Source organism: Chryseobacterium sp. StRB126 (assembly GCF_000829375.1).
Taxonomy (GTDB): Bacteria; Bacteroidota; Bacteroidia; order Flavobacteriales; family Weeksellaceae; genus Chryseobacterium.
This window is the reverse complement of sequence record NZ_AP014624.1, coordinates 2361806-2419476: the sequence shown is the minus strand read 5'-3', so window position 1 is coordinate 2419476 and position 57671 is coordinate 2361806. Positions and strand designations below refer to the sequence as shown.

The 57671-nt window shown below is 36.2% G+C and carries 61 protein-coding genes and 4 tRNA genes (2 of these 65 running past the window's edge); 22 read left to right on the top strand and 43 right to left on the bottom strand.

Annotation, left to right across the window (positions count from 1 at the left end; translation table 11 throughout):
* Positions 1-619, bottom strand: partial view of a glycosyltransferase family 2 protein gene (locus CHSO_RS10875; RefSeq protein ID WP_045495813.1) — the 5' portion only. It extends 449 nt beyond the left edge of the window; 619 of the gene's 1068 nt are visible here — the first part of the coding sequence; the start codon lies at positions 617-619; its stop codon lies beyond the left edge, outside the window.
* A gap of 528 nt (positions 620-1147) precedes the next feature.
* Here CHSO_RS10875 and CHSO_RS10870 point away from each other — a divergent pair.
* On the top strand, positions 1148-1339 hold the full coding sequence (locus CHSO_RS10870) for a cold-shock protein (protein WP_045495812.1): 192 nt from the start codon (positions 1148-1150) through the stop codon (positions 1337-1339).
* Between the two features lie 95 nt (positions 1340-1434).
* Positions 1435-1626 (top strand): cold-shock protein, encoded by a 192-nt coding sequence (locus CHSO_RS10865; protein WP_045495811.1) that lies wholly within the window; start codon positions 1435-1437, stop codon positions 1624-1626.
* Positions 1627-1854: 228 nt separating this feature from the next.
* Here CHSO_RS10865 and CHSO_RS10860 read toward each other — a convergent pair.
* From CHSO_RS10860 to CHSO_RS10850, 3 genes are all read right to left on the bottom strand, one after another.
* Positions 1855-1927 (bottom strand) — tRNA-Lys (locus CHSO_RS10860).
* A 67-nt stretch (positions 1928-1994) separates the two neighbouring features.
* Positions 1995-2067 (bottom strand) — tRNA-Lys (locus CHSO_RS10855).
* A gap of 69 nt (positions 2068-2136) precedes the next feature.
* Positions 2137-2209 (bottom strand) — tRNA-Lys (locus CHSO_RS10850).
* A 390-nt stretch (positions 2210-2599) separates the two neighbouring features.
* On the opposite strand from CHSO_RS10850, the gene CHSO_RS26260 reads away from it, so the two are divergent.
* The 3 genes from CHSO_RS26260 to CHSO_RS26250 are packed head-to-tail and all read left to right on the top strand — an operon-like array spanning position 2600 to position 3119.
* Entirely contained in the window at positions 2600-2752 is a 153-nt protein-coding gene (locus CHSO_RS26260) for a hypothetical protein (RefSeq protein ID WP_232509183.1), read from the top strand.
* A 60-nt stretch (positions 2753-2812) separates the two neighbouring features.
* Positions 2813-2911 carry an LD-carboxypeptidase gene (locus CHSO_RS26610; protein WP_232509182.1) on the top strand — a complete coding sequence of 33 codons (99 nt, stop codon included), beginning with the start codon at positions 2813-2815 and terminating at the stop codon, positions 2909-2911.
* Positions 2901-3119: a hypothetical protein gene (locus tag CHSO_RS26250; RefSeq protein ID WP_052480562.1), complete on the top strand. Its 219-nt coding sequence runs from the start codon at positions 2901-2903 to the stop codon at positions 3117-3119. The genes CHSO_RS26610 and CHSO_RS26250 overlap by 11 nt, the downstream gene beginning before the upstream one ends.
* Before the next feature lie 232 nt (positions 3120-3351).
* On the opposite strand, the gene CHSO_RS10840 is transcribed toward CHSO_RS26250, so the two are convergent.
* The 5 genes from CHSO_RS10840 to CHSO_RS10820 form a co-directional block, all read right to left on the bottom strand.
* The gene (locus tag CHSO_RS10840; protein ID WP_045495810.1) at positions 3352-3984 is read right to left on the bottom strand and encodes a DJ-1/PfpI family protein; all 633 of its coding nucleotides are present in this window, start codon (positions 3982-3984) and stop codon (positions 3352-3354) included.
* A 94-nt stretch (positions 3985-4078) separates the two neighbouring features.
* The gene (locus CHSO_RS10835) at positions 4079-5080 is read right to left on the bottom strand and encodes a GlxA family transcriptional regulator (RefSeq protein WP_045495809.1); all 1002 of its coding nucleotides are present in this window, start codon (positions 5078-5080) and stop codon (positions 4079-4081) included.
* Between the two features lie 179 nt (positions 5081-5259).
* On the bottom strand, positions 5260-6852 hold the full coding sequence (locus CHSO_RS10830) for a beta-carotene 15,15'-monooxygenase (RefSeq protein ID WP_045495808.1): 1593 nt from the start codon (positions 6850-6852) through the stop codon (positions 5260-5262).
* Positions 6852-7910, bottom strand: a complete 1059-nt coding sequence (locus CHSO_RS10825) for an HlyD family secretion protein (protein WP_045495802.1) — start codon at positions 7908-7910, stop codon at positions 6852-6854. Before CHSO_RS10825 ends, CHSO_RS10830 begins: the two co-directional genes overlap by 1 nt.
* Positions 7911-7915: 5 nt before the next feature.
* Positions 7916-9238, bottom strand: a complete 1323-nt coding sequence (locus CHSO_RS10820; protein WP_045495801.1) for a TolC family protein — start codon at positions 9236-9238, stop codon at positions 7916-7918.
* 131 nt (positions 9239-9369) lie between these two features.
* Between CHSO_RS10820 and CHSO_RS10815 the strand changes: the two genes are divergently transcribed.
* Entirely contained in the window at positions 9370-10167 is a 798-nt protein-coding gene (locus CHSO_RS10815) for an AraC family transcriptional regulator (RefSeq protein ID WP_045495800.1), read from the top strand.
* 243 nt (positions 10168-10410) lie between these two features.
* On the opposite strand, the gene CHSO_RS10810 is transcribed toward CHSO_RS10815, so the two are convergent.
* From CHSO_RS10810 to CHSO_RS10770, 9 genes are all read right to left on the bottom strand, one after another.
* On the bottom strand, positions 10411-13896 hold the full coding sequence (locus CHSO_RS10810; protein ID WP_045495794.1) for a DUF2723 domain-containing protein: 3486 nt from the start codon (positions 13894-13896) through the stop codon (positions 10411-10413).
* Positions 13897-14119: 223 nt separating this feature from the next.
* A complete protein-coding gene (locus CHSO_RS10805; RefSeq protein ID WP_045495791.1) occupies positions 14120-14908 on the bottom strand; it encodes an SDR family oxidoreductase in 789 nt (262 codons plus the stop codon).
* A gap of 486 nt (positions 14909-15394) precedes the next feature.
* Positions 15395-15784 carry a RidA family protein gene (locus CHSO_RS10800; RefSeq protein WP_045495789.1) on the bottom strand — a complete coding sequence of 130 codons (390 nt, stop codon included), beginning with the start codon at positions 15782-15784 and terminating at the stop codon, positions 15395-15397.
* Positions 15785-15882: 98 nt separating this feature from the next.
* Positions 15883-16446: a Crp/Fnr family transcriptional regulator gene (locus tag CHSO_RS10795; RefSeq protein ID WP_045495788.1), complete on the bottom strand. Its 564-nt coding sequence runs from the start codon at positions 16444-16446 to the stop codon at positions 15883-15885.
* Positions 16447-16585: 139 nt separating this feature from the next.
* Complete coding sequence (locus CHSO_RS10790) at positions 16586-17308, bottom strand: SMI1/KNR4 family protein (protein WP_045495786.1); 723 nt, start codon at positions 17306-17308, stop codon at positions 16586-16588.
* Positions 17309-17329: 21 nt separating this feature from the next.
* Complete coding sequence (locus CHSO_RS10785; RefSeq protein ID WP_232509181.1) at positions 17330-17947, bottom strand: hypothetical protein; 618 nt, start codon at positions 17945-17947, stop codon at positions 17330-17332.
* 54 nt (positions 17948-18001) lie between these two features.
* Positions 18002-18490, bottom strand: coding sequence for an SMI1/KNR4 family protein (locus CHSO_RS10780; RefSeq protein WP_052480561.1), 489 nt, complete (start codon positions 18488-18490; stop codon positions 18002-18004).
* A 14-nt stretch (positions 18491-18504) separates the two neighbouring features.
* Entirely contained in the window at positions 18505-19032 is a 528-nt protein-coding gene (locus CHSO_RS10775; protein WP_045495784.1) for a hypothetical protein, read from the bottom strand.
* Between the two features lie 36 nt (positions 19033-19068).
* Positions 19069-19656: a TlpA family protein disulfide reductase gene (locus CHSO_RS10770; protein WP_045495783.1), complete on the bottom strand. Its 588-nt coding sequence runs from the start codon at positions 19654-19656 to the stop codon at positions 19069-19071.
* Positions 19657-20100: 444 nt separating this feature from the next.
* On the opposite strand from CHSO_RS10770, the gene CHSO_RS10765 reads away from it, so the two are divergent.
* On the top strand, positions 20101-22434 hold the full coding sequence (locus tag CHSO_RS10765; RefSeq protein ID WP_045495782.1) for a TonB-dependent receptor: 2334 nt from the start codon (positions 20101-20103) through the stop codon (positions 22432-22434).
* A 3-nt stretch (positions 22435-22437) separates the two neighbouring features.
* Positions 22438-23241, top strand: a complete 804-nt coding sequence (locus tag CHSO_RS10760) for a DUF4249 domain-containing protein (RefSeq protein ID WP_045495781.1) — start codon at positions 22438-22440, stop codon at positions 23239-23241.
* A 76-nt stretch (positions 23242-23317) separates the two neighbouring features.
* Here the strand turns inward: CHSO_RS10760 and CHSO_RS10755 are convergent, their stop codons facing one another.
* Together CHSO_RS10755 and CHSO_RS10750 are read right to left on the bottom strand one after the other, a co-directional pair.
* Positions 23318-24046 carry a YoaK family protein gene (locus CHSO_RS10755; protein ID WP_045495780.1) on the bottom strand — a complete coding sequence of 243 codons (729 nt, stop codon included), beginning with the start codon at positions 24044-24046 and terminating at the stop codon, positions 23318-23320.
* Between the two features lie 43 nt (positions 24047-24089).
* A complete protein-coding gene (locus CHSO_RS10750; protein WP_045495776.1) occupies positions 24090-25127 on the bottom strand; it encodes a PLP-dependent cysteine synthase family protein in 1038 nt (345 codons plus the stop codon).
* A gap of 394 nt (positions 25128-25521) precedes the next feature.
* Here CHSO_RS10750 and CHSO_RS10745 point away from each other — a divergent pair, with 394 nt between their 5' ends.
* A complete protein-coding gene (locus CHSO_RS10745) occupies positions 25522-26208 on the top strand; it encodes a Crp/Fnr family transcriptional regulator (protein ID WP_045495771.1) in 687 nt (228 codons plus the stop codon).
* 129 nt (positions 26209-26337) lie between these two features.
* On the top strand, positions 26338-26736 hold the full coding sequence (locus CHSO_RS10740) for a VOC family protein (protein ID WP_045495769.1): 399 nt from the start codon (positions 26338-26340) through the stop codon (positions 26734-26736).
* 626 nt (positions 26737-27362) lie between these two features.
* Here CHSO_RS10740 and CHSO_RS10735 read toward each other — a convergent pair.
* The 3 genes from CHSO_RS10735 to CHSO_RS10725 form a co-directional block, all read right to left on the bottom strand.
* Positions 27363-28010, bottom strand: a complete 648-nt coding sequence (locus CHSO_RS10735) for a response regulator transcription factor (RefSeq protein ID WP_232509180.1) — start codon at positions 28008-28010, stop codon at positions 27363-27365.
* A 5-nt stretch (positions 28011-28015) separates the two neighbouring features.
* Complete coding sequence (locus CHSO_RS10730) at positions 28016-29620, bottom strand: sensor histidine kinase (RefSeq protein WP_232509179.1); 1605 nt, start codon at positions 29618-29620, stop codon at positions 28016-28018.
* 1060 nt (positions 29621-30680) lie between these two features.
* Positions 30681-31265 carry a hypothetical protein gene (locus CHSO_RS10725; RefSeq protein WP_045495760.1) on the bottom strand — a complete coding sequence of 195 codons (585 nt, stop codon included), beginning with the start codon at positions 31263-31265 and terminating at the stop codon, positions 30681-30683.
* 304 nt (positions 31266-31569) lie between these two features.
* On the opposite strand from CHSO_RS10725, the gene CHSO_RS10720 reads away from it, so the two are divergent.
* Positions 31570-31654, top strand: a tRNA-Ser gene (locus tag CHSO_RS10720).
* 270 nt (positions 31655-31924) lie between these two features.
* Positions 31925-33301, top strand: coding sequence for a site-specific integrase (locus CHSO_RS10715; protein ID WP_084220964.1), 1377 nt, complete (start codon positions 31925-31927; stop codon positions 33299-33301).
* Between the two features lie 52 nt (positions 33302-33353).
* Here the strand turns inward: CHSO_RS10715 and CHSO_RS10710 are convergent, their stop codons facing one another.
* The 3 genes from CHSO_RS10710 to CHSO_RS10700 all read right to left on the bottom strand — a co-directional run bounded on the left by CHSO_RS10710 (position 33354) and on the right by CHSO_RS10700 (position 34449).
* Positions 33354-33656 carry a hypothetical protein gene (locus CHSO_RS10710; protein WP_045495758.1) on the bottom strand — a complete coding sequence of 101 codons (303 nt, stop codon included), beginning with the start codon at positions 33654-33656 and terminating at the stop codon, positions 33354-33356.
* Positions 33643-33915, bottom strand: a complete 273-nt coding sequence (locus CHSO_RS10705; protein ID WP_045495756.1) for a helix-turn-helix domain-containing protein — start codon at positions 33913-33915, stop codon at positions 33643-33645. Before CHSO_RS10705 ends, CHSO_RS10710 begins: the two co-directional genes overlap by 14 nt.
* Positions 33916-34014: 99 nt before the next feature.
* Positions 34015-34449, bottom strand: a complete 435-nt coding sequence (locus CHSO_RS10700; RefSeq protein WP_045495754.1) for a DUF1016 N-terminal domain-containing protein — start codon at positions 34447-34449, stop codon at positions 34015-34017.
* Between the two features lie 441 nt (positions 34450-34890).
* On the opposite strand from CHSO_RS10700, the gene CHSO_RS10695 reads away from it, so the two are divergent.
* A complete protein-coding gene (locus CHSO_RS10695; protein ID WP_045495752.1) occupies positions 34891-35334 on the top strand; it encodes a JAB domain-containing protein in 444 nt (147 codons plus the stop codon).
* A gap of 186 nt (positions 35335-35520) precedes the next feature.
* Here CHSO_RS10695 and CHSO_RS10690 read toward each other — a convergent pair whose 3' ends face one another.
* Genes CHSO_RS10690 through CHSO_RS10640 form a run of 11 tightly spaced genes read right to left on the bottom strand, consistent with a single transcriptional unit; the run spans position 35521 to position 44477 of the window.
* Positions 35521-35967 carry a DUF3872 domain-containing protein gene (locus CHSO_RS10690; RefSeq protein ID WP_045495750.1) on the bottom strand — a complete coding sequence of 149 codons (447 nt, stop codon included), beginning with the start codon at positions 35965-35967 and terminating at the stop codon, positions 35521-35523.
* A gap of 12 nt (positions 35968-35979) precedes the next feature.
* Positions 35980-36540, bottom strand: coding sequence for a conjugal transfer protein TraO (locus CHSO_RS10685; RefSeq protein WP_045495741.1), 561 nt, complete (start codon positions 36538-36540; stop codon positions 35980-35982).
* Between the two features lies 1 nt (position 36541).
* Positions 36542-37441 (bottom strand): conjugative transposon protein TraN, encoded by a 900-nt coding sequence (traN, locus tag CHSO_RS10680; protein ID WP_052480560.1) that lies wholly within the window; start codon positions 37439-37441, stop codon positions 36542-36544.
* Positions 37442-37456: 15 nt separating this feature from the next.
* On the bottom strand, positions 37457-38755 hold the full coding sequence (gene traM / locus CHSO_RS10675) for a conjugative transposon protein TraM (protein ID WP_045495735.1): 1299 nt from the start codon (positions 38753-38755) through the stop codon (positions 37457-37459).
* 3 nt (positions 38756-38758) lie between these two features.
* Complete coding sequence (locus CHSO_RS10670; RefSeq protein WP_232509178.1) at positions 38759-39028, bottom strand: hypothetical protein; 270 nt, start codon at positions 39026-39028, stop codon at positions 38759-38761.
* Between the two features lie 10 nt (positions 39029-39038).
* Complete coding sequence (traK, locus tag CHSO_RS10665) at positions 39039-39662, bottom strand: conjugative transposon protein TraK (protein WP_002980931.1); 624 nt, start codon at positions 39660-39662, stop codon at positions 39039-39041.
* A 12-nt stretch (positions 39663-39674) separates the two neighbouring features.
* Complete coding sequence (traJ, locus tag CHSO_RS10660; RefSeq protein ID WP_045495724.1) at positions 39675-40667, bottom strand: conjugative transposon protein TraJ; 993 nt, start codon at positions 40665-40667, stop codon at positions 39675-39677.
* Between the two features lies 1 nt (position 40668).
* Positions 40669-41274, bottom strand: coding sequence for a DUF4141 domain-containing protein (locus CHSO_RS10655; RefSeq protein WP_034692369.1), 606 nt, complete (start codon positions 41272-41274; stop codon positions 40669-40671).
* Positions 41275-41322: 48 nt separating this feature from the next.
* Positions 41323-43833 (bottom strand): TraG family conjugative transposon ATPase, encoded by a 2511-nt coding sequence (locus CHSO_RS10650; RefSeq protein ID WP_045495722.1) that lies wholly within the window; start codon positions 43831-43833, stop codon positions 41323-41325.
* Positions 43830-44162, bottom strand: coding sequence for a DUF4133 domain-containing protein (locus CHSO_RS10645; protein WP_045502274.1), 333 nt, complete (start codon positions 44160-44162; stop codon positions 43830-43832). Before CHSO_RS10645 ends, CHSO_RS10650 begins: the two co-directional genes overlap by 4 nt.
* A 9-nt stretch (positions 44163-44171) precedes the next feature.
* Positions 44172-44477 carry a DUF4134 domain-containing protein gene (locus tag CHSO_RS10640; protein WP_045495720.1) on the bottom strand — a complete coding sequence of 102 codons (306 nt, stop codon included), beginning with the start codon at positions 44475-44477 and terminating at the stop codon, positions 44172-44174.
* 187 nt (positions 44478-44664) lie between these two features.
* Between CHSO_RS10640 and CHSO_RS10635 the strand changes: the two genes are divergently transcribed.
* Entirely contained in the window at positions 44665-45639 is a 975-nt protein-coding gene (locus tag CHSO_RS10635; protein ID WP_045495718.1) for a YhcG family protein, read from the top strand.
* 33 nt (positions 45640-45672) lie between these two features.
* On the opposite strand, the gene CHSO_RS10630 is transcribed toward CHSO_RS10635, so the two are convergent.
* From CHSO_RS10630 to CHSO_RS10620, 3 genes are read right to left on the bottom strand one after another with little or no spacing between them, the layout of a single operon-like run.
* Positions 45673-46290, bottom strand: a complete 618-nt coding sequence (locus CHSO_RS10630; protein WP_045495716.1) for a hypothetical protein — start codon at positions 46288-46290, stop codon at positions 45673-45675.
* A gap of 9 nt (positions 46291-46299) precedes the next feature.
* Positions 46300-46692: a DUF3408 domain-containing protein gene (locus tag CHSO_RS10625; RefSeq protein WP_045495714.1), complete on the bottom strand. Its 393-nt coding sequence runs from the start codon at positions 46690-46692 to the stop codon at positions 46300-46302.
* Positions 46693-46695: 3 nt separating this feature from the next.
* A complete protein-coding gene (locus CHSO_RS10620; RefSeq protein ID WP_045502270.1) occupies positions 46696-47463 on the bottom strand; it encodes a ParA family protein in 768 nt (255 codons plus the stop codon).
* A gap of 180 nt (positions 47464-47643) precedes the next feature.
* On the opposite strand from CHSO_RS10620, the gene CHSO_RS10615 reads away from it, so the two are divergent.
* The 4 genes from CHSO_RS10615 (at position 47644) to mobC (ending at position 51878) form a co-directional block, all read left to right on the top strand.
* Positions 47644-47868 (top strand): hypothetical protein, encoded by a 225-nt coding sequence (locus CHSO_RS10615; RefSeq protein WP_045495713.1) that lies wholly within the window; start codon positions 47644-47646, stop codon positions 47866-47868.
* Positions 47869-48068: 200 nt separating this feature from the next.
* Positions 48069-48503, top strand: a complete 435-nt coding sequence (gene mobA, locus CHSO_RS10610) for a conjugal transfer protein MobA (RefSeq protein ID WP_045495711.1) — start codon at positions 48069-48071, stop codon at positions 48501-48503.
* Positions 48500-49753, top strand: coding sequence for a conjugal transfer protein MobB (gene mobB, locus CHSO_RS10605; protein WP_045495709.1), 1254 nt, complete (start codon positions 48500-48502; stop codon positions 49751-49753). The genes mobA and mobB overlap by 4 nt, the downstream gene beginning before the upstream one ends.
* Positions 49754-49877: 124 nt before the next feature.
* The gene (mobC, locus tag CHSO_RS10600) at positions 49878-51878 is read left to right on the top strand and encodes a conjugal transfer protein MobC (protein ID WP_045495708.1); all 2001 of its coding nucleotides are present in this window, start codon (positions 49878-49880) and stop codon (positions 51876-51878) included.
* A 51-nt stretch (positions 51879-51929) separates the two neighbouring features.
* Here the strand turns inward: mobC and CHSO_RS10595 are convergent, their stop codons facing one another.
* The gene (locus CHSO_RS10595; RefSeq protein ID WP_045495706.1) at positions 51930-52775 is read right to left on the bottom strand and encodes an RteC domain-containing protein; all 846 of its coding nucleotides are present in this window, start codon (positions 52773-52775) and stop codon (positions 51930-51932) included.
* 43 nt (positions 52776-52818) lie between these two features.
* Positions 52819-54507: an AraC family transcriptional regulator gene (locus tag CHSO_RS10590; protein ID WP_045502267.1), complete on the bottom strand. Its 1689-nt coding sequence runs from the start codon at positions 54505-54507 to the stop codon at positions 52819-52821.
* A gap of 303 nt (positions 54508-54810) precedes the next feature.
* Here CHSO_RS10590 and CHSO_RS10585 point away from each other — a divergent pair, with 303 nt between their 5' ends.
* From CHSO_RS10585 to CHSO_RS10575, 4 genes are read left to right on the top strand one after another with little or no spacing between them, the layout of a single operon-like run.
* On the top strand, positions 54811-55044 hold the full coding sequence (locus tag CHSO_RS10585) for a hypothetical protein (RefSeq protein ID WP_045495704.1): 234 nt from the start codon (positions 54811-54813) through the stop codon (positions 55042-55044).
* An 11-nt stretch (positions 55045-55055) separates the two neighbouring features.
* Positions 55056-55226 carry a hypothetical protein gene (locus CHSO_RS25940; protein ID WP_171817635.1) on the top strand — a complete coding sequence of 57 codons (171 nt, stop codon included), beginning with the start codon at positions 55056-55058 and terminating at the stop codon, positions 55224-55226.
* Between the two features lie 16 nt (positions 55227-55242).
* On the top strand, positions 55243-56748 hold the full coding sequence (locus tag CHSO_RS10580) for a MauE/DoxX family redox-associated membrane protein (RefSeq protein WP_045495702.1): 1506 nt from the start codon (positions 55243-55245) through the stop codon (positions 56746-56748).
* A gap of 23 nt (positions 56749-56771) precedes the next feature.
* Positions 56772-57038 carry a DUF6520 family protein gene (locus CHSO_RS10575; RefSeq protein WP_123911698.1) on the top strand — a complete coding sequence of 89 codons (267 nt, stop codon included), beginning with the start codon at positions 56772-56774 and terminating at the stop codon, positions 57036-57038.
* Positions 57039-57077: 39 nt separating this feature from the next.
* Here the strand turns inward: CHSO_RS10575 and CHSO_RS10570 are convergent, their stop codons facing one another.
* On the bottom strand, positions 57078-57671 hold the end of the coding sequence (locus CHSO_RS10570) for an alpha/beta hydrolase family protein (protein WP_045495698.1). Its footprint extends 1881 nt past the window's final position; 594 of the gene's 2475 nt are visible here — the last part of the coding sequence; the start codon falls outside the window, past its right edge; the stop codon is at positions 57078-57080.

Below are 57671 nucleotides of genomic sequence, written 5' to 3'. Positions count from 1 at the left end.
TTTCATGATGGTCTTTTAATTCTCTTGCATAGTAATATAACTGCCTCGCAGAAAATTCTTTTCCGCTTTCCTCTAAAGCTCTGTATATATCAATATTTCTTGTTGAAATCCCTTCAGATGCTTCTTTTTTGTGCCAAATTTCAATATCAGTATAGTGTATATTGCCTACCAACGGGATGCATTCGTGAACCGGATCAATCCATTGATAATTTTTGCTCTTTTTGAAGACTCTTTCACGAGTTGAGTAAAAAGCCGGATGATTGTTTTGATCAAATGACAAAACGTATTTCATCGTGACAATCTCAACATCATCACTCAATTTCTTCTTCAGTTCATTAATTTCCTTAACTGATTTTTCCGGTATAACATCATCTGCGTCTAACCACATCTGATAGTCCATCGTTGCTTTAGAGAATGCAAAATTACGTGCCGCTGAAAAGTCATTACTCCATTCGAAATCAAAAATTTTATCTGTAAATTTTTCTGCAATTTCTTTAGTTTTATCAGTAGATCCTGTATCTACTACAATGATTTCATCTGCAAACTTTGCTGCACATTCTAAACATCTGCCTAAAAATTTCTCCTCATTTTTAACAATTAAGCATAAACTTATTTTCATGGACTTTTAAGAATTTTTATGGATATAAATATACTAGTATTAATTAATTGTAGGCATTCTTATTGAAGCTGTAATTTAAGTTCTTCATCTCATTTCCGAAATATGTTCGTAAAGCTTCAACCCGCATTCGGGATGATACATTCTACATATTGATGATTTAATTTTCTCATTTTTATTTATTATATTTATCCTAATTCATTAGCACAAAAAAAATAAAAAACACAAAATTGCTTGTTTTCAATAAATTATGTGTACATTTGTAAAATAATCAGGCTCCTGCCGACGCTTCTTCTGAAATTTTTGAACTCACAATTCCCTATCAGTCTTCGCTTTTACAGCCGCTAATTTTTGTCATCAATTTAACAGGTGCAGTACCATTTCATTTTGAAATTTTCAAGATTCTAAAAAATACTAACATCATTTCTTGTTCACAAATCGATTTATTACAGTTTTGATATAATTATCAATCCCGTAATGGCAATAGCCAAAAGTAATTTATCAAATACAACAATTTTATAATATAATACAATGCAACAAGGAACAGTAAAATTCTTTAACGAAACTAAAGGATTTGGTTTTATTTCACCTTCTAATGGAGGTCCAGATGTTTTCGTACATACTTCAGGTCTAGTAAATGATATTCGTGAAAATGATGTCGTAACATTTGACGTACAAAACGGAGCCAAAGGCGTTAACGCTGTTAACGTAAAAATAGCTTAAATTAATAATACTGTTTTGATCTAAGGGTCATCGCAGGTATGGCAACGGCCAGAAACAATTTATAAGTAAATACAACAATTTTATAATACAATACAATGCAACAAGGAACAGTAAAATTCTTTAACGATGCTAAAGGATTTGGTTTTATTACACCTTCAAATGGAGGTCCAGATGTTTTCGTACATACTTCAGGTTTAGTAAATGATATTCGTGAAAATGATGTCGTAACATTTGACGTACAAAACGGAGCCAAAGGCGTTAACGCTGTTAACGTAAAAATAGCTTAAATTAAGAAGAAAGCTTATAATAGCTTTTTTCTCGATATAATAATTAGCAGAGAACTATAAACGTTCTCTGTTATTTTTTTTAATAATAGAAAGTAAATGTTATTTTTAGTATCATTAATAAAATATTTAAGTGTAATTTCCAGATTAAACTTATCTACCAGAATACCAATGAATTAAAAGACAAAAAAAATGGGACAAATCTAGCTTTTTCAGATTTGTCCCAACAAGTGACCCGGCTGGGATTCGAACCCAGGACCCATACATTAAAAGTGTATTGCTCTACCAGCTGAGCTACCGAGTCGGCCACTTACTTTTCAAGTAAATTATTATTTTTATAAAAACCACCAAATCAGCAGCTTTTTAGTTTGTGACCCGGCTGGGATTCGAACCCAGGACCCATACATTAAAAGTGTATTGCTCTACCAGCTGAGCTACCGAGTCGGTCACCTACTTTTTCAAGTAAATTATTATTTTTATAAAAACCACTAAAAACAGCAGCTTTTTAGTTTGTGACCCGGCTGGGATTCGAACCCAGGACCCATACATTAAAAGTGTATTGCTCTACCAGCTGAGCTACCGAGTCGGCCACTTACTTTTTTAAGTAAATCCCTTTGTTTAAGGGACTGCAAAGATAGGAAAAACTCCTTTACTTCCAAGATTTTTGAAGCTTTTTTGTCATGAAATTTCACTCCAAATCAGCAAATATCTGTTTATAAATTAATTATGAAAATTATTTTTTTCTAAAAAAATGCAATCGGGCATTAATTCTCCAAAGAATCTCTTTATAAATCAAAATTTGTAAATACTCAGGCCAAAATTCAATTGTCTTTTTTTCACTGTTTATCACTGGATTTTTTTATAAAGATGTTCTATTTTTGAACAAAGTGGTCATAAAAGCTCATTAGGGGTTTATTTTCCAAACACTTAAATCATTCTTAAACAAAATTTTCTGTTTTATTACATTTCAATATTTATGAAATTAATTCCTCCCAAAAGATTAGCTGATGGTGATAAAGTGGCAAGCATTTCCACGTTGTGGAGTGCTGCCGGCGATGTGTCATACAGATATTTAAAAGGTAAAGAACGTCTCAATCAGGTTTTTAATTTGGAAGTTACCGAAACCTGACATGCACTACAGTCTGCACAATGAATCTATAATAATCCGGAAGCCAGAGCGAATGATCTGATGGAAGCATTTTCAGATCCTTCCATAAAAGCTGTTATTTCAAATATTGGCGGTGATGACAGTATCCGGATGTTAAAATATATTGATATTGAATCATAAAAATAACCCGAAGATATTTCCGGGGGTTTCTGACAGTACCATTATGCATTTTATCTGCCTGAAAGCTGGTTTAAGTTCATTCTATGGTACTCCCCTAATGGTTGGTTTTGCGGAAAACGGAACTATGCATGATTATCAGATCAATGATATTAAACGAACATTGTTCTCCTCTTCTGTTATTGGACAGACTCACCCCAACCCTGAATGAAATCCATTGTATAGATCAAACTTTTTCTATATTGGAAAATGGAGTTTTATAAAATTTAATATTCTATAAATGGGTTTCGGCGGGCCTTTGGCCCGCCGAAACCTTTTGCTTTTAAAATCTCTCGATTTCACAGATTACGCAGATCTTTCTTGATGTATTATTCTGATGTACCCATGATTTTTTAATAATCATACAGCTATAATTTGTGTTGTTTGTGAAAACATTCGCGTGATTAGTGTTTAAATTCTCGCTGTTGATATTCAAAAACTGTCACAATGGTCTCTACCAATTCTTGTCCATGGTGTTTTCCTACCAGATACAAGGCTGCATCTATTCCTGCTGTTATTCCTGCTGTAGTAATCAATCGCCCTTGGTCTACAAATCTAGCCTCTCTTTTAACGATACTCTTTGGATTATACTGTTCCAAAGTATCCAATAACATAGAATGGGTAGTAATTTCATGATGGTCTAATATTCCTGTTTTGGATAAATGCATACTTCCAGTACAGACTGTGAAAATGGTAGTTCCATTATGATACTGATCTTTTATCCAGTGCATTACTGTATTCTGGAAATCATCATCCTGCAAACACTCCATCACGCGATCCGGATTAGCACCCGGAATGACGATCATATCCGGTTGAGGAGCTGTTTTCACATCATACGTTGGAATAATTGACATGGTATTGGCTTCCATGAAAACAGCTTCTTTAGTTTGTCCAACGGTATAGCAGTGATAACTTCCTGTAGAGATTAAATCCGCTTTAATAAAAACGTCCAGCGGACCATTCAGATCAAGCGCTTCTACCTGATCGTAAATCAAAAATGCTACATTCATTGTCTTGTTCTTTTGTTCTTGATTCATAATGATATTTTAAAAATTATTTGTTTAAATAAAGACATAGTTTTTCCTGCTGATCTCTTATTATCAGCTTTCATCATTCAAAAAATGAAAAGAATTATTCCGTTATATTACAGGTTTTTCGGTATTGAGCTGGGGAAATAGATAGGTATTTTAAAAATAACCTCCGAAGGGAGACAATGCTTCCGAAACCACATTTTTCAGCAATCATATCGATGCTCATATCTGTGTATTCCAACATATTTCTGGCCTGATCAAGTCTCATCTTTTCAAGGAATTTTCCGGGTGTCATTCCTGATTCTTTCAAAAACACCCTGGAGAAATTACGAACACTCATATGTACAGATTCAGCCATAAATTCTATACTGATGGCTTGGCTGAGCTTATCTTTAAGCAAATCTCTGATTTCTTTTGTGAAAGAAGTTAACATTTCATAATCGGAAACAGCATTTCCAAACTGAGATTGCACTCCGGGTCTTTTCAAATATAAAACGAGATGTTTAGCTACTTCCGAAGCGATTGGTTTTCCAAAATCCTCCTCCAATAATGCTAATGCGAGATCTATTCCGGAAGAAACACCTCCTGAAGTGTATATTCCCTGATCCTGTATAAAAAATGGGTTGACGTTTACACTCAGCTCGGGATAAGTCCGTTGCAGGAGATCAGCGTATTTCCAGTGGGTAGTCACCTGCTTTCCCTTTAATAATCCTGCTTTGGCCAAAACAAAAGCTCCTACACACACTGAGCCTATACGTCTTACACATCCAACCCTATTTTGCAGATAAGAATAGAGATCAGGATTAATCTTGCCTAATGTTCCAAGATCTGTACCGGCAACCAGCAAGGTATCTACCGGAAAATCTATATCATAAATTGTGTGGGTACATGGTAAGGGAATTCCCGAACTGGAATATATTATTTTGTCTGAAGCTCCGGATATCAAATAAACCTGATACCTCAAGCCAACTTTGTCATCGGGCAAAAAGAGATTAGCTGCGGTAAATACATCGCAAGGACCGGCAACATCCAACAACTGAACCTGTGGTAATACCAAAATTGCTATATTTTTTATTTCTGTTTGTTGCCCTGCATTGTTCATATCTCAATCTCTATGATGCAAATGTACTAAGAATGTCATCTGGCTGCAATGACAAAAAACAAACAGTTTCGGCCATTTTTTATTTTTATATTCCAAAACAAAAGAGACTGCCTTAAAAAGGCAGCCTCAGCACTCTTACTATAAAATTAGCTAATAAGCTATACTTTTAAAATTACTATTTATGCAGGAGATAACCGGCGGGATTTCAAATAAAGAACCGTACGGTTCAGGTATGGAAAAAGTAGAATTAACAGCAAAGCTCCGGCCAGAAGCCATACCATCATTTCATAATAATCCATGGCAAAACGTACATGATCCTGAACATTAAGTCTTCCTACTAATAATTTATTGGAAGCTTTTACCGCATGATCTTCAAGCATTCCTTTAGCGACCAATTTAGTGGTCTGCTTATGAAGAAAGTCTTTCACAAAGGGATCAGTTATTGTTACATGATCCTGGAAAGCATTATAATGACGGCTTTTCTCAAAAAGCTCAAAAAAATTAATCAATGCTATGCTGGCACAGAAACCAAAATAACGAATTGCTAAAGCTGTTGCAGCTGCTGAAGGCCCAATAGAAGCAGGAACTGAGGATATGATGAAAATAATTGTAGGAACCATGATTAATCCCACCCCTAATCCCTGAAGGAATAACGGAATATAATAATTGAATTCATCTGCCTGTACATCAAAGGAATAATACATCAGGGCATGAAACAAAAGCAACATGAGAAAACCGGGCACCCAGACATACTGTATTTTTTTCTTCTGCAAAACCATACAACAGGCAATAATAACCCCAATAACTAACCCTGATAGATTAAAAACATTGATATAAGAGATATAAAACGGATCCAGATGCAGCTCCGTTGCAAAATAATTATTGGTAATTCCCGAAGCGAAACGGCAAATATACATAACGAAGAGAATCAACAGCCCTACTTTAAAATTTCTATATCTGAAAACCCGAAGATCTATATAAGGTCTTTTAATCGAATTCTGGCGGAAGATCGATAGTCCTGCCAATACGATGATGGTGATTACACTTCCTAAAATTCTGTTATCTTCCAGCCAATAATACTCCTGACCGAAGATGGTGATATACCCTACCAATACCAAAATAGTACTAAAAACCGCAAAGCTCTGCCAATCCAGTTTATACAAATGAAATCTTACATTGGGCCTGTAATTAGTCATGGTTAGAGTTAGGAAAATAAGCCCTGGCAAGTAAGAGAATATTGCCGTTTTATATACAATATTAAAATTATAGGAGTCAATAAGATCTGCCGTAATCAGGTTATTAAAAGGTAATGCACAGATCAGGATTCCAAAGAACACTGAGAAACTGATTTCTCTTCCTCTTTCATTGCTCAATCTTGTAAAAATCAGCGTTAATGAAAGGTTTACGTTCCCAGCAAACAGCATTCCCTGGATAAAACGCACTGGAAAAAGAATATACACTTCCCGGGTAAAGTAACAGATGAGGCAGGCCAGGATCTGCAAAGTGGTAAATATCAGAAAATACTCCTTTGCAGCCAAAAAACTGAAAAACCTTCTTTCCAGACAGTAAAACCCTACATATCCAGCGTAAAATAACGCTACTGAAAACTGAATATCAGCAGGTTCGCTTCCATAGTACCCAGCCGCTGCATTGACGTTCGTAAGCGGCAGGAAGAATATGATAATTCCCGGTAAGGTCATAGAGAAAAGAATAATTTTCACCATCCATTCCGGCACCCATCTTTTAAAAAAAGGCATTTGTCTTTTAGCCATTAGGAATGCTTTTTATTGGCATATACGTTGACATTCATCCCCATTTTGAGAATATTGATATCTTTTCTTTTTCCATCCACTCTGATCCTTACAGGAATACGCTGAACGATTTTCACATAGTTTCCGGTAGAGTTATCAGGAGGCAGCAATGAAAAGCTTGAACCTGTTGCCGGTGAAAGGGAAATAATGGTTCCCTGAAATTCTCTGTCAGGATAAGAATCTGCAACGATTTTCACCTGATCTCCAATTTTCATATCCTTGATTTGGGTTTCCTTATAATTGGCTACCACCCATTTATCCGTTTCATTATTAACAATGAATGCAAGAGTTTCCCCGGCATCAATCATCTGTCCCACCTCAACGGTTCTTCTTCCCATTCTGCCATCATATGCTGCTATCACTGCTGTATAACTCACATCTAACTTATGACGGTCTAATAAGGCTTCTAATCTTGCAATTTCAGCCTGTACCACAGTTTTTTCTGCCTGAATATCATTAATTTTAGACACTGATGCTGCATAATTGTCCTGAGACGATTGATAATCACTTTCATTAACATCCAATGTTGCTTTTACATCTTCCAATCTCTGTTTAGTGGCAGATTCTTCATCATAAAGCTTTTTATAACGATTATAATCAAGCTGTTGTTTCCAGACTTTTGCCTTATTTGCATCTACCTGTGCCTGTGCAGCCGCCGCTTCTTTCTCTGTGGTTCCGGTATTACTCTGTAAAACTTTCAGTTCTGCACGCGCTTTCTGAAGAGCAGCCTGGGTTTGTTTTTGCTGAAGAACATATTCACGGTTATCAATCAACAATAAAGTATCACCTTTTTTAACTTCCTGGTTTTCCTCAAATTTTACGGCTACAATAAATCCTCCGGCTCTTGAAATTACCGGGTTTACGTATTCCTGAACCTGAGCATCATTGGTCTGCTCATATTTATAATAATTCTTAAGGGTAAAACCGCCCCAGACAGCAAGTGCGGCAACGATTAAAACTGAGATCCATCCTGTAACCTTTGTGATCAATCTGTCGGTAGGGGTATATTTTTTTTTCATTGTATTTATAAAACGCCTGTAATATTTTGTAGTAAATAATAATTGTTCTGTGCCATTATTTTCGCAGCTTCCAATTCAAATTTTGTCTGGAGTAGCTGGATATCTGCATCCAAAAGCTCTGTAATAAGGGAAGTTTGATTGAAATAAGTATTCTTGATAATGCGGGCATTCTCCTTAGCCTGGGCTACATTGGTTTCAGCTACTTTGATCTGTTCAAGAGCTTCCTGATATCTTAAATACGCTTCTTTTACCTGTTGCCTCACCTTATCTTCTGTATCTTTATGGGCTTCTTCTTCTTTTTCAAACTCAAGCTTCGCTGCTTTTACTTTATGGGTGTTATGGTAAAGCGATGAGATCGAAAATGAAGCTTTTAAACCTACAATTCCCAATGAATACCAATAAGGGTTGTAAGGATAAAGGAAGATCTGTGGATTGGCGTAATAAAATTCCCCGTACATCCCTATTTTAGGGCTTACATTTGCTTTCACCTGCTTAAGTTTAATCTTACTTAATTCCGTTTGCTCTTCGGAAATATGATAATCAAATGAATGTTCTAACGCTAGTTTTAGATATTCGGCATATGTTGTATTGGCATCCCATTGATTGGCAGGCGATTCCGGAATAACGATCTGCTCATCAGGAACTCCTAAAATAATATTCAGCTTCTGCATGACGATCAGAATATCATTTTCAATAGTCACCAAAGTCATTTTACGTTTGGAAAGTTCCAATTCTATTCTTAAAACATCACTTTTTAAAACTACTCCGTTTTTATACAAGGACTTGATTTCTTTAAGCTGTACTTCCTGATCTTTAATATCCTGTTTGATAAGATCCCTGAAGATGAATGTTTTCTGAAGCTCAAGGTAAAGGGTTGCTGTTTTGTAATGGATATCGGAAACGGCCTGTTCTTTCTTAATTTCTTTAACCTTCTGCAAAGTTTGGTTTTCTTTGATTTTAAGATTGAGCTTATTTCCATTATAAATATTCAGGTAAAAATCGGCTCCCGCTCTGTAAAGGGTGTGAATAACCTCATGTTGGCTCGGCTTGGAAAAAATTCCGTTTTCATAGATGGGAATGTTGGATGCTTTTTCTACTGATCCTTTCACTTGTATTTCCGGAAGGCGTTCTCTCTTGGTGTCTTTTACTTCGGCCTCCGCAATGTCTACACTGATGGTATTGATTTTAATATGACGGCTGTTTTCTTCCGCTCTTTGCCATGCGTCCTTTAGGGAGATTCGTATGGTATCATTTCGTGGACTGCCCGTCTGAGCCGATATAAAATAGGAAGCTCCTAACATCAGCAGTCCGGTGACATAGATTTTCATTTGAATTTTTCGAATTATTGCAATGCAAATTTATTGGCAATTCATAAATTTTATTTACCTAAAATAGTCAAGTTTTACATGATTCCGGCCAAATGATTATATTTGCATTTTCATTCTTATTTTGATTTTCTATGGGATTAATTGCAGCACTTCCGGATATTGACAAACACGAGAAAAGTGTGTTTGTAATGCATGAAAAATCGGAGAAACTGATTCCGTTTCACAAACATACAAAGGGACAGCTGAGTTATGTTGAAGGGGGTATTGCCTATATTACTATTGATAACCGAACGTATGTGGTACCTGCCAGGCATTTCTTCTGGATCCCGCAGGGAATGGAACATATCTTGGAAATTGGATATACCGCAACTGTTCTCCGCTCGTTATATTTTTATGCTCATGATGATGTTTCAGATCCGTTTTACAGCAGACTGGGAATTTATCCTGCTTCAGAACTTTTAATTCAGATGATAAAATATTCGGAGAGGTGGGATGAAAAACATGTTACGGATAAAGATGAAAACTTTGAATTTCTGGTTGCTTTAAAAAAAATTCTCCCCAAAACCCATAAACAACCCTTACCTATTATTCTTCCTGCAACCCACAACAAGCAGATGATGAAAATTGTCTCTTATCTTGAATGGAATATCGGAGAAAAACTGACTCTTTCAAATGTAAGTGCAAGATTTGGATTAAGTGAACGCTCTATGTCCCGACTGTTTAAAGCGGATATGGATATTTCCTTTCTTCAATACCTGAAAACACTGAGAATCATTAAAGCTATTGAGCTGCTGCTTAATACAGACAAACCGATTAACGAAATTGCCGATGATGTAGGTTACAGTTCAATTAGTGCTTTTAGTGATACTTTTCATGAGTTTACACAATCCAGACCTTCAGATCTTAGGAAGAGCAGTAAGGCTTTTTGATATTTTTGTGTAGGTGTTGCTGAAACCACCCTGGCAAAAAAAGGTTGTATACTTAAAAACATCCCAATAACTTTATAAATAAAAAAAAGCCTTTAAATATTAAATTCAAAGGCAGTATTAAAAACCATTAAGCAGATAAGGTTCAGGATGTACAAGGTAAAATCTAAGATTTTAAAACGAAACTATAAAAACAAAATCCTTAATTCTGAAAGCCTTCTCCGATCTTAATGGTTATACTTTTTATTATTGAGTTGCTTTAATAATGGCTGCAGTAATCTGCTCTTCTTTTTTCTTTGAATAGGTAGAATCAAAAGGTTCCATTACATTGAATAAATACTGATAAAAAGGAGTGATTTTCTGAACATTTTCCGATTCTTTCATCGCTTTTTCTTTATCCATCTGTTGAAGATTTTTTATAAAAACATTGAATTTCTTATCAATAGGTTCTACCGATTTCAACAGATAATTTTGTGCTTTTTCATTCTGTCCCAACCTTCTGTAGGCTTCCGTTACCGCAGAAACCACAAGGGAATATTCCATAGGTTTGGATCTCATCTGTCTTTTGGCTGCTGCCCTGAACTCAGGGGAAAGACTCAGGTAATAGTCATATTCATAAAAAATTTCTTTTTTAAGACTCTCAGCCAGTTGAAGACCTTTCTGTTCCTCATCTGTAACAATATAAGCAGTAACAATTGAACTTAATGAACGGGGATCATTGTACTTTTCTGCAGGAATTTCCTTCGAGACAAGGTTGAGTAGTTCTAAAGCTTTTGCTTTTTCATCATTCTTGATTAGTGCAGAAACTGCTCTGCTCACTGACATCCTGTAATTCATAATATCGGATATACCAGTATCATCGTAGTGGATACTAAGGTCTTTAAAATTGCCCCACTTGTAGTTTTTCACTACATTATAAAGTGAATGGGCATCTACCCTGCCTTTATCCCCATCCGGACTTTGAGTAGTACGGATAGGAATCAGCCTGTAACTAAAACCATCAAACTGCAGATAATCATCAAGATAAAAAATATTTTCACCGTCATACATTCCTCCGGACGAGAAACTGATCGGACGTTTCCAATCAAAATTGGCCAGTATATCCATCATGATGAGATGACTTTTATAAAGAGTATTGGCTTCATAATTAATTGCCACCTGATCTATAGTATTTGGAAGATCGGCCTGATTAATAATCCCCGACTTCACAGCATTTTCTTTATTGACAGGAAGAATGAATTTGTGAACCGGAATAATATTATATTTCTCATATTCTTTTTCCCCAAAATACATTTTCAATAACTCGTCTTTTGCCGGGGATTTATATTTCAGAAATCTGAGGGCCTCTTTTAACGTCATTGAATCCTGAGTCAAATATTTTCTGAATTCCTGAAACTCAGTATCAGGAGCACCTTGATCCTTTAGCATGCCAAACAACCCTTCCCAGTCTTCTTTTTTCATCAAATACACCTGGTCATTTACTCCATCTCTGTAGTCCTCATGAGTTAATTCACCCGGAACTCCCATAGCATTGTAAGTTCTTCGTTTTACCTGATCGATATTCCACGGCGTAGCCAGCAATGTAAAATTGACTGTTTTCACATCATCCCGGAACCTTTCTGTTTCCTGTAATCCCCAAACCGGATATGTATCATTATCGGCATAAGTAAAAACTATACCTTTTTTAGGTAGGGATGCCAGGAAAGAATAAGCTGAATCATAGGCAGCGGATTTCCTGCTACGGTCATGCGGGACATAATTCTGGAAACCCATCATGAAAGGAATTCCCAATAAAATTATCCCAGTTACAATACTAGCAACATTTGATTTTATTCTGGATTGAATAAACCATAAAATACTTCCTGCCCCCAACCCGATCCAAATAGCAAAAGCATAAAACGAACCTACCATAGCATAATCTCTTTCTCTTGGTTCAAAAGGTTTCACACCCGTATAAAAAACAATTCCGATACTGGTTAAAATAAACAGGGAAAGAAGGGCATAAAATCGTCCAAAATCCCTATTCAGCTGGAAAAAGAAACCAATCAATCCCAATATTAATGGTAGGAAAAAGAATTTTACTGTGCTTTCATTTTTAAATTTAGCCGGCATATTATCCTGATTTCCCCATAAAGCATTATCTATAAAAGAAAGGCCGGAAATCCAGTTCCCTTGAGTATTTTCTAAATGCCCTTGTAAATCATTCTGTCTTCCTACAAAATTCCACATCAGATATCTTACAAAATAATAGCCATTCTGAAAGGAGAAGAAATAGTCCATATTCTGCGCAAACGAAGGCCTTTGAACATTGATAAGATCATAAGGTTTTACTTTCATATAATCTTCAACCGTAATGGAATCATCTTCATATTTTGCCCTTAGTTCCTCAAAAACCCGTTTAGCCTGTGGATCATCAGCTACCTCTGCATTATCATAATTGAATGTAAAATCAGGAGCTCCGTACATTGATATATAATTGGCCATTACCTCCTTATCTTCACTGAACATTCTGGGCATAAAGCTCATGTGAGATTTATTGTAGACATAATTAAACCTTTCTCCTGTTTTCCTGTAGGTTTTGCTCTTTTCATCTTTTTCGTAAATATCATCTGTGATTTCTCTTTTATAGCTTCCGTCATCATTCTTTTCCAGTCCTTTTCTGTCAAGAGCAGCAGTATAGTTTTGTCCGTAAGTAGTGGGCCAATCTCCATATTGTACCCTGTTATAATAATCTTTCATCCCGATGGCTGTATCAGGATTGTTAAGGTTCATTGGCGGATTGGCATTGGCCCGGATAGGAATCACCAGCCAGCATGAAAAACCTATGACCATATACACAACAGATAAAACAATGGTTTGATATATATTCTTTTTTAACTTCCTGGCATATTTAATCATGAAGTAACAAATGGTTCCCATTACAATAAAAGCAACAATGGTTCCGGAGTGAAAAGGAAGACTTAAGCCATTCACAAAGAAGATCTCCAGCTGCCCGAACATCGTCATAATCAATGGGAAAATAATTTTAAAGACCAATGCCAATACACCAAGTGTTATCAGATTGGCAAGAATAAAGCTCTTCCAGGTAAATGTATAATTTCTGGTATAATACACCAGACATATGGCCGGAATGGCCAGCATACACATCATATGAACTCCCACCGAAAGCCCGATAATAAAGAAAATAAGGATAATCCATCTTTCATTATCTGCAGCTTTATATTCATTTTCCCATTTCGTAATAAGCCAGACTAAAATCGCAATAAATAAAGAAGCCATTGAATATACCTCTCCTTCCACTGCTGAAAACCAGAACGTATCTGAAAATGTAAAGCATAATGCTCCAATAGCTCCTGCAAATAAAATTGAAAACTCCTGATGTCTGGTAATGTCTTCAAAATCTTTATTTAAAAGTCTTCTTAAAAAATGAGTAATGGTCCAAAACAGAAATAAAATCGTAAATGCACTGAAAAGTACTGACATGGCATTAATCACAATAGAGTAATTACTACTATTACCCAATGCAAATATACTGGCCACCGCTCCTACAATCTGAAATAAAGCAGCTCCGGGAGCGTGGGTTACTTCAAGTTTAGCCGCAGAAGAAATATACTCTCCACAATCCCAAAAACTCAGGTAGTGCTCCATGGTGGAGAAATAAGTAATCAAAGCAATAGTGAAAAAGAACCACCCCAGTACGGTGTTCCATCTTTTAAAAGACCAGTTTTTCATATAATATTTTCCAATATTAATATGACAACTGACTGAAAAGGAATATTACATCAACCTATGACTTTTTTTTAACAAAATTACAGATTGGCCGGAAGCTGGAAGTGGGAGGCTGGAAGTTACTATTAGACTGAATATTAATGGAGCTTATCTTTAGAAAACTTCAATAGCTTATCTACAAGTTGTTTTTCAATCACTTCCAGCCTCCAGCTTCCCTTCCTATAATTTAATACGTATTATTTAGTCCGCCATCCAAAGGAATATTGGCTCCGGTAAGATAAGAAGCATATTCTGAAGCGAGAAAAGCGACCAGATGACCATATTCTTCGGGTTTCCCGAATCTTTTCATCGGGATTTTATTTTCCCTCGCTTGTTTGATTTCATCTTCAGATAGGCCTGCTTTTTGAGCATCATGATGAATCAGGTTTTGAATACGGGCTGTATCAAAATATCCTGTTAAAACATTATTCACAGTAATATTATGCTGAGCAACTTCATTGGCTAATGTTTTCGCCCATGCCATTACTGCAGAACGTATAGAATTGGAAAGCGCCAGATTCCCAATGGGTTCTTTTACGGAAAGTGAAGAAACATTGATGATACGCCCGTTTTTCTGTCCAATCATATAGGGTAAAGCCAGCAAAGTGGTTTCGCAGACTGTTTTAAAAAGAAGATCGAAAGCTTTTTGATAATCTTCAACATTTTTATCAATTGCCAGTCCTGGTTCCGGACCATTGGTATTATTAACCAGAATATCTATGGAATGGGTGTTAAAATATCCTGTAATGATCTTTCTATAATTCTCAAAGTCTGAAAAATCGGCTACGAGGTACTCATGTTTCTGCTCCCGATTGACAATGGGTAATGATGCCATACAATCCTTTAGTTTTTCTTCATTTCTGGCCATTATGGTCACATTGGCTCCACATTTTGCCAGTTCAGCAGCAATACCTTCTCCTATCCCCTGTGTAGCACCTCCTACCAGCGCGTTTTTTGAAAAAAATTGAATATTCATACGCTCTATATGATTAAAAATTAGATATATAAAGGTAAGAAAAAAGAGGTTGTACTTCTGAATGAAATACAATATAGTGGAGAATCTTAATGATTTGATTTTTAGAGGTTCTTCACTGCTCTCAGAATGACAGAGGTTATGTTTATTTTTTTCTCGCAGATTAGCCAGATAAATGTAGGTTAAAAAAATCTGCGTCATCTGTGAGATCTGCGGGAACCTTCACTCCGCTGAGATTCTTCATTTCGCGCTGCTAGATTCAGAATGACAAAAGCCAGTTTTTTCTCACTGGCAGAACAAATTTAGACAGATAAATGTAAGTTAAAAAAATCTGCGTCATCTGTGAGATCTGCGGGAATCTTACTCCGCTGAGATTCTTCATTTCGCGCTGCTACATTCAAAATGACAAAAGTGTATTTTTTCTCGCGGATTGAGCAGATTAGGCAGATTTTTGAGACAACCTCTTAAGTTGTAAATCTGTTGTGAAAATTACTTCACCACGGTGGCTTCCAACTCTACTTTCAGTGTTTCAAATAAGCCATTGACCTCAAGCATGGTAACAGCCTGCTCAATATGATGTACTGCAATCCACTCCTGAAGAACGGGAAAATGAGGCCATAGCTCCTGAGTTGAAGTGGTGTAGATATTTAATCTTACAATTCCTTTACAATCATACCCGGCGGTTGTAATTACTTCTTCAAGATTGGCGATTGCCTGCTCCAGCTGGCTTTTCATATCCTTATTGCTGGAAGTACCATCCGGATCAATGGCTGCCTGTCCCGAACAATATAAAGTAGCTTCTGCATTTTTCACTTCCACAGCCTGTGAGTAGCTGCGTTCTTCCTGCCATTTCCATGGGTTTATGGTTCTTTTTTCCATTATTGAATTTTGTTTGTTATTACCTTACAAAATTGCAGAATAAGGGTTGCAGAACCCTGTGACCACAATCACGATTATCAGGTGACAGAGATCACAATTTACAATGGCAAACGGCTCAGCGTTTCTCTGGAAACTCCCAGATAAGCAGCCAGCAATGTTTTTGGAACACGCTGTACGAGAGACGGATATTTTTCCAACAGCTGCTCATACCGTTCTTTTATTCCGGTGGTCATGGTAGAAATAATGCGTTGTTGTGCCGAAATAAACCCCATATAAGCTTTTTCCAAAAAGAAATGCTCCATTTTAGGATAAATACTGCAGATTTTCCGGTAATTCTCAAGGGTTAGGCATAGTACTTCCGTATCTTCAAGACACACCAGTGACATGGTTGCTTTTTGTCTCTGATAATAAGCGGGAAAATCGGTTTCCCACCAATCTTCCATCGCAAATCCTATAATATGCTCCTTTCCTGCTTCATCGGCATACACTAATTTCAGAAGCCCTTTCAACACAAAGTAATTGTACGGTACAAGTTCTCCTTCCTGCACTAAAAACTGATGTTTTTTGTATTTTTTATAAGCAAAACAAGAGGATATAAAATCAAACTCTTCATCACTAAGAGGAAGGATCTTTTCGATATGAGCTCTTAACCTATCCGGCATATTCTATTATTTCTTAAAGTATAAAAATACTGTTTTTTCATGAAGAAAATCGCGGCTGACGGCTGTATATCACGATCATTACTCAAGAGAAAAGCCTGCAGGTCAAAACTACAGGCTTTTTTATGGCTAAATACTTTTCTTATGATTTTGGAGATTCTGTATAATTAAACCTTTTGTTCAATTGCTCAGAAGCAATCTGTTGATTTAAGATTTCCTCTACCTCATCAAATGTTACCAACCCTTCTGTTTCAAATGAATTTCCATTGGGAACTTTATAGGTATATTCAAAAATATCACGTTGATAAATGGTATTCAGAATTTCTGCCTGCTTTGCGGTGAGATAAGGTTCATGTGTTTTCAACTGATTGAATAAATTCTGCTTCAGATCTTCTTCTTCCTCTTCATAAAACATTGAATCTTCATCTATTTCTGTTATTGATTCCAGGAGCTGGCGGAAAATAAAATCCTGGAAATTTCCGGCCAATATCTCAGCTTTCTCATCATCATGAGGTATGAAAGTAATAGGCACTTCCCCATTGTTTCGCAAGTCAAACTGAAAGGCATACAGATCTCCGGCTCCATTCTGTGCAAACGGAATAAACTGATAATCCGGATGAATATTTCTGTAATCTTCCTCATCGGACATCTCATCAATAGAAGTTTTAACAAGCTCCTGGTTATTCCAGATTTCAATATCATATCCAAATAAAAGTAAGGGTGGATTTTCTTTTAACTTCGGAAAAGTATCATGATACCAACTTGATCCGGATACTCCCCAATCCAGCATATTATTTTCAGCTAACCGTCTGTAAATCTCAGGATACTGAATATTATATTTCTGTTCTAATTCTGTTAAATTCATTGGTTTTTTAATAATTTGATTTTAGGTATTACGTTCCATACAGATATAAGAAGAGCTATTTTTATCATAAAATACTTCTACAAACGGCTCATCCTGTAATCCGATCTGAAAAAGAAACTCCAGATCTTCATTCCACTGCACAGGGGCATCATCCTCCGGCCAGGTCATTGCCCAGCCGCCCTGATAAGCAAAGATTTCATCATTAGAATAAATAGGATGAGAAGCCATCCAGATATCCGTATATTCATCTGATGCAAAGGCCAGCAGGCTGAAGAGGTCATCTTTATCCCCGTCATTTTCAGCAATCCACTGCTGAATTTCCTCATCTCCGTAATGCATTAATGTTTCAAATGGTGGATAAATCTCTATATCTTTTTCTTTTAACGCTGTATATTTATTTAACTCAATTGATTCTAGGTTAATAGGTGAAAAACTGAATTTATCCTGATCTTCAATAAGTCCCATCCATTGATCTAAATGTTTCACCAGAAAACGAACAGGTTCATCTTCATTGGCATAAGCTGTTTTTTCATCAGACTCATGGGCCGAAACAAATACTTGTGCTTTACGGATCATAGGTTGTGCTTTTTCCTTCAGTTGGTCTACATTCATGGGTAAAAAACTTTCTTTTGACTTCAAAAATAGCAGATTTTATAAGCTTTTGCAATCGTAAAGATTCTGTTTCTGCTCAAATTAAACAGTAAAAGGATAAACTTCACTTAAGCCGGGATGAATGGCATCCAGCGCTTCATAGAACTTTTGTCTGACAGGTGCCGAAATATCATCATGCTCATCAAAATACAGGTCCAATTGCTGAATCACAAATGCCATTTGCAGCCATTGTTCCAAGCTGATGTTCATGGGTTCTAATTTTTCATCATAATCATGGTCATAGAAGAAAACATGTCCGTTTTTATCCAGAAACCAACGGTCTCCCTGTCCGTTTCCTGCAAAACACCAATAATCCGGCAGCACAAATTCTTTATTTTCATTCACCGCTTCCACCACGTTGTATAAAATAGCTTCTGATGCAATCTCTGTTGTTTTTATCAGAGAAACCAGTTTTTTATAGCGTTCAGGAAAGGGAAAATCAACAGTTTTGGGAAAATTCTGTAAGTTCCCTTTTTCCTTAAGAACTTCAAGTTCTATTTCTTCAATGGGTAATATTTTAAACGAAATCATGGGCACGTTTTATCTTAAGTTCGCAGTTTACATTCAATTTTAAGATGATGTTTTTCTATCAGATCTACAAAAGCCTGAGTAACGAATTTAATTCCTTTGTTTTCATCCTGAACCGCATACTTCGCATCCGGAAAGGGTTGATCTTCAAATATAAAACCCATGCCTTCAAAATCTTTTACAATAGATGCTGTTTTCAGGAATAGCGCTGCATACATAGGTACCGGCTGACCTTTTAGCATGCAGGGAATAAATTCAACTTCATCCCAAAGCTCTTTTCTTAAAGCAGAAACAGCCTTCTCAGAAAATAAGTCCCCTACACCGCCTGTATAGCAGGTATAAATATCATACTCCTCCAAAAAATCATTTAAATTCAAGGAATACTGATCTGTAAATTCTTCTTTAATAGGAATGGTATTGTTTCTGATTGGGATTTCCCGGCATTCAGGAAGCTGAAATTTATCAAAAATGCTTCCCTGTTTATCAATCACAGAGAAATAATACTCTTCTTTCGGGTGAAAGGAAAATAAGGTATACAAATTCATATTTCCGGTTACTCAACGTGTTTTATCTATTGTGGTTTATTTCAGTAATGAATCAATCTGCTGATAAAAAGAATCTTTACTATAATCCGCCACTCCAGTATGATGAAGACGGATTTCTCCTTTTTTATCCAGTACAACAGTAGTTGGCAATGAGCCGTTATAAAGTGCTTCAGGAATATTTCCTGCAGGAGTTATAAAAGGAACACTAAATCCTTTTTCCTTTAAATAGGTTTTTCCCAGAGCAGGGTTATCATCAAGATTTACTGTAAGGAATACTATATCAGGGTTAGTTTTGTATTTGTTGTACAGTTTTTCAACTGATGGAAACTCAGCCCGACAGGGAGGACACCATGATGCCCAGAAGTTGATAAAAACAACTTTATTTTTCAGAATAGAAGGATCAATGAGCGTTCCGTCTTCATTCTTCAGCATCAAACCTGTATAAGCGGCTATACTTCCTGATTTCTCCGTTGATTCGGAAATGCTGGAGTTGAGAATTCCAGTGGAAGCAACCTGTCTCATCAACCACGCTTTAGCATCCGGATTAACCAATATGACAATGAATAAAACCGTCAATAGTATAGTGGAAAGATTATTCTTCATCCACTTTATAAGATTTTCCATACTCTTCTAATCATTCTTCTCAGGCAAGATAAGTCTAATATTTGGATTGAGGAATCTTAAAAAAGAAAAAATATTTTCCGTCTGGTCTATCATTCTAGCCAGTCAAGATTAAAATATTAAACAATTTTTCTCGTTATAGGGTTAAAAAACAATATCAATGAATAAAAATAATAATTTTATACACTTATATTTTTCACTATTATAATCCGTTTTTGATTGATTAAAACTACAGCAACCTTAAAATGAATACATTCCTTACAATCTTTCTTCATAATCTTTCACATTCAAATTCCTGAAAACATTGATTAACAATAAGAGAAGTGTTATTTTTTGAATAATATCAAGATTTTGAATGTAACTAATTTCCCATTCATTCAACTAATCATCAGGAAACAATAAACTTCAGCTTAATATAGAAGAGATCTACTACTTTAAAAAAAACTAATGCAAACATCTTTTTTCAAAATTACCGCAGCCACAGCTGCGCTCTGTTTCAGTACTTTGGTGATGGCCCAACAGCAAGCCCACTCCGTAAGCGGAACAGTAAAGGATAAAAAAAACGGCGAATTGCTGATTGGTGTAACGGTAAAAGTAAGCGATAATCCTTCGATTAACGTTGTAGCTAATGAATATGGATTTTACTCCCTGTCATTGCCGGAAGGAAACCATACCATCATTATTTCTTATCCGGGTTACAAGGATTTTGAGCAGCAAATCAATGTTGAACAAAATATGAAACTGGATCTTTTCCTTAACCAGGAAGAGCAAAAATCCAATGCGATAGATGAGGTGGTTGTATCCGGAGTAAAAAAGGATAAGAATCTTTCAAGCGCCCAGATGGGAACTGAAACCTTAAGCATCAAAAATATAGAGAAGCTTCCTGTATTATTTGGTGAAAAGGACGTTATGAAAACCATACAGCTTCTGCCGGGTATTAAAAGTAACGGTGAAGGAAGCAGCGGATTCAGTGTAAGAGGTGGTGCTACAGATCAAAACCTGATCTTACTGGATGAGGCTCCGGTTTATAATGCTTCGCATTTGCTTGGTTTTTTCAGTACATTCAACAGTGATGCATTGAAGGATGCCAGCATTATCAAAGGAAACAGTCCCGCTCAATACGGAGGCCGCCTTTCTTCTGTAATGGATGTGAAAATGAAGGACGGAAACAACAAAGGCTATAACATCAATGGAGGAATCGGGCTGATCAGCAGCAGGCTGAGTGTAGAAGGCCCCCTTCAGAAAGAAAAGTCTTCATTTATTGTATCTGGAAGAAGAACCTATGCCGATTTATTCCTTAAGTCTTCTAAAGATTATAAAGACAACAAGTTATATTTTTATGATCTTAACCTGAAGGCTAATTATCAGATTAATGAAAATAACCGTATTTATATTTCGGGATATTTCGGGAGAGATGTATTAGGACTGGGTGATACATTCAATACTGATTGGGGAAATACTACAGCCACATTACGATGGAACAGTATTATCAACAGTAAATTATTTTCCAATACTTCCTTTATCTACAGCAATTATGATTATAAAATCGGCCTGAAAAATAATGAAAGTGAGTTCAATCTAAACTCGAAGATACAGGACTGGAATCTTAAGCAGGACTTTACCTGGTTTGCAGGAAACAAACATTCTGTACGTTTTGGTTTGCAGTCTATTTATCATACCCTGACGCCCAGCAGTGCTTCAGGAACGATTGTTAATTCTTTCCCGAGAAATTCAAGATATTCATGGGAAAATGCGCTGTATATTAATGATGATTTTAAAGCAACAGAAAAGTTAACCATTAATTATGGACTAAGACTTTCCCTATTCAGTGTATTGGGTGGAGATACTTTCAACACTTATGAAAATGGGGTGCTTACAGGAAGTCAATATTTAGAAAAAGGAAAATTCGGGAAAACATATACCAACCTTGAACCGCGTATTACAGCAAATTATCGTATTAATGAGGTGAGCAGCGTGAAGGGAGGTTATTCCAGAAATACTCAGAACCTTCACCTTCTGAGCAATAGCAGCAGCGGAAATCCTACGGACCAATGGATTGGAAGCAGCTATTCGGTGAAACCTGAAATTGCAGATCAGATCAGTGTGGGCTACAGCAGAAACTTCAATAACAACAATTACGAACTGAATGCTGAAGTGTATTATAAATCTATGCAGAATCAGATCGATTTTAAAAATGGAGCCCAGATTGGCTTCAGTACTGCAGCAGATGTAGAAAGTGAATTGTTGTTTGGTAAAGGAAGGGCTTACGGACTGGAACTTATCGCTAAAAAGAAAAGCGGAAAATTGACAGGCTGGATCTCTTATACCCTATCCAAAACAGAAAGAAAGATTGATGGAATTAATGATAACCAATGGTATAACGCCAGAATGGACAAAACTCATGACATTTCTGTAGTAGCCACTTATCAACTTAATCCAAGATGGACTCTTTCCGGACTGTTTCTTTATAGTACAGGAAATGCTGTGACCTTCCCTGTTGGAAAATATGAGCTGAACGGACAGACCATATTCCAATACAGCAGCAGAAATGCTGACAGAATGCCTGCTTATCACAGAATGGACCTTAGTGCTACCTACGAACCGGAATCGAATAAGCGTTTCCGTGGATCATGGACGTTCGGAATTTACAATCTGTATGGCCGTGAAAACGCCTACACCATTACTTTTGAAGACAATCCGAACAATCCGGGAACAACCCGCGCTATGCAGACTTCCCTATTCCGTTGGGTACCTAACATCACTTACAATTTCAAATTTTAAATCATGAAAAAAGCATTCTTTATCATATTATCTGCCTTTGCATTAATTTCTTGTGAAAAAGAGATTGACCTGGAACTGGCTGACCAAAGTGGAAACATTGTCATTGAAGGAAACGTTACTGATGTCGCAGGATCTTATACGGTAAAAATCACTAAATCTGTTGGTTTTTCTCAGCCTAACCAATATCCGGCTGTTACGGGTGCTCAGGTTATTCTAAGTGATAACACCGGACAAACAGAAACTCTGGAGTATACAGGAAGCGGAGAATATAAAACAAATACATTCCTGGGAGTACCGGGAAGAACCTATACCCTCAAAGTACAGGCGGAAGGAAAACAGTACACAGCTCAAAGCACCATGCCTCAAGCTGTGGAACTGGAAGGCCTTGTACAGGATTCTTTTATGTTTGGAGATAAGAAAAGTTACACGCTGTTGCCTGTTTTTACAGATCCAGCAGAATTGGGTAACCGCTATCTTTTCAGCTTTACCATCAATAGTCTACCCAAAAAGTACATCAATGTTCTTTCTGACAACTTAAACAACGGACTACCCAATCAATGGACTTTAGGACTTCCTAATGATGACAATAAAGGTAGAGATCATGAAGTGGTAGTTGGTGATGTTATTCATGTTGAAATGCAGTCTATCGACACTAATATATTTACCTATTACAGTGCTCTTCTTAAAATCTCAGAAGGATATGGAGGCAGCGTTACTCCTGCAAATCCACCCAGTAATATCAGTAACGGAGCTTTGGGATATTTCTCTGCACATACTGTAAGGTCTCTGGTTACACAGATTCAATAGGCTTTCTATTATTACAATAAAACGGTTATTCCAATACTTTGGAGTAACCGTTTATTTTTTCGGTCTGAAAGATGATTTATGATCTCAATCTTCGTTTTAAGGCGTAATATCTGTACAAAAGTTTATCATAACGGATGATTCCGAAAAGCAATCCCGCAGCCAGCAATAATGTTCTAAGATCCATCATCCTGTACAGAAACCCGCCTATGATACATCCTGAAAAGAAACATCCTACAATAACCAGTTTCAGAGCAATATTCTTTTTAAGCTGTCTGTATTCATTTTCTCTTTCCTGAAAAAACAGTTTTGATAGTTCTATGCCCAGATCGGTAAAAATTCCGGTCAGATGAGTAGTTCTTACTACAGACTGAGAAACTCTGGTTACCAGAGAATTCTGAACTCCCATCGCAAACAGCAAAAGCCCGGAAATCATATAGTCTGATATTGAAATCTCCAATCGCTTGATTCCGGATAACCCTACAAATCCTAATATAAAAATCTCAAGCAATAAAGGAATAAGATGAGGCCTCAACCCTCTATGACGGGAGGAAAATTCAACAATCAAACTTGAACAAAATGTACCGGCCAGAAAACAAATGATAAAAATGAGATAAACCAGTGCATTATTATAATGGTTAAGAAATATTTCTTCTGAAAAAAAAGCAAAGTGCCCGGTGATATTGGTTGTAAGGATTTTTACTGACAAAACCCCGACAATATTCACAATTCCGGCAATAAAAGAGAGCGCTGATGCCAGTTTAAGATTGTGAAAGTAGGTACGGTTTTTTCCTCTGTGTCTGAACATATCAATGGTTTAATCGGTTTCAAAACACGTATTTTCAAATATTCTATTCTGCAAACTCAGTCACGAAGATCTCATCATCTTTCTGAATATCATTCGCCATAAACCCTTGAGACTGCATCCATTCGTCATTATACACCTTTGTGATATAGCGCGATCCGTGATCCGGAAAAATAAGGACTACTCTATCATTTTTGGAGAATTCATACATTTCGGAATATTGCTTCAGTGCCTGCATTACAGCTCCTGTGGTATAGCCACCCATAATTCCTTCTTTTAAAGCAATCTCCCTTGTTGTATGAGCCGCATTTTCATCATTAACCCGGACAAATTCATCAATCTGTTCAAATAATAAAGCTCCCGGAATAAGATTCTTCCCCAATCCTTCAATCTGATACGAATGGATTTCATCTGGATGGATTTCACCGGTCTCATGGTAGGTTTTTAAAATAGAACCGTCTGCATCTACGCCAATTACTTTGATATCCGGATTCTGTTCTTTTAAAAACTTTGCCGAGCCCGACAAAGTTCCTCCAGTACCACAACAGGCAAAAAGATGAGTGATTTTCCCTTTGGTCTGGCTCCATATTTCAGGACCAGTACTTAAATAATGAGCTTCTGGATTGAGCTGGTTAAAGTATTGATTAATATAAATAGAATCCGGAGTCTCCGCTGCGACCCTTTTGGCCACTTCATAATACGATCTTGGATCATCCGCAAGAACACTAGCCGGGCAAATATAAACAATAGCACCCAAAGCCTTTAGATAAGCTATTTTCTCAGGTTTTGTCTTATCACTTACAGCTAAAATACACCGATACCCTTTTATAATACCGACCATTGCAATGGAAAACCCTGTATTTCCTGACGTGGTTTCTACAATAGTGGAGCCAGGTTTTAAAATTCCTTTTCGCTCGGCAGCTTCTATAATATGTAATGCTATTCTGTCCTTGGTAGAATGCCCAGGGTTAAAAGATTCCAGTTTTGCATATACTGTTGCAGGAATTTCTTTTGTGACGGTGTTAAGCTTTACCAAAGGAGTACTTCCTATCAGGTCTAAAATATTATCAAATACATTCATCATTATTACCTTTAGAAAACAATTTCAAAAAAGTATTCCTTAAAAATAACTGGATAAAATAAATAAGCAAAAAAAATAATTTAGAAATGTCAGCAACCGCTGTGAAAAACATGTCAACTTAAATTTTTATCCAGTGTTATTTTTACATCTTTTATATTCTTAGAATCGTAGTTATTCTCAATACAACGTTTGCGAATACTATAAAATTTCTTTTATTTATAGGGATTAACAGCTGTCTCACTGCGATTAAAACTGTTATCTATTCTCATTCAAAATCTATTTCATTACTTTTGTAAAATTAATCCGTTCAGACAGAAAATCTGGTGATTTATATTGGTTTAAAATGTGATTTAAGTTACAAACTGAACGTTTATTCAATAGCCTGCGTAGAAAAATTATGATCTCAAAATTTATTTTCAACAATCAGTATCTTTTTGATGAACTTCCTGAATATGACAAGAATTTGCTTCTAAAAGCTATGAAAACTAAAAACTACCGCAAAAACGAGGCTATATTCACAGATGGTACAAAGCCCAATGGCATCTATTATCTGAATGAAGGGAAAATAAAAAAATATAAGGTAGATAATGATGGTCGGGAGCAGATCATCTATATCTACAGTTCCGGGGAATTTTTCGGATACTCGGCCATTTTGAGTCAGGAATCTTATGGAGATACCACTTCCACTCTGGAAAATTCTGTTATCTCTTTTATTTCAAAAGACAATTTCCTGGAAATCCTTAACCAGTCTTCTGTTTTCTCGGGTCTTTTGTTAAAATCTTTAAGTCATGAATTCAGTGTGATGGCCAATCTTATTGCCGTTTTATCACACCGTACCGTAAGAGAAAGAGCTGCACTAAGCTTATTAATCCTTCATGACAAATATAAATCTAATGACTTCCCCGAAGAAGAAGTATTAATTTCTCTATCCCGCGTAGACCTTGCCAATATGGTAGGAACAGCCAGAGAAACGCTAGCCCGTATTCTCAATGATTTTAAGCAAGAGAAACTCATCAAATCTGAAGGACGGAAGATACAACTCCTCGACATTAAACAGTTAATAGATATTGCTAATTTTTACTAAAACACCCCTTTAGCAGTTTCAGCAATTAGTGTTATAGAGAATAGTTTTCTGCTTTCAAAATCCTCCTGACACCCTGTTGTCATACCTTACTCTTAATTTTGTATTCAATTATTTTAAATACAAAATTATATGAAATTAACATCGCTAAGAATCATCACAAAGGACATCAAACAATCCGTTCAGTTTTATGAAAAAGCAATAGGATTCACTGCCCAATGGTACACAGAAGATTTTGCTGAACTTAGTACAAACAGCATAACTATAGCCATCGGAAGCACACGTACTATGAAAATGTTTGGTGGTGAACAGCCTGCAGAATCAAGAGGGCAAGGCAATATTATTATAGAATTTCTGGTTACTGATGTAGATCTTGAATATGAAAGGATTAAAAATCTGACAGATCATATTGTACAGGAGCCTACAACCATGCCATGGGGTAACCGTTCTCTTTTATTCCGGGATCCGGACGGAAACCTGATTAATTTTTTCGCCCCTGTAAGCCCTGAAGCTAATCAGAAATTTAAATAAAACAAGAAGCCGGAAACCAAAACTTCTTATCTATTAATGGTCTCCACTACCCGGTATCTACCCTCTTCCGGCTTCACTCTAATTTCATATTTACTTTACAGTTTGTCGTATTTTTCGTAAGCTAGGTCTTCAAACCAATCCATGAAATATATTCTTCAGGCCCTTATGGCCCTTTTATTACTGCCATCCTGCCAGTCACAGACTACATAAAAAAGGGAGGCTTTTATTGCCTCCCTTTTTGTCTGTACTAGTAACCACACCTTGGATTTCTTTATATTAATTTGTGTTTTTTTTCTTATCATTTGGTTTTTTCAAGAAATCCACGTTTAAGGTCATTCATACACTTCTATATTAATCTCATCACTTGTTAATTTATTTTCATCACTTGTGTTTTCTATAACTATAGTTTATTATTTTTACAGTTATTTCATTTATCTACTTAAATGAAGTGAAAAAACTAAAAAAAAGCGTTAACAATTCATTTGGTAAATTTTATACTACAAAGTAACGACATCGCAGGATAATATCATCTATAAATCCCATCGATACATATCAGATGCGGCATAGATATTTATCGATGAAAACAACTGGACTAATAAAGAAGTGCGGAATAGGCGTTGGGAATTCTATATTTTATGATGCGTTTTGATAAGATCAATCAGCTCTACAATATTTTCTATTTTCAGCTTTTCAAAGATATTTTTTTTGATTGTACTTACTGTATTCTGCTTTATGTTTAAATTATTCGCAATTTCCAGGTTTCCAAATCCGTCTGCATACATTTCTGCAATCTGCAGTTCTCTTTTGGTTAAACTGCTCAGTGGGCTTATTACATTCGGGTTGTAAATGAACTGGACTAATAAATTTCTTGTCAGATCTGAAAAATACTCTCCTTTCTGGATAAACTGAGAAACAGCTTCTCTTACTTCTTCTTCTTCGCTCAGTTTGCTAAGATATCCATTGGCACCGGCTTTTATAAACTTCAGGGCATACAGATCTTCTTCAAGCCCCGTAAAAATAAGGATCTTAATATCCGGGTTTGCCATTTTCATTTGCGGTAAAATATGCAGACTATTTCCTTCGGGAAAATGAGCATCAATAATAGCGATTTCAATTCCCTTTGTTTCTATCAGCTCCATGGCCTGCTGTAAAGATGAAGTATGATATACTTTTGCATTGGGAGCAATATCATTAATAACGATCTCCATTCCCTGCCTTACAATACTGTGATCATCTGCTAAAAGGAATATGATTTCCTTGTTTTCAATTGGCATTTCCATTATTTATTATTGATATTTAAATTGATTCTGAATGTCACCTGCGTTCCTTTATGTAGTTTACTGGAAACAGAAATTTCACCATCAAACAATTCTACAATTTCCTTTACAAGGTTCAGTCCTAATCCTACTCCAAGATTATCTACCTCATCAGAAACGGTTCCCTGATAATAAGGATCAAAAATCTTTTTCAAATCAGATTCTGAAATCCCTACTCCTGTATCTCCTACTGTTGTAATCAAGGTGATTTTATCATTTCCTAGCGGCTCTGTAGTCATCACAAGATCAATCTTTCCGTTTTCTGTATACTTGTTGGCATTCCCCAGAATATTCATAAAAATCTGGTTGATTCTGATATTGTCCGAAAATACGACAACCCCTTCAGGAATTCTGTCTGTTACAGCAAATTTATTGTTTCGTGTCTCCAAATAAGGGGAAATCACTTTTACAATGGAGCCAATCTCTTCTTTAAGATTAAAAGCGGATTTTATCAGCTTCTTTTCAGCATCCTGATTCTTTGTATATTCAAGAATCTGGTTAGATTGCAGAAGAAGCGTACTGTTTGTAAACTTAATCGACTTCAGGTAATCTTTAATCGTTTCATCCCCTGTTGATCTGTAAATCTTATCAATAAAGATATTAATGATCTTCAACGGCGATCTTAAATCGTGGCTCAACATCCCCAATATTCTGTTCTTGAAATTCAGGTTGTTCTTAATTTCTTTATTGGCTGCATCAAGTTTTCTTTCGTAGACGAAGGCCACTCTGGTAAAGTACATAATAAGAATGGATACAATGAACATTAAGACCATCAGCCCAAGTACAAGATATCTTCTGATCTTATTATTATCAGAATTTTGTTTGGTATATTCTTTTTCAAGTTCAGATTTGAAATCTTTAATGGCATTTTCATATACATCAATCAATCCGTTACTGTACACTAACAGCTTACTGAAATTGCTGTAAAACTGAATATTCTCACGCTGATTTTTGATTGCATATTGCTGTGCTTTCTTTACTTCCGCGGCATAATGCTTATCCATCGACTTTAAAGCCTTATCCATTTCAGTTTTTACGTTGGAAATGTCTATGGTTTTATTATTCGTTAAAGTAATTACAGTGCTTTCTTTCTGAACATTTACTTTTCCTGTGATGGCATCCTTCAAACGCCCCATAAAACCTTTTTTCTTAATAGTATCAGCATAGGTGCGGGTTTGTACATTGAAGTTCTCAAAGTCATTTTTGTACTTTGCAGGCTCATACTTCTGATCCTCAATCTTTGTAGGAGGCTTCATAGAGGTTTCGTATACAGAATCTATAAGGGTTTTCAGTTTGGTTACCTTCATGGTATCCATTTTCTTCTGAGCCAATGTATTTTTCAACCTTGGGCTTGTATTTTCATACTCCCCGATCTTATCAAAATTCTTTTTAAGTTTTCTTAATGACTCAAAATAAAGCTGCAGGTCCTTATTATCCTGGCTCACCATATATCTTTGGAGATGCTCCTGTGCATCCATGAAATCCTTTCTTGAATTATCCGTCAATCCTCCCAAAGCCCTGCTATCCTCCAGCTGTTTCTTGATAAACTGCAGTTTTTTCTCATTCACAAACTCATTGTAAAAAAACACACCTATAATCACCTGTATCAACAAGATACACATAATTAACGAGTAATGAACAACCTTCCTTAATTTAAAATTTAAGAATTTATATTTCATATCTACTGCCAGGTAAATTAATCTTCTGTTTTCTCAAGTCCCTTTTATTAGTCTTAAACAATATAATATTATTAATACAAATTCAACAATCTCGTATATTATTCAATTGGCAAAGTTAAATTAATTTTTGTCTACTTAATAATATAAAATTTCTGATAAAAAGAAACAAATTCAGGTCTAATTTACATCAAAAAGCCTATAAAACCTAGGCTTTTCATTAATGTAAATCTATTTTTTTAGAATAGATGTAAAAAAAATCTCTATCTAAATATTTCAAGATATGCTTTTATAGGGATTGGGATGTTCAAATATCGGATAAGATTATTTATAATTAATGCTTTCGCCTGTGCTTAGATTAATCTTCAATGCACTTACGAAAAGCAGCAATACTCCCCTTGCTTGTAATGAGGTGATTTTTATACCTTTTCATCTGAATAGCCCATGTATATTCATTATACCGTTCCATTCTTTCAACCTATTGTTTATATGCAAGCTCCCTGCGGCTAATTCTAAAAAATCCTGAAAGATTGAGTAACTTTTTTATCTCCTTTAATGTAGATTCGTTGAGTCAATGCTTCTTATCAGATATATCGACTGCAAATACAATACCCTGATAAGAATTGAACGCAAAGCGTTTTCTATAATTTTTCCCGGATTGATTATTGCTCAATAGCTGTTAAAGTTTCGCCAGCACATCATGCTCTCCACAATCCGATTTCTTTAACCATAAGAATTTATCCCGTATTTTTTTGAAACGATTCTGAGTAAGGAATTTTAAGATATATTCAAAACAGTAAACCAAGGAAATAAAGAGATGAATAAAGGAATTAAATAACAAAAATTGAAGGCTGGAAGTTATTTTTAGGTATAATTACTATAGCCATTCTACCCTTAAAAAAGCTCTGACTTATTTTTATAAATCAGAGCTCTACTTTATTGGAAGAAACGTTTACAAACTAACATTATCTAAAAGGCTTTTCAGTTCTTCAAGGGACATATTATTTCCCGAAGCTACTACTCCATATCTGTTTCCTTCCAGATACTGGATACTTGTCATTTTATCGTTTTCATACATACTGTGATCAAAGTAAACCAACCAGCCTTTATAATTTTTAATATTGGTTTTATCACCGGGTTCCTCTATTGCTTTCAGCTCCAAATAGCTTAAAAGACTTCCTTTCACCTGCTCAGCTCCTGCTCCGGCACCATCTGTTACCATTAAATAGACATTCTGAGACCCTTTTGCATAATTTGCTGTAGCATATGACCCTGTTTCTTTATCTTCAAAAGCCGTAACTTCTGTAAGTTTAAAACCGTTAATCTCTTTTTTAAATTTGCTTTTAAAATCATTGGTATTAATAGGCTTCAACTTTTTCAGTTCTTTAGCCAGATTTTCAACTTTTACGGAATCAGAATCATTCTGTACATGTTCAATAGTTCTTACAAGAGGTTGATTGGCAAAAACAACATTAGATCCCAAGGTAAATGTTAAGGCAACACTCAGAATACCTGTTCCCACATAAGATACTTTCATAAATAATTAATTTTTTTAGTCTGACAGGCATTGCAAAAAATGCACCAAATAAAAAATGAGAGATCAATTTCTCTTTCTTGCTTCTTTTTTTAGCAGAAAACAGGAAATCTTTTCACTCAAAACCTCGATGAACAGGAGAAAACAAAGAGAAAATTTCATCATTCTGCAAAAACTAACAAAATAATTAACCTGATTTTTAGCCCATTATTAAGTTTTGTTAAAGTTTATACAGAAAAAGTTTTGCAGAAATTAAAAATCGTTCTATATTTGCACCACTGAAAACAACGATACTATCGGAGTTTAAGGAGAGTTGGCAGAGTGGTCGATTGCGGCAGTCTTGAAAACTGTTGACTGTAACAGGTCCGGGGGTTCGAATCCCTCACTCTCCGCAAGATGTGAAAACAAAAGTTTTCAAAAAGCATCAAAAAATAGATAAATCCTGCAAAATCAATGATTTGCAGGATTTTTTTTATTTATGGCTACTGCCATAATTTTCAAAAATACTCCAAATGTTTGTGGCAGATTCGTGGCAATATTTGAAATCTGAAAAAATTGCCACAAATATCTACAACTATTTGACATTTAACCTGTAACAAACATTGACATCTTGATTTAAAGCGCTTTTAGTTTGACATTTATAACCCTTAAAATGTTGAATTATGTTAGAGCAAAGTTATGGGCTAACCTTCTTCTTGAAGAGCTCAAATGTAAAGAACAAGACAATACGTCACGTTTATCTACGAATAACCGTAGATGGAGTTCCTAAAGAAACTTCCACTAAAAGAAAGTGGAATGTAAACAGATGGGATCAGAAGGAAGGAAAAGCAACAGGAACGAAAGAGGATGCAAAAGCACTGAATTTTTTCCTGGAATCATTGACCACTAAAGTCAATAATCACAAAACTGATCTTTTAAATAGTGGTATTCCTATTACCTCAATAGACCTTATTAATTTTGTAAATGGAAAATATAAGCCTCGCAATAAGATTCTGGAAGAATTTCAGGAGCATAACGATGAGATAGCTGCCTTGGTTATCACAGAGGAGTATGCTAAAGGTACACATGATCGCTATATTACTGCACGTTCACATGTTCAGGAATTCATTAAATATAAATATGATAAGGAAGATCTGGAATTCAGTGCCCTAAACTATTCTTTTGTAAAGGATTATGATCTGTATCTTAAAACTGTCCGAAAATGCTCCAATAATACTTCTCTAAAGTATATCAGTAATTTCAAAAAAATCGTTCTAAGGGCTGTAGCTAAAGAAATAATCTCTAAAGATCCCTTTAAGCTTTTTGTAAGCAAGAAAACCAAAATAAAAAAGAAACCACTGACAAAGCCCGAACTTAAAAGGATTGAAGAAAAAGTATTCAGTTCCGAAAGGCTGACAGTGGTACGTGATATTTTTGTGTTTCAATGTTATACCGGATTATCATATATTGATGCATATCAACTCAGATGGGAAGACATCAAAGAAGCCGATGACGGTAGTATGTGGATCATGTCGAGCAGGCAAAAGTCTAAATCGGACACTGATATACCACTCCTGCCCAAAGCACTTGAAATCATTGCTAAATACAAAGATGACCCACTGTGCAAAAAAAGAGGAACTGTACTTCCGGGTAGGTCGAATCAGAAAATGAATGAGTACCTTAAAGAAATCGCTGTTCTCTGTGAAGTATTTACTGTTCTTAATACCCATAAAGCGAGACGAACCTTTGCGAGTACTGTAACCCTTAATAACGGGGTTTCGATCCATGTTGTAAAGGAAATGCTGGGCCACTACTCTGTCAAACAGACCGAGGATTATGCAATTACCGAACAAGCCACAATTGCAAGGGAAATGAAGGAGCTAGAAATGAAATTGAAAGGAACCGATCAATTCAATACCAAGCTTATGAAATTCCTCCAACAACTCGAAAGAGAATTTCAGGAACTTAAAAATACACAGGCCAAAACTGCTAGTGCTTCGTTTCCCAATAGATGCGATGCTTTTCAAAATATGCTCGAAACAGTCAAGGTGATGATATAACAGAAACAAATAAGCTTCAATACAAACAGGTATATTGAAGCTTATTTAATATTCAGTCTTTGGGTCTTTTCAGTATTTCTACCGTACTGCGGTATCCGGGATGGTAAGAAGGCGTATATTTGATATAGCCAAATTCCTGAAGCTGCTTAAAATACTTATGGTAGCTAGGCAGGGTGTTGATATGCGAGAGAGTCATTAATTTACTTCGGCTGACCCTGATGACCCATTTTTCATTTTGCCTACATGCAAGTCTTGCTATTGCGACCAATAAGGAAATATGCCATACATTCAGCAATGGATCACCTGAGATATAATCCAGGAAATCAAACCATCTTTTAGGATCATTCGATTTCATCACTGAATATTTTTTGAAGATCTTCGCTATTGTAATAATATGACCCCAACAATTTCTTAAATCTAATTTTCCCAGTGACTCTCAGATTTTGCAGTGTAGCAGCGGAAATATTAAGCTTTTTTCGGATTGCTTTGCTCCGCATCCATCCAAGCTCATCAGACTCATTATTATCGGCCAACTTATTGTCAAGAAGATTGCCAATGTCAGAAATGATCTGATTTCTCAGCATGTCAAGATCGCTTTTTGTGATTGTATCCATATCTAAAGATTTTGATTTGCACAAAATTTCTATTTTATGAAACATGTCCACTTAAAGTGGAAGTAATTGGTATTGTTTTTCCTTTATTTACTGATTTGACTATGTCTTCTTATATAAACACAGTCTTCGAAAAATACGAGACAGTGTTTCGTATTTTTCGAAGACCCGACCTTGAAAAGTCAAATAAAATTTCCTCATCCACTGTAGATTATCTACAGAATACCCCCTTCCAAATTCTTTTGATAACTGTCTGCTTAAGTTCCTGAGTGTTTCTTTGGCATATTCAGCTCTGTCCTTTCCATTTTGCTCATCCGTCACTATTGTTTTACCTATTTCAAAATAGGTCAATAGCATAGTCGTATTAATATTACGAACAACACTCTCCTTTGACTTTTCAATTAAATCTCTGATGGTTTTAAAAAGATGGGAGGATAACTGGCTCATATTTAAAATTATTTCTCTATTAAAATCTATAATAATATGCTTTCCAAGAACTCTTAATCCTTTTGGTAACCAAGTGGCATAGTTTGGCATTCGATGTCTTCAAGAATATAAATTAGAATACAATTATAGGTTGATCACACAGTAACTTCTAACGATTAGGTAAATACATTACTAATATTTTCATAATAAACCGGTAAAAAGGCAGCTAAGGTATTGTTGCCATCCGTCTTGCTAATCCAACCAAAAGACTACGGCATAAACGGTTTCCTCCCTAAAGGCACCCTCCAATTATTCCGTTTCCTTTTGTTTTTTTTCATTGTCAACACTTCATATCTGCTTTCTTTTTTCCGGTTTTTCTTTTGAAAAATATTCAGCGAAACCTGAAAGGCTTTTAAGAAATAGAACGGAGAAGAGATTGAAAAGGCTTTTGATCTAAAAAATACACATAACAATTCAAAGATGTTTTAAATAAATGCTGGTTTAACTTAAGTACGGGAAACAAAAGGCTCTGCCGTACTCAGAGCAATAACAATGAAATATAATATTGTAAATGAGATCAAATTGATCTACACAAGAAAAGGAAATACTGAAAAAAAAGTACTGAACTCCCAGGATGCTACAGATATTTTCAGGGAACATTTTGATGCAGATCAGATCGACTACAGAGAGTCATTTTACTCAATGTATATGAATCAGGCTAACAAGGTCTTAGGAATACAAAAAATATCAGAATCTGGAATTACCTCTTCTCTTGTTGACATCAGAATCATCATGCAGGGAGCTCTATTATGCAATGCCGTATCATTTATTATAGCTCATAACCATCCTTCCGGAAACCTTACACCTTCTCGCGAAGACATAGGCATCACACAAAAAATAAAGGAGGCTGGACAATTATTAAATATTAAACTGCTTGATCATTGTATAATAACTTCAATAGACTCCTTCTCTTTCTCCGATGAAGGTATTTTATAAGAAACTTAAATTTCTGAAAAATAAGAATCCAGAGCCGATTCCCGGTCTGGATTCTTGTGGCGTCGCGGAAAGATGATTGCCCTTTAGGGGGCCAACCATCTTTCCGCAAATACTAAACAATACTTCTCAAATTAGATGGTTTTATTTGGAGTGGGAATATATATTTGCAAGCTAAAGAAATTGTATTTATCCGTCTAACTTTTTGTTGTTGAATTGAAATTCAATTTTATTCTCATTTCCAAAACTGTCTGATAGCCATACCGTAAATGATTGTGAAACTTCAGAGGTTGAAGTATAATACAATCTGAACTCTTTCTCATAAAGAGGATAAATATCATTAGGAAAGTAAGGTTGAGTGTTATAATACTGCAGCTTTCCTGCTCCCTCAAACTGAAAATATCGAAGATAATATTTGGTGTCAGCAAAATTACCTTCAGGAATAATTTTGATACGGATCTCCACATACTCATCTTTAGCGATATCCTTAGGAACAGGCATAACCCACACCTTAAAAGGATAATTCTGCTGAATTTCCAAATCATCTTTCTCACATGATTGTACAAATAGTCCAATCATAAATAGTAGCAAGAAACACTTTAATTGTATTTTAGCTGTATTAATTATATTTTTCATTTTTCATTATTTTTAGAAATTATATCTTATTCCAACCCCCAACAGAGAGTGAAAATTAGCCATTTGGCTATTTTTCAAAAAGCGAAGTTGTCCGTTGACCAGGAAAACTAAATGCTCGGTCAGATAGCTTTCAATAGATAGCTTACCATTTGCTCCATAAATAAAATTATCCGTTGCTGTTAACATTGAACCGTCATATAGCAATTCATTGCCTCTATTAACCTGTTCATAACCAACAAGACCTCCAATTCCCAGATTAAGATTGACATTTCGCATGAAGTCTCCCCATAGATAAAAACTGTAACCACCGTTAAGCAGAAACGTATCTATCGGAATATCGCAGCTAGTGTATTTATAATATTTTCTGCTAAATTCTGTCAGTCCAAAAAAGTAATTACCATTCTTCGAGTAAGAAACAAGCCCCGTACTAAACATATAATTTTGCTTTTCTGGAGATTTTGGAAATACCGAATAGGTAAATTCAATACCAATTTGCTTGGGAATCATCTGTTGAGCAAATATTTTGCTACCCATTATCATCGTTAAGATGATTGTTAAAAATATGTTGTGCATCTTACTCCGTTTTAATGGTTAAACTATTTATCAATCTTGCATGAACAATATCTTCATTTTCAAGCTGTACTTTCAAATGCCTTCCCCCGTTCTTTTCCAGAATTTCAATCTCCAAAACCTGATCTTTTAAGAGCGTAAACTGATCAAGCATATAAATCCCTTTACTATCTGAATGATCAGCTATTATCCTTTCCGGGAAATAGGTACGAACCTGCTCTAAAATCTTATCCTGAACGACCGTTCGCTTTAAGTTCTTTTTATCGACAATTTTAAAATTGACCCATTCAATAGCATACCCCACATTACTTTGATTCTTAACCTGCAATGTGAAATAAAACTTGCTGTCATTAACGTGCAGCGCCCTGACTGAAAACTCAATTCCATAACTTTTCGAAGCAATATGCTTAATAGTTCTGTTGCTTTTCCTGTAAAGATTTTCCATAATAAGCCAGGTGAGAGAAGTTGAGCTTCCTTTAAGATCTTCAAATAATACATCAGCATACTGTCGCTCCATACCTCTCTGAAGTTTTACTAAATCATAGCTGAGTATATCGGGATAAGAACTGTAGGATGCGTCAAAACTGTAAAATTTTCCATCTTCAGTAATGACCGAAAAATTAGTTTCTTCTTCAAAATCCCTGACGGCTGACTTAACCCGAAGAACGTTTCCTATAGGATCTGCCTTATTGGCAACCAAGAGATCACTTCCCAGGTCAACATATCGTATTGATGTAGGAAATATCAGATAGCTGGTTTTATTGTAGGTAACTTGTATCCTGAAAGGCTCTAATTTTCCCTCTTCCAAGGAATAATAGGTTGTCACGGAATCCTGCCCAAATGCCTTGCTTACTAATAAAAGTAATAGCATAATGAGAATATAATGACTCTTTTGTGTATTCATTTTTATTTTTTTTGATTAGTTATTTTTGGGTAAGAGTAAGACTTGATGGCCAGCTTTTACAGTTACTTTCAATTGTCTGACTCTCTTCTGAAAATAACCCGACAGTCCCTGTACTACTCCCCTGCTCAGATCAGTTGCAATCTGTTGTTCTGCTGATTGAGTCATCATAATATTAGTGCCTGAAGCCTGGCTCATATTAGCTACAATATCGCTTACCGCATTCTGCTCCGCTGAATAAGGAACATACAATCCCATCTGACCGTCAGTGTCATAAACATTGATTTCTACAGGATAGATATTACCTTGAGATTGAATGGAAGATATTTTTAACTGAAGCCTCCCACCCTGAAATTTGCTTACTGCAATCAGTAAACTCCCTATTGGAATTTCAGCTCTTCCGACTTTCATGGCTTCTGAAAGCCTTATAGATAATGTACTTTCGTTGACCAAAGTCTTAGTTTCATAGACTACACCTCTTATTGCATTTTTTGTTTGAACTGAGTTTTCTGAATCATTTTGACTGTCATAAAATCTATTCTGATTCAAACCTGCGATAAAAGCACTATCCGACTGGTCTCTGTATAATGAGGAAACAACATTGGAACGTACCGGTATTGCTGAAGTCAATTTAACCTTCTTTTCCGTTGACTTTTCGACCTCTTCTTTTTCTGCTGGTTTTTCCTGCTTTGGCGTCGTTGGAAGATACTTAGCAGCCATTTGATACGATTTTTCCATGAGCTCTAACTGGTCGTTCATTCCCAGACCCACAGGAACAGCATGATTTTGCATTGACTCATTCTTTAGCCTTGAAATTTCTTTCCTTAGGTTATTGACCTCCTGATTATCCCGATTATAGAATGAGCTTAAGGTCTGCTGTGCATTTCGATAACTGTTCAGAGCATTCTGATCGGATTGCTGAAGAACACTTCTATTGGATGTTGAAGAAGGTGGGTTGCTATTATAGTTTACACCGTTCTGGTCATTCCAGTAATCTGATAAAGTTGTTATTGAATTTCTCTTTTCTTCATTCTTTTGCTCTAATAACTGCTGCTCATAAGCCTTTTGCTTATCAGACTGCAATTGACCGTCTTTTGCCTGTGGAATAGCTGCATTAAATCCGGCCTCTTCAACAGTGGTATGATCGGTTTTGGACTTAAAGATCAGATAAAAGCACGATGCACATATAGCAGCCATCAAAAAGTAGATGAAAGGTTTCTTTAATCTTTCCCATTGAGCCTTGGGATGATCATTCACTCCGTTAGAATTTTGGGAGAGATCATTTTCTGTCACTCTAATTTTCTCTGAATCTTTCATATTCTATTTTTTAGTGTATGAGTTTACTATTTCATTATGCTTCGATCCTTTTTCGATAGGTTTCTTAGAAATGCCGTCAATATGATTGATAGAAATGGTATTACTTCTTTGACCTGTAGAAATACAGATATTGACAATGACGATGATAGTTATCAAAACATAACCACCAAAGAAAACCTTGGCCAGGAATTTTTGTCGCTCTACCGGAAGAGATTTCCAGTGTTTATCAATCTTTACAACATAATTTTCGAGTGTATCTCTTAGTTTTTTCATATCGGTCTTATTAGCGTTCAACAGTTTCGACATCTCTATTTTCAAGCACGTTGAATTTTTCAATGATAAATCCCTGAGGATTGCTGTCAGACCGTACAGAATTAACCAATGAACAGTTGGTAATTAAATTCCGGATGGTAAGATTACTGGATCTGATAATGAATTGTCTTGCATAAGTTTTTACGTCATAGGGATAACTATCAAAGTTGGCAACGACACTGTCTACCTCAACTCTCTGCTGGATATTACCTGAAATGATTCTGTTATAGTAACCTTTTTCCTGAAGGTCTTTATAGTAATTGAAGGCAGATTGGTCAGCTAAATTGAAAGCCCTTTTGACATTACTTTCAATAGCATTCTTATCTGGGGCAATGGTGAAGAATAATTCGTGAAATCGTCTCACATGCTCTCTTGCTTCTACAGGTCTGTTGATCGACATATCCTGTGAAAGGGCTACCATCAATGATTTGCCGTTATCCAGCACATAGATCTTTTGACGCTGCTCTTCGGCAAACTGGTAGGATTTAAAGACAACTACACCTACCACTCCAAAACACAACACCGCAAAAACGAATGTAAACAAACGGATCTGCTTGAAGCTGCTCTCAATATTTCTTAACGTTTTAAATTCCATAGAACTGTATTTTTATTTTAATAATCTTCCCGAAATATTTCCTGTGGCAGAACCTACTGCTGCTCCCGCAACATTACCTGATTTCGTGGCAGTTTGGTTTACATTACGTATAAAATTGCCTGCGCCTCCTGCCTGAATCACCCAGCCTGTTACCGTCGGTACCGTAAAATAACCGATGATCCCAATTACCATATAGATGATGTATACCGTATTGGAGGTATCAGGAATAAAGGTGGGATCTGCGAGCATCTCGATATCCCGTTCTAAGATCAAGGTTTGCATCTTGGCAAGAATGGCACTGAATATATCAGCAACAGGAAGCCATAGATAAACACTAACATATCTCGTCAACCATTGAGTTAAAGTAGTTTGGAAACCATCCCATACAGAAATGGCAAATGCGATAGGTCCTAATATTGAAAGGACAATCAGAAAGAAGGTTCTGATGGTATCAATAACTAAGGCTGCCGATTGAAACAGAATTTCAAGAAATTCACGAAAACCATCTCTGATATCTTTCTTGATGGCAAACATTTCTCGTTCAATATACATTCCGGACATCGTGACCAGATCCGATGGTGACCATCCGAGCTCTTCCAGCTTCTTGTCAAATTCTTCGTTTGAAATAAGGTAAGCCATCTCCGGATTCCTGAGCATCGCTTCTCGTTCTAAAAGATTCTTTTTCTGCTGCAGCTCGTTCATATCCAAGACCTGATTCTCCAGCGTTGAATGGCTTCCCTGAACGATGGGACTCATTACCCCATTAAGACTTCCTAAAACCAATGTGGTAAAAAACATAATGCAGATGCCTATGGCAAAAGGTCTCAGCATGGGAAACAAATCAATCGATTCTGCACGACTCAATGACTGCCAGACTTTTAGTGCTACATAGAATAAAGCGCCTAATCCGGCGACCCCTTTTGCCACAGCAGCCATATCAGCGCACATCGGCATCATTTCCTCATAAACGGAACGAAGTACTTCGTGTAAGTTATTCGGTTCCATCTTACCAGTATTTTTGATTGGAGGTTCCGTAAAGATCCAGCACCCTTTGGGTATTGTTCTGTTTTTTTGCTCTGAGATAACTGACCGAAATATTCTTGTTGGTATAGTATCGTACCAGATTATGATACGCTTTGACCTCTTTATAAACCCGGTCAACAACATCCATCCTTTCTTTATCATTCAGAGAAAGACCGTTAGAAGTGATGATCTCTTTGAGTTCTTTCAATAGCTCCGTGCTCTCCGTAAGAAGCGCAGAATAACCATTGGCAATGGAAGCTAATTCCTGAGCATTAAAATTGGGGTCATTCAGCATTTTACCGAAATTATTCACATACATCTCAGAAACATCACCCACTAAAAGGACAGTCTGCTGAACCTTTCTGGCATCTTTGACCAGATTATTAATAGCTTTCAGCTGGTCATAATACTCTTTACCCTGTTCATACACTTTCTTAACTTCATTGAAGTTCTTAACAACGTTAGATACCGTTGAAGAAGTCTGTACAATTTCATTGGCTGAGTTCAAAATTCCCGAAGCCAGGTTTGCAGGGTCTGTTACGACAAATTGTGCTTTTGTATAGGTTACGGTAGCAAAGAATGCTACCATTAAGGTTTTAATGATTAAATTTTTCATTGTTGTACATTTTTAAATGATTTAATGGTCTTTTCTATTCGATTTAATTCTCTTAAGAGAAATCCTCTTGATGGCATGTTCGACATTGCCGTCAAGTTCCGATGCAAGATTCATCACTTCCATCTTTTCCGTTTCTTCTGTAGTATATGCCAGATATTCTTCGGTAGAAACTTCAGTGGCATAGACTGCAGAGTACGTTCCACCCAGTCCAATCCAGACTTCTTTATACAATCTTCTCGGATCGTTGTTCATATTGATCGACAGCACCTGGGACTTTTCTTTATAAGTCAATCCCAGCATCGCCTGAATATCATCGAACTTGTTCATATACTTCCTTTGGTCAAGAAGAATCTTACAATCCGAATTATTAATGATACTTTCTTTCACAATCGGTGACTGAATGATATCATCAACTTCCTGAGTTACCACAATGGCTTCTCCGAAAAATTTCCTTACCGTTTTGAACAAATACTTAATGTATTCTGCCATCCCTTCTTTGGCAATGGCTTTCCAGGCTTCTTCGATGAGGATGAGTTTTCTGATTCCTTTGAGCCTTCGCATCTTATTGATGAAGACTTCCATTATGATAATCGTCACAATGGGGAACAGAATTTTATGATCTTTAATGGCATCGATTTCAAATACGATGAAACGCTTGGATAACAAGTCCAGCTGCTTTTCTGAATTGAGCAGATAGTCATACTCTCCTCCTCTATAGTAAGGTTCCAGCACATTAAGAAAGTTGGCAATATCAAAGTCTTTTTCCCTGACTTTCTTTTGCTCCAATACTTTCTGATAATCATCTTTGACGTACTCATAGAATCCGTTGAAAGAAGGATGCTGATCATCGGTTTTAATTCTTTCGATATATCCGCTGACTGCATTGGAGAGTGCCACCTCCTCTGAACGGGTTGGTGGTTCATCGTCTCTTTTCCACAGGGTCAGAATCAATGTTTTTATACTCTCCCTTTTTTCAATGTCAAAAACGCCGTCATCAGTATAGAATGGATTGAAAGCAATAGGATTGTCCTCGGTATAAGTAAAATAAACCCCGTCCTCTCCTTTGGTCTTTCCTTTAATGAGTTCACATAATCCCTGATAGGAATTTCCGGTATCTACAAGAAGGACATGCGATCCCTGCTCATAATATTGTCTTACCATATGATTGGTGAAGAAAGATTTCCCACTTCCTGAAGGACCAAGGATAAACTTATTTCTATTGGTTATAATTCCCTGTTTCATCGGCAAATCTGAAATATCCAGATGAATAGGCTTTCCCGTTAGGCGGTCAGCCATCTTGATCCCAAAAGGTGATGGTGAATCCTTATAGTTGGTTTCCTCTGTAAAAAAACATAGAGCAGGTTCAATAAATGTGTAAAAGCTTTCTTCACTCGGAAAATCTCCTGCATTACCAGGTATTCCAGCCCAATATAAAGTAGCGGTATCCGTGGTATTATGACGGGGCTTACATTCCATCAAGGCTAGAGCACTACCCGTATCATTTTTTAATTGTTTGAGCTCAGCAGAATTATCAGACCATGACATCACGTTAAAATGAGCGCGGATAGATTGAAGACCATAAGAGTGTGCTTCATTTAAATACTTTTCTATCCATTCTTTATTGATCTGATTGGCTCTGCTGTATCTTGCCAGAGAATGCATATTCCTTGCAGATTTTTCAAACTTGTTCAGATTCTCATCACTGTTGTCGATGAACAGATATTGATTATAAATATGATTACAACTGAGCAGAAGTCCCACCGGAGAAGCAAATGATAAAAGACAGTCGCTGCGATCGGTGCTTAATTTCTCATAACGACTGTGTGATGATACAGTGCCTGGTAAATCCTCAGTATCCGATAAGGTGTGCATAGTGATCCGGTTATTACCGATTCGCATTTCTTCCGACCCTAACTTGATATCCTGTAATGACGGATGGGTTTCACGGGATAGAGTCAGATACTGTTCCAGTAGTCCTGACCTCTCGGAAGTTCCCGATATCTCATCTTCTGTCATCCTTTCCAAATGGATATAACCGCTGTCATTCATAATCCGCTCCAGCTGATCGACCGCTTCAAGAAAACGACCAATGACTTCTTTGTCTTTAATCTCTTTTGGAATCAGTTTTCCTTTACAGAGTGATGAAAAGTTGCTCTGCATCCGCATTCTCTCCTTACTTGTTTTTGTGATAAACAGGTAGCAGTAATGATTTAAAAAGGGCCTCTCATTGAAATGCCTTTCAAATGATTTGGAAAGAAAACTCTGGTCTTCTTGTGACAAATCAGGATTGTAGTTTTCTTTCATAAACCAGTCCTGTTTGTGAACGATGGTGAAATCCGGTAAAGTTTTAATCGCTTTGAACCAAGCGGAATGCATGGCTTCATACTCAGCGGAAGCAACAGTAAACAGTTCGGGGAGTCTGACTTTAAAGCAAACCGTAACATCAGCGTCTTTTGAAATGATACAATCATTTTCAATCGCCAACAGTGGAAATTTACTTTCCAGAGTGGCTACCTTGGAAGAATTTCTCATATGTTTGTTCTTTTACGGTTAATTTTCAGATACCGGTAAATATTCTTACGGCTGATGATATATTTCGGATGCTTCTTGTGTGCGCCTAATTTCATCAGACCATGTTCCCCGTATTTTCTATTCAGTGCGAAAGTCTGCCAGGTAAGAAGTCCACTGCTGATTCCTCCGAGAATTAAACACAGATACGTATTAACTCCAGCCATATACATAACCATGACACAGATCAATATTCCTAAGAGTCCTCCACTGAAGATAAAGAGGTATTGTGCTTTTAACCCTTTAAATTCTACCTTCCTTCCTATTCCTTTATTGATATGATAGGTATTCATAGTCGTCATTTAAAGGAAGAATGAGCGAAGAATGGTTGCGGCAACAATTAAGAAGATACATGCTCCGAACCAGCTGGCAGCGGTTTTACTGGTGTCAGGATCACCACTGCTGAACTTGTTGTAAACCTTGACACCTCCAATCAATCCTACTACTGCACCTATGGCGTAAATTAATTGGGTAGCCGGCTCAAAATAAGAGGTGACCATCTGTGTGGCCTCATTGATTCCAGCTGAACCATTGCCTTGGCCGAATACCGAATTAATTGTTACCAATGTTAAAACAGCATACAGCAATTTTTTTCTTTGTTTTTTCATAATGAATAGATTTTTTGATTATCAAACCCGCACTTTACGGGCTTGAAGACAAAGATGTCCGAGTCTAGGTACTCAGTAACAGGAATGGCATTGGATGGAATCTTTTGGCTGTTAAAGAACCGTGCGCCAGTCAGAATTCCTGTATAATTAATTGTAAATTTGTAAGGAATTTCAAAAAAGAGAAATCATGGATAAAAGGTTCACAGATATTATTGAGCTCATCAAACAGTCTCGTAACAATGCGATAAGAAAAGTCAATGAGGAACTCATCAACCTATACTGGAATATTGGTGAGTATATCAGCAAAAAGGTAGAGCTGAGTGAATGGGGACAATCTGTGGTTAAAGAACTTTCTCAGTTTATCCAGACTCATGAACCTGAACTAAAAGGATTTTCGGATAAGAATCTTTGGAGAATGAAGCAGTTTTATGAGACTTACAAGGAATTTCCAAAAATCTCAACACTGTTGAGAGAAATCAGCTGGTCTCATAATCTGTCCATATTCTCCAGATGTAAATCAATCGAGGAAAGGGAATTTTATATCAAGTTGACCAAACAGGAAAATTATAGCTTCAGGGAGTTAGAGAGACAGATATCCAGCAGCCTTTTTGAAAGAACGATGATCGGAAATTCAAAACTCTCAACAGTGTTGAGAGAAACTAACGCTGATATAGTCAATACATTTAAAGACAGCTATGTATTTGACTTTTTAAATCTGCCTGAAACATTCAATGAAAATGATCTCCAAAAAGGTTTAATTGAACAGATGAAAAATTTTATCCTGGAGTTAGGACGGGATTTTCTTTTTATCAGCGAAGAGTACAAAGTACAGGTCGGCAATTCTGATTTTTATATCGATCTCTTATTCTTCCACAGGGGGCTGCAATGCCTTGTCGCTTTCGAACTGAAAGCAGATAAATTCAAACCGGAACATCTGGGTCAGCTTAACTTTTATCTGGAAGCGCTGGACAGGGATATTAAACGTCAGAACGAAAATCCAAGCATCGGCGTACTGCTTTGTAAAGACAAAGACAGCGAAGTAGTAGAATATGCGCTGAGTAGAAGTCTTTCTCCGACAATGGTTTCTGAATACAAAACGCAGCTTCCCGACAAAAAGGTTCTGCAGAAAAAACTGCATGAATTGTTTGATAACAGATCTTAGTTGAAATTTATTAATAACAAAAGGGGAATTTGCCTAAACAAACTCCCCAATATCGAAACCTTCAACACCATCTTTGTAACTGGAAGATATGCCTTCAACATCATTCGAAATGCTCTGGCTTAACAAATTTGAAATACGCTTCGAAGCCTCCCCCAACGAATTCTCCAAAAGATCAAAAAGCTCGGTCCCATGAATTTTTTGAATTATACCTACTGCTTGTTGTTGTAAGCCAGGCTCCAAAACCTGCTCTTGAAGCAACTGACCCACAGTACTTAATTCCTGAAAGGTAACCCCTGTAGCAAACCCGCTTTCGATATTAGAGTCCTGATACTTCCAATCTTCTTCCTCCTGCCCCCAATTATCCTTGATTAGAATATCATCAAGATTTTTATTCTCGGTTACATCTTCAGCTTTCCCGTTCCTGGTTTCTGATTCAAAATTATCTTCTGCTAATGAAGTAAATTCAAGGTGGCTTTCAGTGGCTTCAACTGGCAAACCTTTTCTTTTTGTTTGCTTAATATCTCCCATTATCGGTGGAGAACTTTTCTTAGTATTACCCCTATCTTTCGCACGGACATTGACTGGGAATCTTCTGTCGAGAAGAATTAGAATGATAGCGATTAATAAACCTATAATGATTATTTTTTCCATAAAATGATATTAAAAAATGGGACGGTATTTTTTATTGAAATCATCAGTAATTTCCTTTTCAAACATTTCGAAATGATACGCCAGTATATTATCCAGATAAGCATACAGAGAAATCTGGTCATCGGCAATGATTTGAATAATGCGTGAGAGGCGCTCGTGATATTCAGGACGGATATAGATACTTTTATCACCCCGCTTAGTCATTGTGTGATGGGTCAGAAACTGCTCGACATAACTTAAATCTGATGTTTTTTTATTCTTCAACTTATTTTTTGCTTCACTCTTCTCCTTTGGAGGATCATCAGTTTTTGAAATATCTTCCTTCTTAGGACTTCCTGCCATAATGGACATCAGATATTGTTCATCGATACCGTTATCTTCATTGTTATTGCCCTGTTCCATAATTTATAGTTTTACAATTCTTAAAAATTCCTCTACAAATTGATCCAGCCTGCATTGAGCTAACAATTTAGGATCTGCAGGTAGTAAAGTGGATCGGAAAACAGTCTTTGTAATAGCCTCCCCTTCCTTTCTAAATCTTTTACTGTCTGTAATACTTGTTTCCATAAGTGGCAATCCTAAATCTGAAATCACTTTACTGTAGTTTTTGTAGAGCAACGTCCGTTCTCTTCCATCCACCTGATTCCAGAATAGATGTACAGCCCGAATTCCCGTTTGAGTTTCTTTCATCAATACATTGGTCAGAACATGGGTGAAACTTAGCGTACTTTCCAGCACAACACGATCCGCAGTAATGGGAGAAAAAATATAATGGACTTTCGTCAAAGTTTTTAAAATACCGGCGGTATTAACAGTTCCCGGCAGGTCTAAAAATATAGCATCAGGAATTATTTCGGAGCCATCAACATAAGCATTCATATCCTCTAAAACTTGGTCGGCTTTACTCTGGAAAATGGGATACGTTTTTTTATTAATACTCGTAAATTGTTTGTGAGCGATCTTTTTTAAAATCTCATTCTGCATCACCATTTTTAAATCCCGCTCTCTCATCTGGAGTAAACTGTACTGTGGAAAGTCACAGTCAAAAACGGCAACATGATACCCCATCCGATAATGAAGAATACTTGCTAGAAGTGATGTAAAAGTGCTTTTTCCCACACCTCCTTTTTGGGTGGAAAATGCAATAATTGTAGGTTGCTTTTTTGTTTTCATTTTGCTTAAATTGTTAGACATAATTTGATAGAATGATTGAAAAAAGGCTCTCAGTAATGGGTTCAGTAATACAGGCTGGAATTCCTGATATCTGTATTGACTTCTATCAACATTCACTGAATACTGCCCGCCCGTCCTGAAAAACGGATTTCCTGATCCCTATCTCTCTAAAATGTTATCATGACGGTTGGAATTCCGGAAAGCTGGCATGCAGGGGTTCTGCTGTTCAAGATTTCTGTCAAATCTGCAGTTGAGAAGTCCCGCTTTCAATCTGATACAAATGAATACGATTTCTTCTTCGAAATATTCTTAATGGTAGTTTTTGGCGTAAAGTGTCAGTCTATGGCTTTGTCTAACATTCTGTTTTTCTATATCATACAAGCTTACTTTGTGTTGGAAGACTAAGGAGTTTTTTGGAGTTGGACTGTTTTTAATGCTTTAAAGCATTAAATATATTTTCTTACTGAAATTTCCTTTCACCCGAAAGGAGCAAGTTATGTTTTGAGTGCCTCATAACTTTTTTCGTGCCTCAAAACAACTTGCCCTGGCTGGGGCTTTAAAAATCACTCCGAAGTCATGATTTTACTAATATTAAATTAAATGCGATGGACCTAAATAAAAAAAGCAAAGGCGGGCGTAAGCCCAAGCTTAATCCAAGTAAAAACAGGCATGTATTTAGACTTACGGATGAGGAAAATATAAAGTTTTTAAATTTATATGAGGCTTCCGGAATGAGTAACAAAGCGAAATTTATTACAACAATTTTATTTCAGAAAGAATTAAAAATTGTAAAAGTTGATATTTCAACAATAGATTATCATACCCAATTGACCAAATTCTTCTACCAATTCCAGTCGATTGGAAACAATTATAATCAGATAGTAAAAATTTTATACCGAAATTTCACGGAGAAAAAAGCGTCTTTCTATCTCTTTAAACTGGAAAATCATACCAGAGAACTAGCTTTAATTTGTAAGCAGATTATAGAACTCACCAAAGAATTTGAACAAAACCATATTCAAAAAAATTCTGTAAAATGATCGCTAAAATTGGAAAAGGTGAAAACCTATGGGGTGCGCTTACCTACAATCAACAGAAGGTGGACAACGAAAAAGGAACGGTTTTATTCACTAATAAGATTCCTGATTTGTGGGATCGACCTTATTCGGTTAAATTTTTTCATCAGTACTTTGAACCCTACTTGATTGCCAATAACAAAACTGAAAAACCGGTAATACATATCTCACTTAATCCTGATCCTGAAGATAAGGTTAATGACAAAGATTATCGGGAAATGGCTCAGCAATATATGCAGGAAATGGGTTATGGCAACCAACCCTATGTTGTCTTTAAACATACGGATATTGATAGAACTCACATTCATATCGTCACCACCTGTGTCCAGATCGACGGAAAGAAAATATCAGACCGATATGATCATTCCCGATCAATGGAAGCCTGCAGAAAACTGGAAAGACAATACAACTTAAAAGTTGCTGGTGAGAATAGAAATTTAAATCAAAACTCTATTTTTAAACCTATAGATTATACTAAGGGGAATATCAAAACACAATTATCCTCGATACTACGACATATACCTCAAACCTACAGCATTCAAAGTATAGGTACATATAACGCTTTACTCTCTCAATTTAATATTTCCTGTGAAGAAGTTACTGGAGAACTGCATGGAAAAATGAGAAAAGGAATGGTCTATTTTGCAACGGATAAAAATGGAAAAAAAATAAGCAATCCTTTTAAATCATCCCTTTTTGGTAAGCATGCAGGAGTAGAAAATATTCAGGTGCTTATTGAAAAATCTAAAGTAAAAATGAAAAATAATCCTTCAAAATTCATTCTTAAAAGAACTATTGAAACCGCTCTCAGCACGAGTAAATCGGAAGCTTCTTTTAAGTCTCAACTTTTGGAACAGGGAATCGCTACGGTCATACGAAAGAATGATGAGGGAAGGATCTACGGAATCACATTTATAGAGCATAACTCAAAATCTGTTTGGAATGGCTCACAGCTGAGTAAAGAACTATCAGCCAACTCATTCAATACACTGTGGAATGAGGTAGAAACAAAGCCTAAAACCAATTCATATAATAGTTCTAACAATGATATATCGCTTGAAAAATCTTCAGAACATTTCTTCAACAATAACAGCTACGAAGTATTTGACGGATTTTTTAGCGGATTATTGTCTTCAGGTCCTCATGAGGATCAGGAGGAACAAATTTTTGAATCACAAATGAAAAAGAGACAAAGAAAAAGAAGAAAAAAATAATATTCTTTTGCAAAAACGGTCTTATAACGATGCTCAAAGAGCCTAAGCCAGCCAATAAATGCATGCAACGGCGCATTTATATTTGAGAATGCATAATCAGTTATTTATGCGTCTAAAATGTAATATGCAGGGTGAAGACGATTTAAGAGGACTTGCCAAAATCATGGCGTTTATGCGAGCGGTCAGTATTATTATGGTACTAATGCATCTGTACTGGTTTTGTTATGGATTTTTTGCACATCAACAATGGACACTGGAACTCATCAATAAGATTCTTTATAATTTTAATAAGACCGCAGGCCTTTTTTCTCAACCTATTTATTCTAAGCTGTTCGCAATAGTTTTACTGGCTTTGAGTTGCCTCGGAACAAAGGGAGTCAAAAATGAAAAGATCACTTGGAAAAAAATTAGTATTGGTTTTTCTATTGGTTTTGTCTTATTCTTTTTAAACGCAATCCTCTTACAATCTGCCAACAGCTTTACTCCTGTACTTTATATTCTATCTACCGGTTCCGGATACATCTTCCTGATGCAGGCAGGAGTCTGGATAGGCCGTTTACTCAAAACAAACTTAATGACCGATGTTTTTAACAATGAGAATGAAAGCTTTCAGCAGGAAACCCAATTACGCTATAATGAATATTCTGTTAACCTTCCTACACAATTCTATTATCAAGGGAAGTGGCATCAGGGATGGATTAATGTGGTGAATCCTTTTCGAGCCACCATTGTCTTAGGGACTCCAGGCTCAGGAAAATCCTATGCTGTTGTCAACAACTATATAAGACAACATATTGAAAAAGGATTTTCCATGTATATCTATGATTTTAAATTCGATGATTTGTCTACTATTGCGTACAACCATCTTCTCAATCATTCTGATGCTTATACCGTAAAGCCGAAATTCTATATCATCAATTTTGACGACCCCAGAAAAAGCCATAGATGTAATCCTTTAAATCCCGATTTTATGACGGATATATCGGATGCATATGAAGCTGCCTATACCATTATGTTAAACCTGAACAGAAGCTGGATACAAAAACAAGGCGATTTCTTTGTTGAGAGTCCTATCATACTGCTAGCTGCCATCATATGGTTTCTTAAAATTTATGAAAACGGTAAATACTGCACTTTTCCACACGCTATAGAGCTGTTGAACAAAAAATATGAAGAGGTCTTTACGATATTAACCTCTTATTCTGAATTAGAAAACTACCTATCTCCTTTTATGGATGCATGGCAAGGGGGTGCACAGGATCAGTTGCAGGGACAAATCGCTTCCGCAAAGATTCCTTTGTCAAGAATGATCTCACCACAATTATACTGGGTAATGACCGGAGACGATTTTTCTTTGGATATCAATAACCCCAATGAGCCTAAAATTCTGTGTGTAGGAAATAATCCTGATCGTCAGAATATTTATTCTGCTGCTCTTGGGCTGTACAATTCAAGAATTGTTAAGCTAATTAATAAAAAAGGACAGTTGAAGAGTTCAGTGATTATTGATGAGTTGCCTACCATTTATTTCAGAGGACTGGATAATTTAATTGCTACTGCCAGAAGTAATAAAGTTTCCGTATGTCTCGGATTCCAGGATTTTTCTCAGTTGACAAGAGATTATGGAGATAAGGAAAGTAAAGTCATTCAGAATACGGTCGGCAATATTTTCAGCGGTCAGGTGGTTGGGGAAACAGCCAAAACCTTATCTGAACGTTTTGGAAAAATATTGCAAAAAAGACAAAGTATATCCATCAATAGGAACGATACTTCCACCTCCATTTCTACCCAATTGGACAGTTTGATACCTGCTTCGAAGATCTCTACCTTAACCCAGGGATTTTTTGTCGGTGCTGTATCTGATAACTTTGACGAAAGGATTCGGCAGAAGATTTTTCATTCCGAGATTGTCGTAGACAATGTTAAGCTTTCTCAAGAAATGAAAAGTTTTCAGCAGATACCACCGATCCGATCCTTTATTGATGAAGACGGGAATGATTCTATGACCAGGCAGATTCAGGATAATTACAGAGAAATTAAGTCAGATATTCTAAATATCATCACAGATGAAATGGATCGAATAAAAAATGATCCTGATTTGCAACATTTATTGAACTCGGATTAAAGAATGAAACCTCAAATACCATACGATTTGAGGTTTCTGTTTGTATTTATGTTACTCAGCATCACTGTTCATAAAATATTGATTCAAATTGTCACTCACCAATTGAAGGAATTTGGTTGGTCCCTGTTTTCGGTTACGGATTTCAAAGATGGTTTTATGAAAGTTACCTAAATCGCAATCCAATGACTTTTCTGTAAATTTTATGACTTCGCTTAACTCTATATTACCACCGTTAAAACAACGCATCTGGTAAAGTGCATAGATAAGCTCTATAAGACCGACCTTTGATCCCGACCAGCTCAAAGGAGAAAACACTTTTACCGTAAAGTTATCATTTGAATTTTCAATTTGCTTTTTTAAATACTGATCGAATTGCTGATTGGAAATAAATCTGGCGATCATATGATCGTGGGATGTTGTAAAACTTGGATCATAATTATAAAATCCTGATGATAGCTTCATTTTTAGGTCGTAGGAATTGCGAACAAATATTTTATGATCAAGATAGGTTGCTTCCCGTTTATAGTAACTGTAAAATTCAGAATGCAACAAATAAAAGTCTTTCAACTTTTCCTGTTCTGCTTCATAATATTTTTTTAAGGTCTTATTTCCGGCAGCCGGTTTATGAGATTCAATATCCAGTACTGCAGAATAATAAATAAATTTTGCAATAAACTGCGGTTTCAGTTTTTTAAAAAACAATACTTCTTCAGCAATATGATCAAAATGGTGGTTGGAAACTAGAAGTTTTAATTTCCTTATCGACTCATCAATAATAAGTAATGCCTTTTCTGAAATTCTAATCATATCATTCCCGTCAGCATTGACTTCGTTAATCTTTAGGTCCAGATCCTCCAGTAATTGTGAAGTTCGTTTAAAAATAGTTTTTGTTACCATGTCCTTTTTTAAGGAATTTACAAAGATTACAACTAAAAAGTTTCTATTCTATTTTAAGTTCTTGTTTTCTTTTGCGAATAAAATCTGTTGGCCTTAATCCATTGACTTCGTAAAATAGATCTGAAAAATGCTGGCGAGTTGAAATACCCGATTCTTCAGCGAGAGCTTCAATTGTATACAAGAGGTACTTCCTTTCCGAGTTTAGTAAGTGTGTGATATAAGAAATTCTAAGCCTATTGATGTAGGTCTTAAAGTTTTCACCTTTATTTTCATTGATAAAAGTGGAAAGATAAGAGGTATTAGTATTCATTTTAGTCGCTAATATTCCTAATGTTAACCCCCTTTGTTTAAATCCGTTTTCAATTTCAAATTGCCGAAGTTTCTGATCCAGTTCTTTATAGAGTTCCTCAGGAAGCCCTATTTTTATAGAATTGTTGCTAACATTTTGCCCATCAATAATTAATGCATCATATTGTTTATTATTTAATCTGTCCTGCAGTAGCAGATACTTTAATTTTATATGTTGCTCCTTGTGATATTTCAAAATGAATAGACAGAGAAAGAATATGGTTGATACGATAAAAACAAGCAAGTACATCATCCGGCGCGAACTCATTTTCTCCAATCTGTTTTTACTTTCAGTGAGTAATCTTTCATCATACTCCCTGTGTATTTTTGACGATAGATAGGTGAAATCTTTGCCGATAATCTTGTCAACCTTCAATAGCTGCTTGGTATAATACAGTTGCTTTTCCTGATCGCCTTTCTCTGAATAGTACGTTATTAGATCTTCATATGCTGGTCTTACTTCAGGAAGGATAAATGTATGCCGGTTGAAAATAGAATCAACCTTCTCAAGATAATAAACACCCTTATTCTCATTATTCACCATATGATTCTTTCCCAGATAATAATAAATAACAGATAACCAGGAAAAATCATTTGATTTTAAGATCTCTTGTAAAGCTGCATTTAAATCATGTATACTTCCGGCGTAATTTTTGTGGTGATACGCCGAAATGCCACGGCATTTTAACAGATAGCTTTTTTCCAGTAAAAATCTATCCTGATCAGCGAGATGCAGTAAAGTATTTTCAACAAGGTCGTCTGCCATATCATATTTCTTAAGGTTTCGATAACAGATCACCATTTGATGAATAGAATTAAAATAGCCTCTTTTAAAATTGAATAACGTATTCGGATGACTTTTTCCTTTACTTCCTTTTTCAAAAAAGGCACTGCATTGTTTAAACAACTCTAAAGCTTCCTGATAAAATCCTAAATAACTTTTTACTACCCCCAGATGATATATGATTTTTTGATGTAAATACTCATCCTTACCATTTTTAGAATATTCATAAGCTTTGAGATACTCTGCCAGGGCAGGTTCATATTTTTTAAGGTTAAAGTAATAAAAGATTCCTTTGCCTAAATAGGCATCACCGATAAGTTCCGGCTGCTTTGACCTCAATGCTGCATAAATAGTACTGTCTGCATAGGAAAGTTTTCCTTCATTGGACGGAGTGAAATATACGGCAAACTTATAAGCTTCCGAAAGCCTTGCAAAATCAGAATCCTTCTTTGCTTTTGATATATAAATCCTTAAATACCTGAAAGCTGTCGAGTCATTCTTTTTAAGATTTTCGTATTGACTTCTGAGCCAGACATAATCATTTCTGTATTCCTCTGCGTGGAAATCAGTGATGGAAAAAAGCAGCAGCAATATTATCATGATACATTTTGAGACCGTCATAGTGATTAGTTTTTAGCTGAAAGAGTCAAATTTAGCCAAAAAAAGATAATCAAAGCCAGGTAACTAATTAAACCACAACAATATGTAATATCTATTATCAATCATTCACCAATACATAGTTTTTACAGAATTATAACCGTCATCATTTATAAATGATGACGTCTTCTTTTGAAAAGCTGATCCAATATCACTTTTTTTATAGACCGGTTTCAAAATACCTTTGGTTTAAGAATTCTAATAAATCCCCCTGACCGGTTGGGAATAACTTAAATCAATATTAATATGAAAAAGTATATTCCTCAAATCATTTTAATCTTAGCAGTAAGTACAACAGCTTTAAGCTGCAGACAGAACGATATAATGGATGAACCAGAATCACAGATCATCCACAATCCTGAAAACAGGAAATATTTTTCCGAAAAAAGTCAGGATACAATACGAAAGGACATAAATCCGGCAGCAGATCCACCAATAAAGGATACCCACGATTGGCGGATAATTGAAAATAACCCTTAAAATGTTAAGATATGATTCCCCATCACTCATCCCTCATCTGCAAAACAGGCTTACCATGTCCTAGAAGTGGTATTTGGGAAAGTATGGGGAATTTCAAAACCACCTGTCCGATTTCTAAAGGTTCCAAAATGCCGGAGTACTGTGGAGAGAAAGTAAAGTGGATCCTGATAAGAGCAATATAAATTAAAAAATTACACCATGAAGATATCAACAACGTCCATCAGCATCATAAGCTACTTCTTTGTTTTGTTGTTTGTGTATGCTGCCGTAAGCAAAATACTTGATTTTGAAAACTTTCAGGTCCAGATTGCACAATCACCATTATTGAGTAGCTATGCAGGTATCACTTCATATGCTGTGATTATTGCAGAGCTCGTGATATCCATTTCTCTAATACTTCCAAGATATCGTTTATATGGTTTATATAGTTCACTTGGACTCATGACCTCATTCACTATCTATATTTATCTCATTATTCATTATAGTGAATTTATACCCTGCTCCTGTGGAGGTATTCTCGAAAAACTAGATTGGAATGAGCACCTTATTTTTAACATTGGCTGTGTTATCATTGCTATCATAGGCATTTTTCTCTCTGTTAAGCTAAAACAAAGAGTTTTAACAACATCTTTATGGATTATCTCTCTGATCATCCTTAGCTTTTCGCTGGTAATGATCCTGTTCTTTTCTTCCGAACAAATGATGAAGAAAAATAATAATTTCATAAGACGTTTTCCCCATCATCCGATTTTACAGGATAAGAGCCTAGATTTAGGAGCTAATTCTTATTATTTTGCAGGGACAAGTAACGGAAAAGTAATACTGGGTAACTATATAAGCCCGCTCACCATCACCGAGATTGATTCCACTTTCACTACTTTCAGCCAGCGTACCATAAAGCTTGATCATTATGACCATCAATTTAAATCTTTAACTCTTTATATCCGTGATTCCCATTTCTACCTTGCCGACGGAAGCGTTCCTGTCATTTATCGTGGGAATCTCAATAATCTTTCTGCAAAAACCATGAGTTACAAAAAGATATATTTTGACCAGCTCCAGGTATTGAACTCCACTCATATAGCATTCAGAACCTTTAACCCTGATACAAAGATCAGGGCGTTAGGAATCTTGCAACTATTATCCGGGCATTACGACCTTAATAACAATATCATCAATAAACAAAAGGACGGCCTTTTTGATACAGACGGCCAGCTTATTTCAGACAGTGATAGCAACGCTTATTATTACATCTACTATTACCGTAATAAAATCATTACAGTAAAAACACCGGGCAATTCTTTTACAGCACAAAACACCATTGATACCACCCATATTGCAAAGGTCCAAAGTACCATTCTTTCCGATGGAAAAACAAAGATGACTGCTCCACCCTTTGTAGTGAACAAGATGGCAACGGCGTGCAGGGGGATCTTATTTAACCAATCCAATCTCATGGGGAACTTTGAAAACCGGGACCAGTGGAAGACCAACGCTATTATTGATATGTACAATACCAGAAATAAAAGTTACAGTGGAAGTTTTTATATTCAGAACCGGGGCAAAAATAAAATTACCGGAATGCTGGCTACAGATCATTACTTCTATACACTTATAGGCAATGAAATCGTGCGGTATCGTTATGCGCAGACAATCATGGACGATTTCAGAAAAGGGGAAGCCGAAAACCTTAACTCAGAGTAGGCAAAACAACAAATCCAAATCTTATGAAAAAGTTCATTCTGCCTGTCGCTATTGTGATGATAGGCGCAACATCTGCTCTGGCGAGCAATGTCAGCAAAAGCAACACTAAAATTCCTGCTACAGGGTATGTATTCCGCCCTGCAGCAGCTATTAAATGTGTGAATGCTCATGTTCAATGTGACACATCAGGGAATGTTATGTGTACCGCAGATCTGGGAAATGGGCCCGAACAACTCTACCAGAGAATCAGTGATACCTCATGTCCCAATGCACTTTTTGTAAAACCTTAATTTAAAAAGGATGCCTTTTGGGCATCCTTTATTTGTTAATTAATCCCGTTTATCACTTCCCTTCATCCAATCAGCTTTTATCCCATCTTTAAGGTGATATTCAAACCACTGCTCTACTCTTCGGGCGATATCTATCTTATTGGACCGCTTCAGGAATCCATGAGCCTCATTCTGATAAAACAAGGCGACGACTTCTTTTTTATTTCTTTTCAATCCAATATAAAACTCCATGACCTGATTCCAGTCTATATTTCTGTCATTGACTCCTGTCCATAAGAAAATAGGCGCACTGATTTCGGATACACTATAGATCGGACTGTTTTGAATATACAGTTCCTTATAGTCCTTAAAACTTCCAGGCATTTTATACTGTCCATTTTCAAACTGCCAGTAAAAAGGCCTCAGGAAATTGTAATTATATGAAAAATAAGACCGTACCAAATCACTGTTTCCTGCTCCCGAGGCATAGGCTTTAAACCGGTCTGAATGGGTGGCTATAAAATTAGTTTCATATCCTCCATGGGAATACCCTATGAGTCCCAGTCTTTTAAAATCAATGGACTTCAATCCAGCTACAGCATCGAGAGCACTGTTCACACAATCCAGAGCCGAGAATCCAGTCCCTCTTTTGTC

Bases quoted from the DNA above. Each gene is read 5' to 3' on its own strand.
- CHSO_RS10870 (WP_045495812.1), top strand. From the start codon at position 1,148: ATGCAACAAGGAACAGTAAAATTCTTTAACGAAACTAAAGGATTTGGT.
- CHSO_RS10865 (WP_045495811.1), top strand. From the start codon at position 1,435: ATGCAACAAGGAACAGTAAAATTCTTTAACGATGCTAAAGGATTTGGT.
- CHSO_RS26260 (WP_232509183.1), top strand. From the start codon at position 2,600: ATGAAATTAATTCCTCCCAAAAGATTAGCTGATGGTGATAAAGTGGCA.
- CHSO_RS26610 (WP_232509182.1), top strand. From the start codon at position 2,813: ATGGAAGCATTTTCAGATCCTTCCATAAAAGCTGTTATTTCAAATATT.
- CHSO_RS10840 (WP_045495810.1), bottom strand. From the start codon at position 3,984: ATGAATCAAGAACAAAAGAACAAGACAATGAATGTAGCATTTTTGATT.
- CHSO_RS10835 (WP_045495809.1), bottom strand. From the start codon at position 5,080: ATGAACAATGCAGGGCAACAAACAGAAATAAAAAATATAGCAATTTTG.
- CHSO_RS10830 (WP_045495808.1), bottom strand. From the start codon at position 6,852: ATGGCTAAAAGACAAATGCCTTTTTTTAAAAGATGGGTGCCGGAATGG.
- CHSO_RS10825 (WP_045495802.1), bottom strand. From the start codon at position 7,910: ATGAAAAAAAAATATACCCCTACCGACAGATTGATCACAAAGGTTACA.
- CHSO_RS10820 (WP_045495801.1), bottom strand. From the start codon at position 9,238: ATGAAAATCTATGTCACCGGACTGCTGATGTTAGGAGCTTCCTATTTT.
- CHSO_RS10815 (WP_045495800.1), top strand. From the start codon at position 9,370: ATGGGATTAATTGCAGCACTTCCGGATATTGACAAACACGAGAAAAGT.
- CHSO_RS10810 (WP_045495794.1), bottom strand. From the start codon at position 13,896: ATGAAAAACTGGTCTTTTAAAAGATGGAACACCGTACTGGGGTGGTTC.
- CHSO_RS10805 (WP_045495791.1), bottom strand. From the start codon at position 14,908: ATGAATATTCAATTTTTTTCAAAAAACGCGCTGGTAGGAGGTGCTACA.
- CHSO_RS10800 (WP_045495789.1), bottom strand. From the start codon at position 15,784: ATGGAAAAAAGAACCATAAACCCATGGAAATGGCAGGAAGAACGCAGC.
- CHSO_RS10795 (WP_045495788.1), bottom strand. From the start codon at position 16,446: ATGCCGGATAGGTTAAGAGCTCATATCGAAAAGATCCTTCCTCTTAGT.
- CHSO_RS10790 (WP_045495786.1), bottom strand. From the start codon at position 17,308: ATGAATTTAACAGAATTAGAACAGAAATATAATATTCAGTATCCTGAG.
- CHSO_RS10780 (WP_052480561.1), bottom strand. From the start codon at position 18,490: ATGATTTCGTTTAAAATATTACCCATTGAAGAAATAGAACTTGAAGTT.
- CHSO_RS10775 (WP_045495784.1), bottom strand. From the start codon at position 19,032: ATGAATTTGTATACCTTATTTTCCTTTCACCCGAAAGAAGAGTATTAT.
- CHSO_RS10770 (WP_045495783.1), bottom strand. From the start codon at position 19,656: ATGGAAAATCTTATAAAGTGGATGAAGAATAATCTTTCCACTATACTA.
- CHSO_RS10765 (WP_045495782.1), top strand. From the start codon at position 20,101: ATGCAAACATCTTTTTTCAAAATTACCGCAGCCACAGCTGCGCTCTGT.
- CHSO_RS10760 (WP_045495781.1), top strand. From the start codon at position 22,438: ATGAAAAAAGCATTCTTTATCATATTATCTGCCTTTGCATTAATTTCT.
- CHSO_RS10755 (WP_045495780.1), bottom strand. From the start codon at position 24,046: ATGTTCAGACACAGAGGAAAAAACCGTACCTACTTTCACAATCTTAAA.
- CHSO_RS10750 (WP_045495776.1), bottom strand. From the start codon at position 25,127: ATGATGAATGTATTTGATAATATTTTAGACCTGATAGGAAGTACTCCT.
- CHSO_RS10745 (WP_045495771.1), top strand. From the start codon at position 25,522: ATGATCTCAAAATTTATTTTCAACAATCAGTATCTTTTTGATGAACTT.
- CHSO_RS10740 (WP_045495769.1), top strand. From the start codon at position 26,338: ATGAAATTAACATCGCTAAGAATCATCACAAAGGACATCAAACAATCC.
- CHSO_RS10735 (WP_232509180.1), bottom strand. From the start codon at position 28,010: ATGCCAATTGAAAACAAGGAAATCATATTCCTTTTAGCAGATGATCAC.
- CHSO_RS10725 (WP_045495760.1), bottom strand. From the start codon at position 31,265: ATGAAAGTATCTTATGTGGGAACAGGTATTCTGAGTGTTGCCTTAACA.
- CHSO_RS10715 (WP_084220964.1), top strand. From the start codon at position 31,925: ATGTTAGAGCAAAGTTATGGGCTAACCTTCTTCTTGAAGAGCTCAAAT.
- CHSO_RS10710 (WP_045495758.1), bottom strand. From the start codon at position 33,656: ATGAAATCGAATGATCCTAAAAGATGGTTTGATTTCCTGGATTATATC.
- CHSO_RS10705 (WP_045495756.1), bottom strand. From the start codon at position 33,915: ATGGATACAATCACAAAAAGCGATCTTGACATGCTGAGAAATCAGATC.
- CHSO_RS10700 (WP_045495754.1), bottom strand. From the start codon at position 34,449: ATGCCAAACTATGCCACTTGGTTACCAAAAGGATTAAGAGTTCTTGGA.
- CHSO_RS10695 (WP_045495752.1), top strand. From the start codon at position 34,891: ATGAAATATAATATTGTAAATGAGATCAAATTGATCTACACAAGAAAA.
- CHSO_RS10690 (WP_045495750.1), bottom strand. From the start codon at position 35,967: ATGAAAAATATAATTAATACAGCTAAAATACAATTAAAGTGTTTCTTG.
- CHSO_RS10685 (WP_045495741.1), bottom strand. From the start codon at position 36,540: ATGCACAACATATTTTTAACAATCATCTTAACGATGATAATGGGTAGC.
- traN (WP_052480560.1), bottom strand. From the start codon at position 37,441: ATGAATACACAAAAGAGTCATTATATTCTCATTATGCTATTACTTTTA.
- traM (WP_045495735.1), bottom strand. From the start codon at position 38,755: ATGAAAGATTCAGAGAAAATTAGAGTGACAGAAAATGATCTCTCCCAA.
- CHSO_RS10670 (WP_232509178.1), bottom strand. From the start codon at position 39,028: ATGAAAAAACTAAGAGATACACTCGAAAATTATGTTGTAAAGATTGAT.
- traK (WP_002980931.1), bottom strand. From the start codon at position 39,662: ATGGAATTTAAAACGTTAAGAAATATTGAGAGCAGCTTCAAGCAGATC.
- traJ (WP_045495724.1), bottom strand. From the start codon at position 40,667: ATGGAACCGAATAACTTACACGAAGTACTTCGTTCCGTTTATGAGGAA.
- CHSO_RS10655 (WP_034692369.1), bottom strand. From the start codon at position 41,274: ATGGTAGCATTCTTTGCTACCGTAACCTATACAAAAGCACAATTTGTC.
- CHSO_RS10650 (WP_045495722.1), bottom strand. From the start codon at position 43,833: ATGAGAAATTCTTCCAAGGTAGCCACTCTGGAAAGTAAATTTCCACTG.
- CHSO_RS10645 (WP_045502274.1), bottom strand. From the start codon at position 44,162: ATGAATACCTATCATATCAATAAAGGAATAGGAAGGAAGGTAGAATTT.
- CHSO_RS10640 (WP_045495720.1), bottom strand. From the start codon at position 44,477: ATGAAAAAACAAAGAAAAAAATTGCTGTATGCTGTTTTAACATTGGTA.
- CHSO_RS10635 (WP_045495718.1), top strand. From the start codon at position 44,665: ATGGATAAAAGGTTCACAGATATTATTGAGCTCATCAAACAGTCTCGT.
- CHSO_RS10630 (WP_045495716.1), bottom strand. From the start codon at position 46,290: ATGGAAAAAATAATCATTATAGGTTTATTAATCGCTATCATTCTAATT.
- CHSO_RS10625 (WP_045495714.1), bottom strand. From the start codon at position 46,692: ATGGAACAGGGCAATAACAATGAAGATAACGGTATCGATGAACAATAT.
- CHSO_RS10620 (WP_045502270.1), bottom strand. From the start codon at position 47,463: ATGAAAACAAAAAAGCAACCTACAATTATTGCATTTTCCACCCAAAAA.
- CHSO_RS10615 (WP_045495713.1), top strand. From the start codon at position 47,644: ATGACGGTTGGAATTCCGGAAAGCTGGCATGCAGGGGTTCTGCTGTTC.
- mobA (WP_045495711.1), top strand. From the start codon at position 48,069: ATGGACCTAAATAAAAAAAGCAAAGGCGGGCGTAAGCCCAAGCTTAAT.
- mobB (WP_045495709.1), top strand. From the start codon at position 48,500: ATGATCGCTAAAATTGGAAAAGGTGAAAACCTATGGGGTGCGCTTACC.
- mobC (WP_045495708.1), top strand. From the start codon at position 49,878: ATGCAGGGTGAAGACGATTTAAGAGGACTTGCCAAAATCATGGCGTTT.
- CHSO_RS10595 (WP_045495706.1), bottom strand. From the start codon at position 52,775: ATGGTAACAAAAACTATTTTTAAACGAACTTCACAATTACTGGAGGAT.
- CHSO_RS10590 (WP_045502267.1), bottom strand. From the start codon at position 54,507: ATGATAATATTGCTGCTGCTTTTTTCCATCACTGATTTCCACGCAGAG.
- CHSO_RS10585 (WP_045495704.1), top strand. From the start codon at position 54,811: ATGAAAAAGTATATTCCTCAAATCATTTTAATCTTAGCAGTAAGTACA.
- CHSO_RS25940 (WP_171817635.1), top strand. From the start codon at position 55,056: ATGATTCCCCATCACTCATCCCTCATCTGCAAAACAGGCTTACCATGT.
- CHSO_RS10580 (WP_045495702.1), top strand. From the start codon at position 55,243: ATGAAGATATCAACAACGTCCATCAGCATCATAAGCTACTTCTTTGTT.
- CHSO_RS10575 (WP_123911698.1), top strand. From the start codon at position 56,772: ATGAAAAAGTTCATTCTGCCTGTCGCTATTGTGATGATAGGCGCAACA.